Source organism: Actinomadura napierensis (assembly GCF_039529375.1).
Taxonomy (GTDB): domain Bacteria; phylum Actinomycetota; class Actinomycetes; order Streptosporangiales; family Streptosporangiaceae; genus Spirillospora; species Spirillospora napierensis.
In genome coordinates this window covers 1-51,259 of sequence record NZ_BAAAMR010000075.1, presented here as the reverse complement: position 1 = coordinate 51,259, position 51,259 = coordinate 1, and the positions used below count along the sequence as shown (strand labels likewise).

General features: G+C 68.0%; 51 protein-coding genes and 1 tRNA gene. 19 read left to right on the top strand and 33 right to left on the bottom strand.

From position 1 onward, the window contains the following. Nucleotides 1-335, bottom strand: a 335-nt coding sequence (locus ABD296_RS33575) for a cyclic nucleotide-binding domain-containing protein (RefSeq protein WP_344276594.1), incomplete at its 3' end; no start/stop codon positions are given. 842 nt (nucleotides 336-1,177) lie between these two features. Here ABD296_RS33575 and ABD296_RS33570 point away from each other — a divergent pair. From ABD296_RS33570 to ABD296_RS33560, 3 genes are all read left to right on the top strand, one after another. Next, nucleotides 1,178-2,050, top strand: a complete 873-nt coding sequence (locus ABD296_RS33570) for a helix-turn-helix domain-containing protein (RefSeq protein ID WP_344276591.1) — start codon at nucleotides 1,178-1,180, stop codon at nucleotides 2,048-2,050. A 266-nt stretch (nucleotides 2,051-2,316) separates the two neighbouring features. Next, complete coding sequence (locus ABD296_RS33565) at nucleotides 2,317-2,529, top strand: DUF397 domain-containing protein (RefSeq protein WP_344276588.1); 213 nt, start codon at nucleotides 2,317-2,319, stop codon at nucleotides 2,527-2,529. Between the two features lie 328 nt (nucleotides 2,530-2,857). Beyond that, on the top strand, nucleotides 2,858-4,321 hold the full coding sequence (locus ABD296_RS33560; RefSeq protein WP_344276585.1) for an alpha/beta hydrolase: 1,464 nt from the start codon (nucleotides 2,858-2,860) through the stop codon (nucleotides 4,319-4,321). On the opposite strand, the gene ABD296_RS33555 is transcribed toward ABD296_RS33560, so the two are convergent. The 4 genes from ABD296_RS33555 to ABD296_RS33540 all read right to left on the bottom strand — a co-directional run bounded on the left by ABD296_RS33555 (nucleotide 4,315) and on the right by ABD296_RS33540 (nucleotide 7,366). Then, a complete protein-coding gene (locus tag ABD296_RS33555; RefSeq protein ID WP_344276582.1) occupies nucleotides 4,315-5,007 on the bottom strand; it encodes a maleylpyruvate isomerase family mycothiol-dependent enzyme in 693 nt (230 codons plus the stop codon). The genes ABD296_RS33560 and ABD296_RS33555 overlap by 7 nt on opposite strands. A gap of 11 nt (nucleotides 5,008-5,018) precedes the next feature. Continuing rightward, entirely contained in the window at nucleotides 5,019-5,684 is a 666-nt protein-coding gene (locus tag ABD296_RS33550; RefSeq protein WP_344276579.1) for an SDR family oxidoreductase, read from the bottom strand. Between the two features lie 76 nt (nucleotides 5,685-5,760). Further along, on the bottom strand, nucleotides 5,761-6,378 hold the full coding sequence (locus ABD296_RS33545) for an alpha-ketoglutarate-dependent dioxygenase AlkB (protein WP_344276576.1): 618 nt from the start codon (nucleotides 6,376-6,378) through the stop codon (nucleotides 5,761-5,763). Between the two features lie 49 nt (nucleotides 6,379-6,427). After that, complete coding sequence (locus tag ABD296_RS33540; RefSeq protein WP_344276573.1) at nucleotides 6,428-7,366, bottom strand: hypothetical protein; 939 nt, start codon at nucleotides 7,364-7,366, stop codon at nucleotides 6,428-6,430. Between the two features lie 87 nt (nucleotides 7,367-7,453). Here ABD296_RS33540 and ABD296_RS33535 point away from each other — a divergent pair, with 87 nt between their 5' ends. Next, nucleotides 7,454-8,620 carry an MFS transporter gene (locus ABD296_RS33535; protein ID WP_344276570.1) on the top strand — a complete coding sequence of 389 codons (1,167 nt, stop codon included), beginning with the start codon at nucleotides 7,454-7,456 and terminating at the stop codon, nucleotides 8,618-8,620. Between the two features lie 24 nt (nucleotides 8,621-8,644). Here ABD296_RS33535 and ABD296_RS33530 read toward each other — a convergent pair whose 3' ends face one another. Both ABD296_RS33530 and ABD296_RS33525 read right to left on the bottom strand, forming a co-directional pair. After that, nucleotides 8,645-10,255 (bottom strand): DEAD/DEAH box helicase, encoded by a 1,611-nt coding sequence (locus tag ABD296_RS33530; protein ID WP_344276567.1) that lies wholly within the window; start codon nucleotides 10,253-10,255, stop codon nucleotides 8,645-8,647. 188 nt (nucleotides 10,256-10,443) lie between these two features. Next, a complete protein-coding gene (locus ABD296_RS33525) occupies nucleotides 10,444-10,647 on the bottom strand; it encodes a cold-shock protein (RefSeq protein WP_024936225.1) in 204 nt (67 codons plus the stop codon). A 256-nt stretch (nucleotides 10,648-10,903) separates the two neighbouring features. Here ABD296_RS33525 and ABD296_RS33520 point away from each other — a divergent pair, with 256 nt between their 5' ends. Then, nucleotides 10,904-11,131 carry a hypothetical protein gene (locus tag ABD296_RS33520; RefSeq protein ID WP_344276555.1) on the top strand — a complete coding sequence of 76 codons (228 nt, stop codon included), beginning with the start codon at nucleotides 10,904-10,906 and terminating at the stop codon, nucleotides 11,129-11,131. A 183-nt stretch (nucleotides 11,132-11,314) separates the two neighbouring features. Here the strand turns inward: ABD296_RS33520 and ABD296_RS33515 are convergent, their stop codons facing one another. The 6 genes from ABD296_RS33515 to ABD296_RS33490 all read right to left on the bottom strand — a co-directional run bounded on the left by ABD296_RS33515 (nucleotide 11,315) and on the right by ABD296_RS33490 (nucleotide 15,534). After that, nucleotides 11,315-11,926, bottom strand: a complete 612-nt coding sequence (locus tag ABD296_RS33515) for a GAF domain-containing protein (protein WP_344276552.1) — start codon at nucleotides 11,924-11,926, stop codon at nucleotides 11,315-11,317. Nucleotides 11,927-11,952: 26 nt separating this feature from the next. After that, nucleotides 11,953-12,333 carry an STAS domain-containing protein gene (locus tag ABD296_RS33510; protein WP_344276549.1) on the bottom strand — a complete coding sequence of 127 codons (381 nt, stop codon included), beginning with the start codon at nucleotides 12,331-12,333 and terminating at the stop codon, nucleotides 11,953-11,955. A 523-nt stretch (nucleotides 12,334-12,856) separates the two neighbouring features. Further along, nucleotides 12,857-13,936, bottom strand: coding sequence for an XRE family transcriptional regulator (locus ABD296_RS33505; RefSeq protein WP_344276546.1), 1,080 nt, complete (start codon nucleotides 13,934-13,936; stop codon nucleotides 12,857-12,859). Beyond that, on the bottom strand, nucleotides 13,936-14,577 hold the full coding sequence (locus ABD296_RS33500; protein ID WP_344276543.1) for a hypothetical protein: 642 nt from the start codon (nucleotides 14,575-14,577) through the stop codon (nucleotides 13,936-13,938). The genes ABD296_RS33505 and ABD296_RS33500 overlap by 1 nt, the downstream gene beginning before the upstream one ends. A 10-nt stretch (nucleotides 14,578-14,587) precedes the next feature. Then, nucleotides 14,588-15,178, bottom strand: a complete 591-nt coding sequence (locus ABD296_RS33495; RefSeq protein ID WP_344276540.1) for a hypothetical protein — start codon at nucleotides 15,176-15,178, stop codon at nucleotides 14,588-14,590. Between the two features lie 62 nt (nucleotides 15,179-15,240). Further along, nucleotides 15,241-15,534 carry a hypothetical protein gene (locus tag ABD296_RS33490; RefSeq protein WP_344276537.1) on the bottom strand — a complete coding sequence of 98 codons (294 nt, stop codon included), beginning with the start codon at nucleotides 15,532-15,534 and terminating at the stop codon, nucleotides 15,241-15,243. Between the two features lie 197 nt (nucleotides 15,535-15,731). Between ABD296_RS33490 and ABD296_RS33485 the strand changes: the two genes are divergently transcribed. Further along, nucleotides 15,732-16,310, top strand: coding sequence for a dihydrofolate reductase family protein (locus tag ABD296_RS33485; protein WP_344276534.1), 579 nt, complete (start codon nucleotides 15,732-15,734; stop codon nucleotides 16,308-16,310). A gap of 84 nt (nucleotides 16,311-16,394) precedes the next feature. Here ABD296_RS33485 and ABD296_RS33480 read toward each other — a convergent pair whose 3' ends face one another. The 3 genes from ABD296_RS33480 to ABD296_RS33470 are packed head-to-tail and all read right to left on the bottom strand — an operon-like array spanning nucleotide 16,395 to nucleotide 17,568. Then, complete coding sequence (locus tag ABD296_RS33480; protein WP_344276531.1) at nucleotides 16,395-16,580, bottom strand: DUF397 domain-containing protein; 186 nt, start codon at nucleotides 16,578-16,580, stop codon at nucleotides 16,395-16,397. Then, nucleotides 16,577-16,756, bottom strand: a complete 180-nt coding sequence (locus ABD296_RS33475; RefSeq protein ID WP_344276528.1) for a DUF397 domain-containing protein — start codon at nucleotides 16,754-16,756, stop codon at nucleotides 16,577-16,579. The genes ABD296_RS33480 and ABD296_RS33475 overlap by 4 nt, the downstream gene beginning before the upstream one ends. After that, nucleotides 16,756-17,568 (bottom strand): helix-turn-helix domain-containing protein, encoded by an 813-nt coding sequence (locus tag ABD296_RS33470; RefSeq protein WP_344276525.1) that lies wholly within the window; start codon nucleotides 17,566-17,568, stop codon nucleotides 16,756-16,758. Before ABD296_RS33470 ends, ABD296_RS33475 begins: the two co-directional genes overlap by 1 nt. Nucleotides 17,569-17,687: 119 nt before the next feature. Here ABD296_RS33470 and ABD296_RS33465 point away from each other — a divergent pair, with 119 nt between their 5' ends. Beyond that, nucleotides 17,688-18,458: an ATP-binding protein gene (locus ABD296_RS33465; protein WP_344276522.1), complete on the top strand. Its 771-nt coding sequence runs from the start codon at nucleotides 17,688-17,690 to the stop codon at nucleotides 18,456-18,458. Between the two features lie 48 nt (nucleotides 18,459-18,506). Here ABD296_RS33465 and ABD296_RS33460 read toward each other — a convergent pair whose 3' ends face one another. Further along, nucleotides 18,507-19,421 carry an HNH endonuclease gene (locus ABD296_RS33460; RefSeq protein ID WP_344276519.1) on the bottom strand — a complete coding sequence of 305 codons (915 nt, stop codon included), beginning with the start codon at nucleotides 19,419-19,421 and terminating at the stop codon, nucleotides 18,507-18,509. Nucleotides 19,422-19,667: 246 nt separating this feature from the next. Between ABD296_RS33460 and ABD296_RS33455 the strand changes: the two genes are divergently transcribed. Continuing rightward, nucleotides 19,668-23,285, top strand: a complete 3,618-nt coding sequence (locus ABD296_RS33455) for a WD40 repeat domain-containing serine/threonine-protein kinase (RefSeq protein WP_344276517.1) — start codon at nucleotides 19,668-19,670, stop codon at nucleotides 23,283-23,285. A gap of 7 nt (nucleotides 23,286-23,292) precedes the next feature. On the opposite strand, the gene ABD296_RS33450 is transcribed toward ABD296_RS33455, so the two are convergent. From ABD296_RS33450 to ABD296_RS33430, 5 genes are all read right to left on the bottom strand, one after another. Continuing rightward, on the bottom strand, nucleotides 23,293-23,847 hold the full coding sequence (locus tag ABD296_RS33450; RefSeq protein WP_344276514.1) for a TetR/AcrR family transcriptional regulator: 555 nt from the start codon (nucleotides 23,845-23,847) through the stop codon (nucleotides 23,293-23,295). Between the two features lie 18 nt (nucleotides 23,848-23,865). Beyond that, nucleotides 23,866-25,032 (bottom strand): acyl-CoA dehydrogenase family protein, encoded by a 1,167-nt coding sequence (locus ABD296_RS33445; RefSeq protein ID WP_344276511.1) that lies wholly within the window; start codon nucleotides 25,030-25,032, stop codon nucleotides 23,866-23,868. Between the two features lie 82 nt (nucleotides 25,033-25,114). Continuing rightward, nucleotides 25,115-25,975 (bottom strand): hypothetical protein, encoded by an 861-nt coding sequence (locus ABD296_RS33440; RefSeq protein WP_344276508.1) that lies wholly within the window; start codon nucleotides 25,973-25,975, stop codon nucleotides 25,115-25,117. A 351-nt stretch (nucleotides 25,976-26,326) separates the two neighbouring features. Further along, the gene (locus ABD296_RS33435) at nucleotides 26,327-27,319 is read right to left on the bottom strand and encodes a DUF389 domain-containing protein (protein WP_344276505.1); all 993 of its coding nucleotides are present in this window, start codon (nucleotides 27,317-27,319) and stop codon (nucleotides 26,327-26,329) included. A 43-nt stretch (nucleotides 27,320-27,362) separates the two neighbouring features. Next, entirely contained in the window at nucleotides 27,363-29,171 is a 1,809-nt protein-coding gene (locus ABD296_RS33430) for an alkyl/aryl-sulfatase (RefSeq protein WP_344276502.1), read from the bottom strand. A 293-nt stretch (nucleotides 29,172-29,464) separates the two neighbouring features. Between ABD296_RS33430 and ABD296_RS33425 the strand changes: the two genes are divergently transcribed. The 3 genes from ABD296_RS33425 to ABD296_RS33415 all read left to right on the top strand — a co-directional run bounded on the left by ABD296_RS33425 (nucleotide 29,465) and on the right by ABD296_RS33415 (nucleotide 30,804). Then, nucleotides 29,465-29,890, top strand: coding sequence for a DUF7144 family membrane protein (locus ABD296_RS33425; protein WP_344276499.1), 426 nt, complete (start codon nucleotides 29,465-29,467; stop codon nucleotides 29,888-29,890). Between the two features lie 46 nt (nucleotides 29,891-29,936). Then, nucleotides 29,937-30,440: a DUF1269 domain-containing protein gene (locus tag ABD296_RS33420; protein ID WP_344276497.1), complete on the top strand. Its 504-nt coding sequence runs from the start codon at nucleotides 29,937-29,939 to the stop codon at nucleotides 30,438-30,440. A gap of 124 nt (nucleotides 30,441-30,564) precedes the next feature. Then, complete coding sequence (locus ABD296_RS33415; protein WP_344276494.1) at nucleotides 30,565-30,804, top strand: hypothetical protein; 240 nt, start codon at nucleotides 30,565-30,567, stop codon at nucleotides 30,802-30,804. A 76-nt stretch (nucleotides 30,805-30,880) separates the two neighbouring features. Here ABD296_RS33415 and ABD296_RS33410 read toward each other — a convergent pair whose 3' ends face one another. From ABD296_RS33410 to ABD296_RS33385, 6 genes are all read right to left on the bottom strand, one after another. Further along, nucleotides 30,881-31,261 carry a recombinase family protein gene (locus ABD296_RS33410; RefSeq protein ID WP_344276491.1) on the bottom strand — a complete coding sequence of 127 codons (381 nt, stop codon included), beginning with the start codon at nucleotides 31,259-31,261 and terminating at the stop codon, nucleotides 30,881-30,883. Between the two features lie 185 nt (nucleotides 31,262-31,446). After that, entirely contained in the window at nucleotides 31,447-31,935 is a 489-nt protein-coding gene (locus ABD296_RS33405; RefSeq protein ID WP_344276488.1) for a MarR family winged helix-turn-helix transcriptional regulator, read from the bottom strand. Between the two features lie 60 nt (nucleotides 31,936-31,995). Beyond that, the gene (locus ABD296_RS33400; protein ID WP_344276603.1) at nucleotides 31,996-34,548 is read right to left on the bottom strand and encodes an FtsX-like permease family protein; all 2,553 of its coding nucleotides are present in this window, start codon (nucleotides 34,546-34,548) and stop codon (nucleotides 31,996-31,998) included. After that, the gene (locus ABD296_RS33395; protein ID WP_344276600.1) at nucleotides 34,548-35,321 is read right to left on the bottom strand and encodes an ABC transporter ATP-binding protein; all 774 of its coding nucleotides are present in this window, start codon (nucleotides 35,319-35,321) and stop codon (nucleotides 34,548-34,550) included. Before ABD296_RS33395 ends, ABD296_RS33400 begins: the two co-directional genes overlap by 1 nt. Before the next feature lie 120 nt (nucleotides 35,322-35,441). Continuing rightward, on the bottom strand, nucleotides 35,442-36,047 hold the full coding sequence (locus ABD296_RS33390; protein ID WP_344276485.1) for an ArsR/SmtB family transcription factor: 606 nt from the start codon (nucleotides 36,045-36,047) through the stop codon (nucleotides 35,442-35,444). A gap of 391 nt (nucleotides 36,048-36,438) precedes the next feature. Then, on the bottom strand, nucleotides 36,439-36,750 hold the full coding sequence (locus ABD296_RS33385) for an IS110 family transposase (RefSeq protein WP_407061543.1): 312 nt from the start codon (nucleotides 36,748-36,750) through the stop codon (nucleotides 36,439-36,441). 874 nt (nucleotides 36,751-37,624) lie between these two features. Here ABD296_RS33385 and ABD296_RS33380 point away from each other — a divergent pair. Further along, complete coding sequence (locus tag ABD296_RS33380; protein ID WP_344276482.1) at nucleotides 37,625-39,229, top strand: SIR2 family protein; 1,605 nt, start codon at nucleotides 37,625-37,627, stop codon at nucleotides 39,227-39,229. A 28-nt stretch (nucleotides 39,230-39,257) separates the two neighbouring features. After that, nucleotides 39,258-40,022 (top strand): SDR family NAD(P)-dependent oxidoreductase, encoded by a 765-nt coding sequence (locus ABD296_RS33375; protein ID WP_344276479.1) that lies wholly within the window; start codon nucleotides 39,258-39,260, stop codon nucleotides 40,020-40,022. 12 nt (nucleotides 40,023-40,034) lie between these two features. Here the strand turns inward: ABD296_RS33375 and ABD296_RS33370 are convergent, their stop codons facing one another. Continuing rightward, nucleotides 40,035-40,514 (bottom strand): hypothetical protein, encoded by a 480-nt coding sequence (locus ABD296_RS33370; RefSeq protein ID WP_344276476.1) that lies wholly within the window; start codon nucleotides 40,512-40,514, stop codon nucleotides 40,035-40,037. 107 nt (nucleotides 40,515-40,621) lie between these two features. On the opposite strand from ABD296_RS33370, the gene ABD296_RS33365 reads away from it, so the two are divergent. The 5 genes from ABD296_RS33365 (at nucleotide 40,622) to ABD296_RS33345 (ending at nucleotide 45,526) form a co-directional block, all read left to right on the top strand. Further along, nucleotides 40,622-41,218 carry a LysE family transporter gene (locus ABD296_RS33365; RefSeq protein WP_344276473.1) on the top strand — a complete coding sequence of 199 codons (597 nt, stop codon included), beginning with the start codon at nucleotides 40,622-40,624 and terminating at the stop codon, nucleotides 41,216-41,218. Between the two features lie 213 nt (nucleotides 41,219-41,431). Next, on the top strand, nucleotides 41,432-41,842 hold the full coding sequence (locus ABD296_RS33360; RefSeq protein WP_344276470.1) for a RidA family protein: 411 nt from the start codon (nucleotides 41,432-41,434) through the stop codon (nucleotides 41,840-41,842). A gap of 19 nt (nucleotides 41,843-41,861) precedes the next feature. Beyond that, a complete protein-coding gene (locus ABD296_RS33355) occupies nucleotides 41,862-42,524 on the top strand; it encodes an orotidine 5'-phosphate decarboxylase / HUMPS family protein (RefSeq protein ID WP_344276467.1) in 663 nt (220 codons plus the stop codon). Nucleotide 42,525: 1 nt separating this feature from the next. Next, nucleotides 42,526-43,221 (top strand): RraA family protein, encoded by a 696-nt coding sequence (locus ABD296_RS33350; protein ID WP_344276464.1) that lies wholly within the window; start codon nucleotides 42,526-42,528, stop codon nucleotides 43,219-43,221. Nucleotides 43,222-45,175: 1,954 nt separating this feature from the next. Next, nucleotides 45,176-45,526, top strand: coding sequence for a hypothetical protein (locus tag ABD296_RS33345; protein WP_344276461.1), 351 nt, complete (start codon nucleotides 45,176-45,178; stop codon nucleotides 45,524-45,526). Nucleotides 45,527-45,981: 455 nt separating this feature from the next. Here ABD296_RS33345 and ABD296_RS50695 read toward each other — a convergent pair whose 3' ends face one another. Both ABD296_RS50695 and ABD296_RS33335 read right to left on the bottom strand, forming a co-directional pair. Further along, nucleotides 45,982-47,166, bottom strand: coding sequence for a helix-turn-helix domain-containing protein (locus ABD296_RS50695; RefSeq protein WP_407061542.1), 1,185 nt, complete (start codon nucleotides 47,164-47,166; stop codon nucleotides 45,982-45,984). A gap of 398 nt (nucleotides 47,167-47,564) precedes the next feature. Further along, nucleotides 47,565-47,984, bottom strand: a complete 420-nt coding sequence (locus ABD296_RS33335; protein ID WP_344276458.1) for a hypothetical protein — start codon at nucleotides 47,982-47,984, stop codon at nucleotides 47,565-47,567. 111 nt (nucleotides 47,985-48,095) lie between these two features. Here ABD296_RS33335 and ABD296_RS33330 point away from each other — a divergent pair, with 111 nt between their 5' ends. After that, on the top strand, nucleotides 48,096-49,181 hold the full coding sequence (locus ABD296_RS33330; RefSeq protein WP_344276455.1) for a hypothetical protein: 1,086 nt from the start codon (nucleotides 48,096-48,098) through the stop codon (nucleotides 49,179-49,181). Nucleotides 49,182-49,545: 364 nt separating this feature from the next. Here ABD296_RS33330 and ABD296_RS33325 read toward each other — a convergent pair. After that, nucleotides 49,546-49,618 (bottom strand) — tRNA-Glu (locus tag ABD296_RS33325). 72 nt (nucleotides 49,619-49,690) lie between these two features. Then, nucleotides 49,691-51,259 (bottom strand): metallophosphoesterase family protein (locus tag ABD296_RS33320; RefSeq protein WP_344276452.1); only part of this gene is annotated, 1,569 nt, incomplete at its 5' end.

Here is a 51,259-nt window from a genome sequence, read left to right as displayed (position 1 = left end):
CGCGTGTGCTCGGTCAGGTAGGCGGCGAACTCCTGCGTGCTCATCCGCAGGGCCCGGACGGTGTCGACCGCGACGACCGTCGCCGACCGGCGCCGCAGCAGCAGCGCGGCGCGCTCGCCGATGATGTCGCCGCGACCGCGGAACGCGACGATCCGCTCGCCGCCCTCCCGGTCGACGCAGATCCGCACCGCGCCGGAGCGGATCACCAGGAGGTCGTCGGCGGGGTCCCCCTCCCGCCACAGCACCTCGCCGAGGGGGAACTCGACCTCGTGCGCGGCGGCGAGGAACGCCGCCTGCTCCAGCGGGACGAGCGAGGCCCAGAAGCCGCGCCGCATGGTTTGGAAACGCGGCGAATGCTGATGAATGGGAGGAACGTGCTCGTGAATGGGGTGGACGTCAAAGGTCGGGGGATGATTCTGCTGTCGTGACATGTCGGATGACCCCATGCCTTGAATCGCGTCTCCGGCGCGTCCCGCCATTGCGGTCAGCCCCGCCGCGGGGTGCCGGCGGGGAGACGGAACGGTGCCGAAGTCGCGTCACCTATAGCCCATGCCGCGTGATCGCGGTTAGACTGGGTGAGTCCGCGGAGTGCGTTTTGCCAGGTCAATGCGGGTGGCCCCGCATCGCGTGCAGGGTGCCCGCAGGTCCGGCGCGACGCGCCCGGCGGTCTCGCGGAGTCGCCCCCCGCCTTCCGGCCGATCGTCTTGGCTCGCAACCGGTGATCGGCGGAGAGCGGGGGCGACTCTATTCTTTTTTCTGGAATTGCCGAAAAGCGACGTACCGGATTCTGCCTCCCCGTCGTGCTCCCCTCGGCGGCGCCGCCCGGGCCGCCGGGCCGTGCGTTTCCTTCTCGCTCCCCGTCCGCCGGGCGGCCGCGGTACCCCCGCCGCGTTCTCACCCTGCGTGAGGATCGTCTCCGTACCGAGGTGGCAGGCCGCCCGCTGGCGGGGCGGATGCTGCTACTTTGCCACCTAGCACATTACAACATAGTCTACCGACATACGGCACGCCGAAACCTGCTGATCGTCCGAGATTCCGTGTTATCGCGGGACTCCGGCCTTGACCGCACCGATCACCAGAGAGTCAGGTGTCGGCTTGTTCGCATGCGTCCTGACAGCTCGCTCAGTGCCAGGTAGCATACGGTTAGGTGGCGAAAACTACGTAGAGTGAGCTTCATATGACAAGTGACCAGGGGCCCATCGTCCAGAGCGCACTGCTGCGCACCGAGCTCGTCCGCCTCCGCAAGGAGAAGGGCCTGACCCAGGAGCAGGTGGTGCGGCAGCTGGAGTGGTCCCCGTCCAAGCTCATCCGGGTCGAGGGCGGCAAGAACGCCATCACCAGGACCGACCTGCAGGCGCTGCTGAACGTCTACGACGTGACGTCGGAGGGCCGCCAGGAGCGGTTGCAGGCGCTGGCGCGCGGCGCCCGCGAGTCGGCCTGGTGGAACGCCTACCGGGGCGACTTCGACCCCAACTTCCTCAACTACGTCGGGTACGCCGCCGGCGCCGCCTACATCCGGCACTTCCACGGCTCGGTGATCCCCGGGCTCCTGCAGACCCGCGAGTACGCCGAGGTCCTCTCGACCGCCAAGGTGTCGCCGCAGGCGCGGGCGATGGGCGTGAAGCTGCGCATGCAGCGCAAGGAGGAGCTGGCCAAGCGCGAGAACCCGCCGCGCCAGCTCTACATCATCGACGAGGCGGTCATCCGGCGCCACGTGGGGATCAAGGTCGATCCCGGGATCATGCCCGCGCAGCTGCGCGGCATCGCCGACCAGGCCGAGACCGACGACCTGCTCACCGTCCGCATCATCCCGTTCAGCGCGGGCGCGCACCTCGGACTGGAGGGGCCGTTCACCCTCCTGGAGTTCGACGGCGACCTCGACGACGTGCTGTTCCTGGAGGGCCGGTCGGGCTCCAGCGCGATGATCACCGGTGAGGACGACCGGATCACCGAGTACCGCGACACCTTCGAACTGCTGCTGGACGACGCGCTCTCGGCCGAGGAGTCCATCGCGATGCTCCGCCGCACCGCCGAGGAGCTGATGGCCTGATCGGCCCTTTCCCCGGGGGGAGCGAAACGACCGCGACGGGAGGTGACGCCGTTCCGGCCCTTCTCCAAGCCGAGTGGCCTTCATAGCACGCAGAGTGATCTTGTGTTCCCTTGTAGGCGGGATAACTGGAACCGTTTACACTCGTGATCGGGAAAATTTCCACAAGGTCGTGGTTCGTCGTGCCCTGCTTGGCTCTCGCCTGCGGGCGCCCCCGGCCTGTTCGGCCGACGAGGCGGCACCGCCGGCACCGGATGGAGGGTTGCTGGATGGTCTATCGGTCGAAGCGGGGGGAGGCGCTGACCTGGCGCAAGGGGAGCAGGAGCCAGTCCGCGAGCGACTGCGTGGAGGTCGCGGCGGACGGCCCGGCCGTGCTGGTCCGCGATTCCCGTGCCCCCGCCGCCGGAATGCTCACGCTCGATTCCGCAGAGTGGCGCGCGCTGCTGCGCGCCGTCAGGAACGGCGAACTGGACGGCCGCTGAGTCACGCGACTCATTCTCACCGGTTCTCGCGATAATTGTCGTCCGCCACAATCGGCGGCCCTCTTTTGCGGCGGATTCCGACAACGCGGTGACGCGCCGCCGCCCGGCGGGCGCCCGCGGTCGCCGCCGGGCGTCCGGGACGTCCGGCGGCCGACCCTGAGGCGCCCCTGACCGCACCCTGAACCGTCCCTGATCAACCTGCCGCGCGCCGGGAGCGCGGCCTAGCGTGATCTCGCGGTCCCGGGCCGCCGGGACGTTCTCCGGCCGCCTCGGCCGCTCTCCCGCCCTCGGCGGAAGCTCCCTCGACGTCCCTCCCGGAAGGACATCCATGCAGCGCAAGCACAGGCGGCTCGCCTTGGGCGCAGCGGCGGCGGGCATCGTGCTCGCCGGTGCGGCCGTCCCGTTGTCGCCGCAGTCGGCGGCCGCGACGGCCACCGCCATCGACTGGAAGGCGTGCGGCGACGACGGCAAGGCGCAGTGCGCGACCCTCCGGCTCCCCGTCGACTGGGCGCACCCGGACGGCCCGACGTTCGGCCTCGCCATCGCGCGCCGCAAGGCCCTCGACCCGGACGCCCGCGTCGGCACTCTCGTCTTCGGCCCCGGCGGGCCCGGTGACTCCGGCGTCCAGCGGATCACCACCGGCATCGACCGGTTCAGTGAGCGGCTCCGGCAGCGCTTCGACATCGTCAGCTTCGACCCGCGCGGCATCGGCGCCAGCAACCCGGTGACGTGCTCGGCCGCGCTCCTCGCCGCCCGTCCCGACCCGAACATCAAGAGCCCTCGGGAGTTCAAAGCGACCCTCGCCTACAACGAGAAGCTCAGGGACGACTGCCGGAAGCGCACCGGGCCGCTGTACGACCACGCCGACACGATGAGCACCGTCCGCGACGTGGACGCCATCCGCGCGGCGCTGGGCGAGACCAAGCTGAGCTTCCATGGCAGCTCCTACGGGACGCTTCTAGGCGCGGAGTACGCCGAGACGTATCCGGGCCGTGTGCGCGCGGTGGTGCTGGAAAGCGTCATCGACCACGGCGTCGGGTCGGCCCGGTCGTTCCTCGGGGCCGATATGGGCGCCGCGCAGGACTCCTTCGACCAGTTCGCCGCGTGGTGCGACCGGACGGCGAGCTGCGCGCTGCACGGCAGGGACGTCCGGGGCGTCCTGCGCGACCTGCGGGAACGCGCCGCGCGCGGGGTGCTCGCGGACCCGCAGACCCCGGGGCGCGCGCTGACGGAGTTCGAGCTGCTCGTGGTGACGTACAAGGCGTTCTACGGGCCCGACTGGGCGAAGCTCGCCTTGCTGCTGTCCGCGCTGGAGGCGAGCGAGCCGGTCCGGCCCGTTCCGGCGAAGCCCGCCGAAGGGACCGGGACCGACAACTTCACCGCGCAGTTCTGCTCCGACTGGAACCTTCCGGTCCGCGACTACCGCGAGTTCGCGCGGCTGTCCCGGAGCGGCGATCGGATCGCGCCCGACATGCACGGCACCCGCCCGGTCATGGCCGTCACGGCGTGCCTCGGCTGGCCGAAGCCCGTCGCGAACCCGCAGCACCGGCTGAAGGTGCGGACGGCGGCGCCGATCCTGCTGCTGAACGCCGTCCACGACCCCGCCACCCCGTATGCGTGGGCGCAGAGCGTCGCCCGGCAGATCGGTCCGAAGGCGACTCTGCTCACCTACGCGGGCTCCGGTCACGGCGTCTACAACAGCGGCCCGTGCACGCGGGACGCGATCGACGGCTACCTGATCTCGCTGAAGGTGCCCGCGCGCGGAACGGTGTGCCCGGCGGTGCCTCAGTAGAGGAACGGCAGCGTGACGCCTTCGGCGCCGGTGAGGTCGTGGCCGTCCGTGCGGCCCATGAGCCACGCGAGCAGGGGCGACGCCGGCCCGGACACCAGGAACTCGCCATCGCCGTGGGCGGCACCGGTGTCGGTGGCGAGCACGCGCAGGCGCGGGGCGTCGTCGCGGCGGGCGTAGGACGCGACGATGTTCGGCAGCATCCGGGCGATGTAGTCCGCGGGCCAGTGGGCGGGCGTGAACCCGGCGTCGAGGTCGACGTGGTGGGTGAGCACCTCGGTGAGCCGCGAATCGGCCGCCCGCGCGGCGGGGCGGCGGGAGCCCGACGTCCATTGGACGACCCGCTCCCACGCGCCGTCCGGCATCGCCTCGTACGCCTCGGCCCACCGGTCGGCGCTGGCGCGGACGTCGTCGACGAGGACGGCGGCCGGGCGTCCGGCGCCGTCCTCGATCTCGGTGGCGCGGGCCTCCTTGCTCGGGTACTCGCGCGCCTCGACGCCGGTCCGCGCCCAGGTCAGCAGGCGGGTGCCGCCGTCGGCGTTGCGGGCGACGTGGGCAAGGACGTGGCCGCGCGTCCAGCCGGGCAGCAGCGACGGCGCGCGCATGTCCGCGTCGCTCAGCCGGCCGGCGGACGCGAGCAGGTCGCGGGTGGCCGCGGTGATCGCGGCAAGCGGTTCCACGCGGGTCATGTCCGGGCCTCTCACCAGGGGAGCGGGCGGCCGTCGCGGAAGAAGCCGCCGGTCGGGCCGTCGTCGGGCAGCGTCGCGGCCCACACCACGCTCGCGGCGCCGTCGGCGACGGGCCGGCCGCCCGGGCCGCCCATGTCGGTCGCGACCCAGCCGGGGCAGACCGCGTTCACTAGCACCCCGTCCGCCCGCAGCTCGGCCGCGAACATCCTGGTCAGCGCGTTGAGCGCCACCTTGGAGGCGGTGTAGGCGGGAGTGCCGGAGGTCATGCCCGCCAGCGAGGCGGCCTCGCTGGAGACGTTGACGATCCGGCCGTGCGGGCTGCGCCGGAGCACCGGCAGCAGCGCCTGCGTCAGCCGCCACGGCCCGTACAGGTTGGTCTCCGCGGCCTCCCGGACGACGTCCAGGTCGGCGTTGGACGCCCGCTGCCAGGTGTCGTAGGTGATCGCGGCGTTGTTGACGAGCACGTCCAGCCGCCCGATGTCGGCTGCGACGCGTTCGATGTCGGCGGCGGACGTCACGTCCAGCCGGACCGGCGTCGCACCGGTCTCCTTCGCGGCGCGCTCGGCGGCGGCGGGATCGCGGGCCCCGAGCAGCACCTCGTGCCCGCGCGCCGTGAGTTGCCGGCACACCTCCAGCCCGATGCCCCGGTTCGCCCCGGTGACCAGCGAGATCGTCATCCTCCATCGCCTCCCCGAACGGATACCGGAAATGATCACGTGCCGGAGGGGCTCGCGTCCACCAGCGTGTGCTGGGTCAGCGGACGCCGCGCGGGCGGAACTGGACGCTGATCCGCGGGCCCACCGCGCGGGCGCTCTTCGGGATCGCGTGCTCCCACGTCCGCTGGCAGCTGCCGCCCATCACGATCAGGTCGCCGTGCCCCAGCTCCCGCTTGATCGTCGGGCCGCCGCCGCGCGGCCGCAGCAGTAGCGGGCGGGGTGCGCCGACCGACAGGATCGCGACCATCGTGTCCTCGTGGGCGCCGCGCCCGATCCGGTCGCCGTGCCAGGCGACGCTGTCGCGGCCGTCCCGGTAGAGGCAGAGCCCGGCCGTCCGGAACGGCTCGCCCAGCTCCTCCGCGTAGTGCTCGTCCAGCGCGGCCTTCGCCTCGTCCAGCACGGGGTCGGGCAGCGCCGTGCCCTCGTCATAGAACGACAGCAGGCGTGGCACGTCCACGACCCGGTCGTACATGCGGCGCTTCTCCGCATGCCACGGGACGGACGTGGAGAGCCGCTCGAACAGCGCGTCCGCCCCTGGGATCCAGCCGGGCAGCACGTCGATCCAGGCGCCGTGGGCCAGCCGCGTCCGCCGCGCCTCGCTCAGCGGGCGGGGGCCGGCCTCGTCGGCGCGGTCCAGCAGCGAGCCTTGGAACATGCCCTCACTGTACCCACCGGGTCAAACACATGTTCGATCAGGTCGGGTATCAGTTGTGGTAGGTGGTGCTGCAGAAGTTCATGAACCCGTCCGGTGCCTTCTTCTCCACCGACTTGCCGTCCACGAGGATCTCGCAGCCGATCACCCCTGTCGGTAGGGCGCTGGCGCCGGTGACCGACAGCGCCGCCGTCGGCTGGTCGCCGGTGTCCGGCATCGGGAACTCCTTGTGCCACGGCAGCTTCACCCCCGCCAGCGTCACCGTCTTGTTGCTCACCGGATCGTTGTAGACGACCTGCTTGGACACCGGACCGGACCCCCACAACACGTACTTGACCTGGTGGACGGTCCCCGTGTCGGCCTTACCGACGTTGGGAAGCCGCTGTAGCACCAGCCCCGCGAGCCCCGCCAGGATGCCCTTCGGATCCTTGTCCGGATGCTGGGGGACCTCCGACAGGATGATCCCGACGGTCAGCGCGCCGCGCCGAGCCTCCACCTCGTACTCGGACACGTCGCCGCCCAGCGTGGAGTAGTCGAACCAGCTCTCGTCCGCTCCCTGCACCACATTGGACGCCAGGACCGACTGCTTGCCCTTGCGGCGGTCCTGGTGCTCGGCCACCCCCTGCCGGAAGGCGATCTTCGCGCCCTGCGCGGTCCTCTGCAGGCTCAGCGTCAGCTGATCGCCCAGGATGTACATGCAGCCGATCGTGTTCGAGCCGTCCTGCGCCGGCGCGCCGTTCTCCAGCGGCATGCGCTCGTGGCCGAACCTGGCGTAGTCGTCGTCGGTCAGCAGACCGCACATCTTCGCCGTCAGCCGCCCGTTCTCCGGCTGCGGCCAGCCCCCGGCGGGCGCGGTCGCCCGCGCCGCCGGCTTCGCGGCCGCCCCGCCGGGCCCCGAAGCCTTGCCGTCGCCGCCCCCGCCGCATCCCGACAGGGCGAGCGCCAGCGCCCCGCCCGTCGCGACCGTCCTGATCGCACACCCACGTTTCACGCTCGCAGACCCTAGGGGCGCCCGATTACACCCGGCTTACACGTCCTCGCGCGCGGGAACGTCCGACCCGCCGCATAGCCTGCGCGGGTGACAGGAGGGCTGCCACGCCCGGTCAGGGCGCTGATCGGCGTGCGCGTGATCAACCAGCTCGGCGCGTACGTGATGGCGTTCCTGGCCGTGCTCGCCGGTCCGGACCTCGCCTCGGCGGCGCTGGCCGTCTTCGGCGTCGCGGCGCTCGCGTCGCGGTGGCTCGGCGGCGTCCTCCTCGACCGGCCGGCGCCCCGCACGCTCATCGCGCTCGGCCTCGCTTGCACCGGCGCCGCCCTGCTCGTCCTCGCCGCCGCGCACGGGCCGCCGCAGACGCTGGGCGCGGCGGCGCTCGTCGGCCTCGCCTTCGAGATCTACGAGCCCGCCACGCAGGAGGCGCTCGCCCGCGCCGCCCCCGTCGGCCGGCAGAGCGACGTCTACGGCGTCCTCGGCACGTCGCTGGTCGCGGCCGGAGCCGTCGGCGGGCTGCTCGCCGCCGTCCTGCTGCCGCTCGGCGCCCGCTGGCTCGCGGTCGTGGACGCGGCGACCTGCTTCGCCGCCGCCGTCCTGGCGCTGATCTTCCTGCCGCACGAACCCGTCCGGCGACGTGTGCGGGACGGTGCGTGGCGGCCGTCCGCGCGGCTCGTCCGGCTGACGCTCGCCGGAACCGCGTTCGCCGCCGGCTACCTCGCCGTCGTCATGTACCTGCCGTTCGTGCTGCTCCAGCGCGGTGCGCCCGCCTGGCTGCCCGGGCTCGCGCTGACCGGCGCCGCCGTCCTGTCCCCGCTGACCGGACGCCTCGGGCGCCAAGTCCTGGACCGCCTGCCCCACGAGCGCGTCCTCGCCCTCGGCACGCTCTTCCTCGCCGTGGCCGCTTTCGCACTGGCTGCCGGACGGTCCGTCCCGCTCACCGTCGGGGCCTACCTGGCGTGGGCTGTCGCCGACAGCGCGCTCCAGGGCCGCTGGCAGGCGCTGATCGCGGAGATCGCTCCGGAGGCCGAACGGCCCCGCTGGTTCGCGTTCTTCGGCTCGTCATGGGGAGTGGCGCAGCCCGCCGTCCCCGGTCTCGCCGCCCTGGCGGGCGGTGCGATGCCGGTCGCGGCGGGCGCGTTCCTGCTCGTCCCGCTCATCTTCCGGCGGCCACGCCACGGCGTGCCTGACGCCGGCGCGTCCCGAGGCCGTGCGGCCATCGGGGAACGCGACCGGAGTCAGGGCGAGATGGTGTGAACGCGCCGGCTTGGCGTGGAGGCGTCAGCTGTTCAGGGAGGACGCGCGTCGGCGCGGCTTCCGCTGGGAACCGGTGCCCTGCCCGTCCCCGCGCTGCGAGCCGCGCGCGGCCGGGCCGCCGCCACGGCCGCCGTTCCGCGCGCCGGACGCGTTGCGGGCGGTGTCCCGCCCCGCGTTGCGGCCGGTTTCCTGCGCCGGCTTGCGGCCGGTCCCGCTGTCGCGCGCCGCGTTGCGGTTGGGTCCGCCGTCACGCGTCGCGTTGCGGGCGGGAGCCGCGTTGCGGGAGGGTGCGGCGTTGCGCGCCGGGGCGGGGTTCTGCGCGGCGGCTCGGCTCGGTTCGCGGGCGCCGGTGATGCGGGCCAGCTCGCCGTCGCCGGAACGCACCTGCGTAACGTGCGGCTTGATGCCCGCCTTGGCCATCAGGTCGTCCATCTCGCGGCGCTGCTCGGGCAGGACGAGCGTGACCACGGTCCCGGCGCGTCCGGCGCGGGCGGTGCGGCCGCCGCGGTGCAGGTAGTCCTTGTGGTCGGCGGGCGGGTCGACGTTGACGACCAGGTCGAGGTCGTCGATGTGGATGCCGCGGGCGGCGACGTTGGTGGCGACCAGCACGGTGACGTCCTCGGTGCGGAAGCCCTCCAGCGCGCGGTTGCGCTGCGACTGGGACTTGCCGCCGTGCAGCGCCGCCGCGCGGATGCCGCGGGCCACCAGCTTGCGAACGAGGCGGTCGGCGCCGTGCTTCTTGCCGACGAACATGATCACGCGCCCGGCGCGGGCGGCGATATGAGCGGTCGTGTCCTGCTTGTCGTCGTCGGCGACGTGCAGCAGGTGGTGCTCCATGGCGGTGACCGCACCGGCCGCCGGGTCGACCGAGTGGCTGACCGGGTCGCTGAGGAACGCGCGGACGAGCCGGTCGACGTTGCGGTCGAGCGTCGCGGAGAACAGCATCCGCTGCCCGCCGGACGGGGTCTGCTCGAGGAGCCGGGTGACCTGGGGCAGGAAGCCCATGTCGGTCATCTGGTCGGCCTCGTCCAGCACGGTGATCCGCACGTCGCCGAGGCGGCAGTCGCCGCGCTCGATGAGGTCGGCGAGCCGTCCGGGCGTGGCGATCAGGACGTCCGTGCCGCGCTTCAGCGCGTTCGCCTGGCGGGAGAGCGACATGCCGCCGACCACGGTCGCCGTCCGCAGGCCGACGGCGTCCGCGTAGGGCGTCAGCGCGTCGGTGACCTGCTGGGCGAGTTCCCGGGTGGGGACCAGGACCAGGGCGAGAGGGGCGCGGGGCTCGGCGCGGCGGCCGGCGGTGCGGGTGAGCAGCGCCAGGCCGAAGGCGAGGGTCTTGCCGGAGCCGGTGCGGCCGCGGCCGAGGACGTCCCGTCCGGCGATGGCGTTCGGCAGGGTCGCGGCCTGGATGGGGAACGGGTCCGTCACCCCTTGGGCGGCCAGCGCGGTCAGGATGCGCGGCGGCAGCGGCAGCTCGTCGAACGAGTCGATCGGGGGCAGTGCGGGGGTGCGGGTCTCCGGTACCGAGAACTCGGCGTCCGGGCGCGGCGCCTGAACGGCGTTCGCCGGGCGGCGACGGCCGCCCCGGCGGTTTCCGCGCGGGCCGCTGCGGGCGGCCGGACGGTCGGCATAAGACATGGTGAAGCCTTCCTCGGAAGCGGTGCGTTCCGAGGACGTGCTCCGCTGCAGGGCCCGACGTCGGGGCCGGGCGAAGAGCTCACAGAAACGAACCGATGCGCGCGGCCGTTGCTCGCGCCGCGCGCTCTCGACAGTGGGGGATCGTGCGGCGGGCGGCCTTCACGGCCGGCCCGCCGCCCGGTCCGAGATCAAGCGGGAACGATGTTCTCCGCCTGCAGGCCCTTCTGGCCCTGCGTGATGTCGAAGGACACCTTCTGGCCCTCCTGGAGCTCACGGAAGCCCTGGGCCGCGATGTTGGAGTAGTGGGCGAAGACGTCGGCGCCGCCGCCGTCCTGCTCGATGAAGCCGAAGCCCTTTTCCGCGTTGAACCACTTGACAGTACCGGTGGCCATGGCCGTCTCCTTCTGGGTCGGTTCCCGGTCCGCACACCTTGTGCGAGCCGGACGCCGCGATGGCCCATCCGGAAGATCCAGAACAACAAAAAATGCGCCCGAGGTTGAACCGTCAGGCGCACATACATGTCTATGGGAACCGCAACTTTCTACACGCTACCACATGATTCCGTGGACGGCACCGGGACGCCGAATTTTGCCCGCAACTCGCGGGGAGGCTCCCCGTGCACCCGCGACGGGGCGCATACTGGCAGGAATGAAACCCTTCCGGCCCGCCCAGCGGCGACACCTGCCCACCAGCCCCTTCGCGCCTCCGCCCGCGGCTCCGCCCGCCAAGGAGTTCGCCCCCGACGACCAGGTCACCCACGACAAGTACGGCCTCGGCCGCGTCCTGGAGGTCGAGGCCGGACGAGCCGTCCTCGTCGACTTCGGGACGCGCAAGGTCCGGATTCTCGCCCCGTTCGCCAAGCTTTTCAAGCTCTGAGACCCGTCCGCGAAACCCGGCCACGGCGGTCACCGCCGCGCGCGGCCGGCAAAAGATCTACCCGGAACCCGCGCCGTGCCCGCGCGTCCCCGTTCAGGGGGAACCCGTTCGCGGCGGGCGCGTCCACGATGGGCGCGTTCACAGTGAACGCATTCACAGTGGGCGCGTTCGCATCCGCGCCGTTCACATCAGCCCGGGCTGCGGCGGACGAAGACCGTCGATGACATGCGCGCCGTCCGCGGCGGCCTCAGCCCCGTCCGTGCGGCGCCCCTCGGCGAGTTCGACGAGCCGGGCCGCCATGTCGGCGAACAGCAGCAGCTGGCGGGCGGTCGCCGGCCCGAACGGCTGCGCGCCGGGGCGCCCCAGCACGGCCAGCACCCCGCGCGTCGTCTCGCCCGTCTCCAGCGGCAGGATCAGGATCGGGCCCGGTGGCAGCCGGCTCAGCGTCTGATCGGCGGCGATCCGCGCGGACAGCGCCCGGCGGGAGGCGAACGCCCGGCCGAGCATCGACCGGCCGCGCCGCACCGTCAGCCCGCGCACCAGGTCGCCGTCGGCGCCGTCGGCGACGTCGATCCGGAGCATGTTCCCGTCTTCGACGGGCAGGGCGATGAACGCCAGCGGGACGTGCGCCAGCGCCCTGGCCTGCGCCGTCACGAGGTTCAGCAGGTCCGGCAGCCGGGCGCCGCCGAGCACCGCCGTCATCAGCTCGAACGACGCCGCGAACCGCTGCTCGTCCGCCGCGTCCCGGGACGCCCCCGGCGGGCCCCACGCACTCGTCGCCAGATCTTCGCTCATCCCGCTCTCCTCACGCGCTCGGACATTCAGGCCGCGGCCGATCGGGAGCGGGGCAGCGCGATCGGCACCGCACCACCGGCCGGCCGGACGGTGAACGCCCGGTCGAGCCCGGTGACGTGCAGGAGCCGGGCCAGCTGCGGGCGCGGCGAGGCGAGGACGAGGGAGCCGTCCGGCCCGGACCGGCGCCGCGCACCGACCAGCAGCGCCAGCCCGGACACGTCGCAGAACGTCACCTCCGACAGGTCGATGACGACGTGCGCTCCGGAGTCGGCCAGCGCGACGCGCAGCCGTTCCCGCAGGGACGGGGCGGAGGCGATGTCGAGTTCGCCGCTGAGGGCGATGAGGGTGTGGTCCGCGAGCTGCTCGCGTCTCAGCCCGGCCTCGGGCGAGGCGATGCCAGTGGGCATGTGGATCTCCGATCCGAAGTCTGTGGACGCCGGTCCCCGGCGGGTGGCGCGGGGATCAGCGGGCGGCGGCGCCGTCGCGTCCACGCGACGGCCTCGTGACGCCGCCGATGCCGGCCGCGGCGTGGCAGGTGCACGTCCGGGTGCGGACGGGATCGTGTTGCGGCGTCATGCGCGCCGTACCTGTCTGGCCTCCCGGGGAGGCCGAGTAACGGGGAACCAGGGGGACGCGGGCTTGGCCGCCGGCATCGAAAACCCCTCGTTCGCGCCCCAGCCTACGCCTACCCGCCGCCGGCGGCCGTGGCGCGCGCACGGGCCGAGGCCCGAAGACGACGCCGCGCACGCCCGTCCTCGCAGGCCACAGCCTCGCGCTCAGCGCGCCGGAACCAGCAGGCCAGGACCGGCCCGCGCTCCGGCGCAGCGGAACCCGCGGCCCGCCGGCCGACGGTCAGCAGCGCGGGACCAGCAGGTCCGGGTCCGCCGGCGGTCAGCGCGCCGGGACCGGCAGGTCCGGGTTCGCCGGCGGTCAGCGGTGCGGGACCAGCAGGTCCAGGTCGGCTCGCGTGACGCGGGCGCGTTCGGCCAGGCCGTCGCGGTCCATGCCCGCGGCCGCCACCAGCTCCAGCGCCCGCGTGAGCATCGTCGGCTGCTCCAGCGCACGGGCCGGTCCCGGCTCCTGGCGCCGCCACCCGCGCGAGCTCAGCGCGCCCATCGCGGTGCGGTACGCGCCCTCCTCCATGACCCGCAGCGTGCGGGCCCGGTACAGCAGCGCCGCGATGCTCACGCCCCACTCCGCCTTCAGCTCGCCGAAGCGGTCCCAGTCGGCGGACCGGGGAAGCTCGCCCGCGATCTCCTCGGCCGGCATCAGGAACTCCGCCGCGAACCGGTGCGCCTGGTCCTCGACGATCTTCCCGCCCGGTTCGGCGTCGGCGTGCATCACCAGATGCCCCAGCTCGTGGGCCCCGTCGAACCGGTTCCGCCAGTAGTCGCCCTTCGCCGGATTGAAGAACACCATCGGACGCGGATGCAGGCCGACGCTGAACGCGTCCACCCGCTCGGCCGCGTCGGGCAGCACGAGCACCACCACGCCCTGGGCCTCCAGGGTCCGCACCACGTGCGGCACCGGGCCCGGGCCGTCGACCAGTGCCCTCCGCGCGACCCGCGCCGCCTCCACCGGGCCGCCGCCCGCGATCTCGTCCGGCGACACCACGTACTCCGGCAGGTCCACCACCGGGAGGTCGACGAAATCCTCCAGCGCCGCGACGACGTCCGCCGCGATCCGCCCGTACGCCAGGGCCTGGTCCCGCTCGATCTGGCTGGTCGACCTCAGCGACCGGAAGTGCGCGCCGTCCAGCGACACCGCGCCGCGCCCGGTGCGGAAGAACTCGACCGGCACCCCCAGGGCAATGGCCAGCCGGGACACGACACCGTCCTCAGGCCGCTGCACCCCCGCCTCGTATTGCCCGATCGCCCGCGGCGTGCTCCCCACGGCCTGCGCGAGCTGGTTCTTGCGCAGGCCCCTGAGCCGCCGGGCCAGCGTCAGCCGCTCGCAGTCGAACAGCAGCCGCGCCTCGGCGACCCGCCGAGCCGTTCGCTCATCGTCCACTATGCCGTTTCAGTGCTCGTCTCTCCGCGCAGCCGCATGGGGACGTCGGCCTCGTCGTCCCAGAGCGGCATCGTCCGTTCGACGAGCTTACGGCGTGGATCACCTCCAAGCGCGTCGTCCAGCTCCCGGACCCAGTGCCATGCCGTCCCGCCGTCGGCATTCCACCGGGGGCGCCCCAGGAAGAGCTCCATCTCCAACGGCTCGTCGCTCGCACTGTGCGCGAGCACCAGCGTGACGACCTCGGGCGTGTCGCCGCCGAACCCGATGTCGAGCGCGAGCTGCCGGTCGTCCGCGTACTCCTGCCGCGCAACGGCCTGCTTGGTGGGACTGTCCCGGTCCCACCGGATCTTCCGCACCGCCCCGAACTCGTGCCGCTTCAACAGCACCCGATACTTCCCGTACCGCCAGCCGGGCGACCCGTTCAGATCGTCCCGGACCACCCGGTGATCGCCCTCGAAGACCCGGTCGATCCGGGACGTCAGCACATCGAACGCGGTCACCCCGTAAGACCGCTCGGTGAACCCCGCCGCCCGGCTCAGCCCCCCGAACACGGCCAGCGTCGCCTCCCGGTGCGCCTCCCGCACCCCGTGCAGGAACCCACCGGCCCGCAGCTCCCCCCAGACAAGGGTCTCCTCGCTCACACCCCGCACCCTAGAAGCCGCCACCGACAGAACGTCCGATAGTGAACAGCCGGACCTCCCGCAACCGCGGCACCGGCCCCGCACGTCCCTCCCGCACCCACAACGCCCGGACGGTCGTCAACACCAGAGCCCGTGCCCCCATGAACATCAACACCGCCAACGGCAGCTCACCGAGCAACGCCGTGATCACACTCACCACGAGCTCGCCCGAGCCCCACGACAGCATCACGTCGAACCACGCATCGCACACCAGCAACGTCCCCGTGACGATCTGGCCCACGATCGCGATCTGCAGCCGCCGCCACACCGCGAACGCCGTGAGCGCGAACGCCGCCGTCAAGGCGACGTCGAACCCGATCCACGCGGCCGCCCACTGCCCCGCCTTGTAGTGCTGCGGCAACGTGAACCCCAGCACGACCGTCCACGGAATGAGCCAGGCACAACACGCCACCAGGAAGACCAGCACCATTCCCCGGCGCCGCCGGTACCGCGGCTGCTCCAGCGGATCCTCGTCACCCAGCGCGATCAGCGTCCGCAGCAACTCGGCCCGCTCCTCGGCCGACAACCCCTGCAACTCCTCGACCGACACCACCCCGACCACCGCCCTCCGGCCGACGTTCCGCCCCAAGCATAAGAAGCGCCGACCGGCCGAACAGGCCGGCCCTACTTCGCCGCCGTGCTCTTGACCGGCGCGGCCTTCCCCTCGGCGACGAGCCGCTCATGCTGCTGCCACCCCTGCAACCACTTCCACCCGGCCCCGAGCGCCGCCGTGGTCGCCGCCACCATGAACGACGTCACCTGCGTCTCGTCCAGATGAGCACCCGGAACCCACTGCGCGACGACCCCCGCCAACCATCCGGCCGCCACGGCGAACACCGGCGTGAAAAGCGCCACCCCCCGCCCCATCCAGGACCCCTCCGTAACCGGCTCCTCCACCGACGTCCCGACCTCGCTCACACCCATCACCATCCCGCTACAGGCGGACGAGCCGCCCACGAACCGACATCGCCCCCCATGCTGATCCGCCACCGCCCCACCCGCCCCCAAAACCGCCAAATCCCACTCAAGCGCCCGGCAACCCAAGACCGATGAGTCTCGCCGCAGTGCCCGGTCTGTATGCCCAACACACGATCAGGCGCTCAAGGGAGAGCAACATGACCGCTACCTACACATTCGACGTCTTTTCCAGCCTCGACGGCTTCGGCGCCGCCGGCGGCAACTGGACCGGCTACTGGGGCAAGCAGGGCCCCGAACTGCTCGACCACCGCCTCGCCCTGTACAGCGAGGAGCAGCGGATGGTCTTCGGGGCCAACACGTATCGGGCGTTCGCGCAGATGCTGGCCTCGAGCACCGAGGAGGCCGAGGTGCGCGACCCGTGGGTCACCCGCATGAGGAACCTGCCGGCAACGGTGGTGTCGACCACGCTGGAAGAACCCCTCGACTGGCCCGACGCGACCGTCGTGAGCGGTGACGCCGTCGACGTCGTCGCCCGGCTCAAGCAGGAATCCGACGTCCCGCTGCGCTCGCACGGCAGCCTGGCGATGAACCGCGCCCTGATGGCCGCCGGTCTGGTCGACCGCGTCCAGGTGACGCTGTTCCCCGTCATCACCGGCCAGACGGGGCTGGACCCGATCTTCCAGAACGCCGCCGACTTCGACCTCGAACTCATCGAAAGCCGAACCCTCGACGCCCACACCCAAGAACTCACCTACCACCCCACCCCGCACACCTGACCCACCCGCGCCCCACCTGCGTGCTGTAAGCGACCGCCCTACAAGCCAGGAAGCAGCGACGCGTTCACCGTCCGCGCCACCATGTCAGCCAAGACCCTTCAACCGCCGAACGAGCGCCACAAACTGCTCAGGAGCAAGGGCGAGGTGGCCGCCGTCGGGATTCCTGCTGTCCCGCACCCCGACGCTGTTGTTGAGCGCAGCGACCTCGACACATTGAGCGCTGGTCCCCTCCGTCGAGTAGCTGCTCTTGCGCCATGGAGCCGTTGTCACTTCGCGTCCTTGAGGCGCCGTAGCACAGCAGCGAACTCTGCGGTTGTAAGCACGAGGTGCCCTCCGTCGGGCTGTTTGCTGTCCCGCACTCCGATGACGTTGGAGAGCGCAGCGACCTCGACGCATTCCCCGCCCTGGTTGGTACTCCTGCTGCTCTTGCGCCATACGGGGGGCATTACATGGCCTCCATGATCTGTCTGATCAGGTCTCGCGAGAGACTCTCGGGCAGCGCATGCTGCCCTATCTGGTCATAACGTAGAGCATATGACGCTACCTCGGACGTCCCCGAGGCCAGCCGACCCCCTCCTGGGGCCTCAACGTAGGCCACCTCCATATGGGGATTGGCGAGCGTCATCAGCATGAAGGCGCCATCCAGCCCGGGATGGTGGCCGACGGACTTCGGAACCACCCGTACACCTATGTTTGGACGGTGTGAGAGATCGATGATGTGAGCGAGTTGAGCCTTCATGACCTTCGTGCCGCCGCACGGCAACTCCAGCAGTGTCTGTGACAGCAAGAACCAAAAGGTGGGCGGATTGTCCCGCTCTAGGATCGTCTGGCGGGCAAGACGTTTTTCGAGCGCCGCCTCTACATCACTGAGATTGCCAGTCGTGAGGCCCGCTCGCGCGTAGTCGGGGGTCTGCAGCAGGCCCGGGACGAGATCGACCTGCCAGGTCTTGATGACGGACGCCTTGACCTCAAGATCGACGTACTGCCTGAACCAGTCCGGGTCGTGGCCGAGGGTGGCGTACCAGACCAGGAATGAGAAGATCCCGCCCGTGTTCCAGTGCTGGTCGAGGCGGAGGGCCTGATCCGCGTCGAGCTGGAGCACTCCGGTCTCCAGCCGTGAAACTGTCGACTTCGAGCAGCCGAGTACCTCGCCCAGCAGATCGCCCGTGAGTTTGCGCTGGAGGCGGCAGAAGCGAAGGTAGTAGGCAATGAGCCCCCACATCGAAGACTTCGGGTCGGGGGTAGGGCGGTGGCTCATCTTCGTCCTCCCATTTTCGAGGAGTTGCGGGAGTTGCAGGCAACTCTGACAAAGCTAAGCCGGTGCGCGCACCCTGTGGGTCGGAAGCAAGGAACCTGTGACCTGCGAGGACGGTTCAAATGGTGCAGATAGCGCAGCTCGGACAAATTTCTGTCGGTCATCCGACGGAAATAGCTCTTGGTGGAATGTGTGCCTGGCGACTGCCCGCGGACGCGACGTGCGCGTCCGTCAGCCGATCGCTCCTCACCATCGCCCTGACGGCTCTCCGCCTCGGCCGCGACATGATCGATGACGTCACCCTCGCTGCGAGCGAACTGGCTACCAACGCCTTCAACCACGGTCTCCGCGCCGACCCGCTCTCCCCGCCCGTACCGCCGGAGCTCTGGCTCTGGGCCCGCGTCACCCCTTCACCACAACTGGTCGTCTCGGTCTTCGACGCCTGTCGCAGCTCGTTCCCGGACGCCGCTCCACGTGACCTGCTCGACGAGCATGGCAAGGGCATCGGAATCGTCAGCATGCTCGGCGCCGACTGGGGAGCCCATCGGTCCCGATCAAGGCTCGGTGTCGGCTACCCGGGGAAAGCCGTCTGGTGCGCCTTCCCTCTCCGAACCTCCTGGCCGAACCCTCGCTTGACCGCCCCGCCGATCCTCGCCGCCCGACATCTCGCCGCCACTCTCACCGTGAGGGGCGTCCACAACGTTGAGCACCGTCATGGCCGAGGGGTTTCCCTGGTTACCGTTCCGATGGTCGGCACCGAGATCAACGTCTGGGTGGAGCCGGCGCATCTGACCTACTCGGCTCCGGACGGCTCGCGCGCACGCCGTCCCGTAGTTGACCTTCACGACACCGCCGAAAATCTCACCGGCTACCACGAGGGCTGTAGAGGATAGGTACTTCCGGACGTCTATTTCTGGGCGGCGGTTAGACGGTGTGGGGCGTCATCCTGCTTTGCGGAAGGTTTCGTAGCGCTGCTCAATGGCTTCCAGGTCCGGGCGGTCGATCCGCCGCCTTGGGAGGGTGAGGGTCACCCCGTCCATCTCTTGGAGGCCGTGTCTGAGCATCGGGCCGTCCACTTCCTGGAGGATGTCAGTGCGGACCTGGATCGTGAGGTTCGGTCGTATGCCCAGGATGTTGGCGTCGTACGCGGCGTGGTGGATCTTGCAGAGGGAGAGTCCGTTCGAGACGGCCGGCAGGCCTCGTTCCTCTCTGTCGGGAATGATGTGCGCGGCGTCGAGGAGTGAGGCGTGGCGCAGGCGGCACATTGCGCAGCTGGTGTCATAGGCGCGGATCACTCTTTGCCGGAATACAGGCTGGTGCAGGCGCTGCTTGCTGATCCGCTCAGAGTATCTGCGCTCCAGGGGACTCAAGGACGCATGTCCGGCGAGATTCGCCTGGGATTCGTCGAGGGCGACAGCGACCTGTGACTCGGCTGGTTCGTCTGCGACGATCCATACCGGGTAGAACGGCAAGTACAGCCCTTGTTGAACGCCGAAGAACCAGATGAGCGGTACTTCGAGGGCGCGTGCCTCCTGCAAGCCCTTGTTCGTGTAGTGCTGAGGGTTTCCTTGGTATTTGTACCTGAGGAAGCCGTCCGGGCCGAGAGCGTCTTCGTAAGGGGCGCGCTGGCCGTCCGATGTGTACGTCGTCAGGATTGACAGTGCGGCCGTCAGCCCCTGGGGCTTGCGGATGCCGAGCTGGTTGTCGACGAGCGGGACGCGCCGGCCTTCGAACTCGAAACCGAGGAGTTCCCGGCGCTCGACGACCGGATTGTCGGGTGTGCACCGGCGGTCGAGCCAAGCCATCGCGGCGCTGCGCAGGCGTCCGTCGAAGCCCTCGGCCTCCAGCTGACTCATGTGAATCTTCTACTACTTCGTGACCCCGGCGCGCCAGAGTGCATCGGCCCGAGGCGGCGGTCTTGGGGGCTGCGGGATCGGCGTGGTGGGGGAGGTGAACGGGGGGTTGTGGCGCGGTGAACTGGTGGGTGTGGGGGATGGGGTGGGTCACATTGGGGTGGCGGGCAACTAAAAGAACATGGGTGTCTGTATATTCTGGCGTTCTCTAGGGCGCCGGGTGGCGTCCCGGTTGCGGAGGATGCCGGCATGCCCGTTTCTCTCTTGGACAGCGATCCCCGGCAGCTCGGCGGGTACTGGCTCGCCGGGCGGTTGGGGGCCGGGGGGCAGGGCGTTGTCTACGAGGGGTACGACGTCCAGGGGCGTCGGGTCGCCGTCAAGGCGTTGCACCCTGAGACGGTCAACGAGGCGCTGCGCAATGGGTTGCGCAAGGAGGTCGCGACGCTGCAGCGAGTCGCGTCGTTCTGCACGGCGCGGATCATCAGTGCGGATCTCGACAGCGCGCCGCCCTACGTCGTCAGCGAGTACGTTCCGGGCCCTGACCTGGCGGAATGGGTCGGTGAGCGGGGGGCGTACGGGCCGGACGAGCTGCATCGGCTCGCCATCGGGATCGCGACGGCGCTGGCGTCCATTCACCGGGCCGGGATCATTCACCGGGACCTGAAGCCCGCGAACGTGCTGCTGGGGCCGGACGGGCCGCGCGTCATCGACTTCGGCATCGCCAAGACGGACGAGATGTCGCGGAGCGCGACGGGTTCGCTCAAGGGGACGCCGCGGTGGATGGCGCCGGAGTCGTTCCGCGGGAAGCGGGCCACGTCGGCGGTGGACGTGTGGGCGTGGGCGGCGGTCGTGCTGTTCGCCGCGAACGGGAGGCCGCCGTTCAACGGTGACACGATGGCGAGCCTGCATCACCAGATCCTGAACGAGCGTCCGAAGACCGATGTGCTGGCGGAGCCGTTGCGGGGGCTCGTGGAGGCGGCGCTCAGCCAGGATCCCGAACAGCGTCCGAGTGCGCAGGAGGTCTTGGACGGCCTGCTCAGCGGGGTGACCGGGGACGCGCTGGAGGCGGGGACGAGGGCGGCCGGGCAGGGGGAGCCGCCGTCGGTGACGTTGCCGCCCTCGCTGGGGGACGTCGCCGAGCAGGTCTACGGACGGCTCGACCGGGAGGCGCAGCAGGCCGTCCCGCGGGTCCTGCTCAGGATGGTGGCGGCGCCGTCGGATGCTCAGGGTGCGCTGCAGCCGATCCCGCTCGGCGATCTCGTCGACGGGGCGACGAGCGAACGCGGGATGCAGGAGGTCTTGGACGGTCTCGGCGGTGCGGGGCTGTTGCAGCGGGACGGCGCCATGGTGTCCATCGGCACGCCCGCGCTGCTGCGTGCGTGGCCCCGGCTCGCCGACTGGGTGAATGCGGAACGCGAGGGGCTCGCGGTTCATCAGGCGTTGGCGGGTGCCGCGCGGTTGTGGAACGCGAACGGGCGCAAGCAGGCCGACCTGTATCAGGGGTCCGCGCTGGACGAGGCGCTGGCCTGGGCGTCCGTCGGGCGGCGGCAGCTCACGCTGAACCTGGCCGAGCGGGCGTTCCTGGACGCGTCGGTCCGGCAGACGCGCGACCGGGCCCGGACGCGGGCGGCCGTAACCGTCACGCTGGCCGTCCTGCTGGTCCTGGCCTTGGGTGCGGGCGCGGCCGTCGCCGTGCAGAGCCGCAACCTCAGGAAGACCAACGCGACGGTCGCCCGGCAGCGCGACGCGGCGGTCGGACGGCAGCTGGCGACGCGGGCCGTCCAGCTGCGCCGGACCGATCCGGTCCTCGCCCGCAGGCTGGCCGTCGCCGCGTCCGCCCTCGGTGGCGACACCTTCGAGACGCGTGACGCGCTGCTGACCCTGGGGACGCAGTGGGAGCAGGACATCTACCGGCCGCCCGGCGTCGACGGCGGATGGAACACGCTGGCCCCCGACAAGGGCGCCCCGTTCGGGTGGTGGAAGGGCAACACCGTCGTCCTGGCGGATCCGGGCACCGAGAAGGCGGGGCCGAGGCTGACGGTCCCCGGCGCGGTGCTGAAGGGCCTCGGAATGACCCTCGACGGCAAGCGCCTGCTCAGCCTCCAGGCGGACGGCACCCTGACGCTGTGGAACACCGCCACGGGGGCCCGCACCGTCCTGCCGTTCAAGCACGTGGTGGGGGACGGCCTGGGGTTCAGCCCCACCGGCTCGCGGCTCGTCGCGACCCACGACGGAACCGTCAGAGTGCTCGACACCGCCACCGGCCGGATGCTGTTCTCCGCCAAGGAGGGCTACTCGATCCAGGGCCCGGTCGTCTCCCCGGACGAGACGATGCTCATCGGCGTGTCCCCGGTCGGCAAGCACGGCTGGAAGCTGACCGGGCGCGACCTGCGCACCTTCAAGCCGATCCGCGTACCCCGCGTCCTCGAGAAGCTGAGCAGCACGTCCCGCCTGACCTTCAGCCCCGACGGCCGGTACCTCGCGGCCACCGACGTCGACGGGCAGCGGAACGGCATCACGGTGGTGGACGTCAAGACCGGCAAGGAGCGCACGACCCTGGTGCGGCCGAAGGGGTACAACGACCTGGAGACCGACATCGTCTTCAGCCCGGACGGGCGGTTCATCGCGTCCGACATGATGATGTGGAGCACCGAGCCGGGCATCTCGGAGCCGCCCGCCCTGGCGTACAAGCCGGACGACATGTGCACCTCCACCCGGTTCAGCGCCGACGGGCTGAGCCTGCGCTGCCTCGACTCGCAGGGCCGGATCAGGTCGATCGACGTGGCCGCGTTCGTGCGTCCCGTCCAGGTGGCCCTGGCGCACGGCGACTCGGCGATCAGCCTCGACGGGTCCACGCTGGCGACCGTCGACCCGCTGCCCTACAACCGCGCCGTCAAGATCTGGGACACCGCGACCAGGAGGCAGCGGCCGAGCCTGCCCATCACCGTCGACCTCGACTACGAGGGGGACCGGTTCTCGCTGTCCCAGGACGGCCGGCAGTTCGCCCTCCTCAAGCACGACGGGACGGTCGAGATCTGGGACGTCCGGTCCCGCACGAAGCGGTCCACCATCAAGCTTCCGCCGGACGGGTTGACGCGCCGTCCCGTGCCGTCGTTCTCCCCGGACGGCCGGTCCGTGGCCACTCTCACGCTCGCGGGCCCGCAGACCCCGGCGAACGCGAACTCGCCGACGCAGCCCACCACGCTGCAGTTCTGGGACACCGCCACCGGCCGGCGCCTCGGGCAGGCGCAGGCCGCGCAGCGCACCTCCGCGTCCGACGGTTCCGAGGAGATGAGGATCGTGTGGAGCAAGGACGGCCGCCGGGTGATCTCCGCCAACGACCTCGGTGTGGTCGCCTTCCCGTCCGGGAGGACCCTCGCGCCGCCGAACTCGCTGGCGACGACCGTCCAGGCCATCGGCGCGAAGGACACCCTGGTCACCGTGCAGGACCGCGTCGACCAGCGGTCGCTGTCGTTCTGGAACGCCCGGACGCTCAAGCAGATCGGCACCCCCGTCGCGACGCCGGACGGCAAGACCCCGATCGCGGCCGTCTCGCCGGACGGCCGCCTGCTCGCCACCGCGGACATGAAGGGCAAGATCGACCTGTGGGACGTGCAGAGCCAGCGGCGGCTCGGGCTCGCGCTCACCGGGCACACCACGTCCTCGATCGACGCGGTGATCGAGTCGCTGGCCTTCAGCGCGGACGGCACCCGGCTCTACAGCGTGGCCGGCGACGACGGCAAGCTCGTCACCCACACCGTCGCGCCGCGCCTCCTCAAGGCCGACCTCTGCAAGCGCACGGGATCACTGTCCCGGCGCGAATGGTCCCAGTACGTCCAGGACATCCCGTACCGCAAGACCTGCTGACCCCGCCTCAGCGGCCCAGCAGGATCTCCATCATGCGGTCGCCCGGATCGGTGCCCTCGGAGGCCCCGCCGGACGGGATCAGGTAGCCGCCGACCCACGAGCGCAGCATCAGCAGCGCCCGCAGCCGCGCGTCCTCCGCGCCGAATCCGAGGTCCTCCAGGCATGCGGCGATGTGACCGAGCAGGCCCCGGTCGGCGTGCCGCACCGCCTCCTCGGCCGCCGGGTCGTGCTGCGCCCACAGCCGCATCGCCCGGTCGATCGGCGCGATCTCCCGGCCGAGCGCCTGGATACGGCGCAGCCGCTCGCGCGGGTCGTCCGTGCTCCCGAGCGCGAGGCCCAGCACCTCGTCGGTCCGCTCGTGCGCCCACCGGTCCAGCAGCGCCCGCAGCAGCTCGCCGCGGTCCTTGAAGTGCCAGTAGAAGCTGCCCTTGGTGACGCCCAGCCGCGCGGCCAGCGCGTTGATCGCGACGCCGCGCTCGCCGGCCCGCGCCAGCTCCTGGTAGCCGGCCTCCACCCAGTCCCGCCTGGCCAGCCTCGTCCGGGCCGTCATCGTGCTCCCCACGCTCGGTACCGGACGCCGTCACACGAGCACGGTCGGCCCCGGGTCCATCCCCAGCTCGACCCTGCCGTACAGGGCGTACGCCGCGTCCGGGTCGAACACCACATGCCCGCTGATCGTATTCACATCGCGCTGCGCCCGCTGGAACGGCGAGTCCGCGAACTGGGTGCTCGCCCCGGCCGCCGAGCACAGCTCGTTCACCACCCTGCGGGCGGTGCCCGCCACATGCGCCGCGACGAGCCGGGCCCGCGCGCGCCGGTGCAGGTCGATCCCGTCGCCCGCCGCCGCGGCCTCGGACACGTCCCGCAGCGCGTCCTCCAGCAGCAGCCGGGCCGCCGCCAGGTCCGCGGTCGCCGCGGCCAGCCGGATCTGGCCGCTCATCAGGTCGCGCTGCCGCTCGCCGCTGTAGGCCATCCGCCGGCTCCGCATCCGCTCGCCGAACCGCGCCAGCACCCCCTCGGCCATCCCGAGCACGGGCGCCGCGCTGGTCAGCGCGAACACCGGGACGAGCGGGACCCGGTAGAGCGCCGCCGGATGGACGTCCGCCCCGGGGGACCGGCCCTCGGCCAGCGCGGCCAGCGGCACCGACCGGTGCGCCGGGACGAACACGTCCGCGACCTCGATGTCGTTGCTGCCCGTCCCGCGCATCCCGCTGGTGTGCCAGACGTCGTGGACGGTCACGTCCGCGCGCGGCAGCAGGAACAGCCGCGGCTCGATCGCGCCGTCCGCGCTGACCAGGCCCATCACCATCGCGTGGTCGGCGTGCATCACGCCGCTGCCCCACGACCAGCGGCCGGTCACCCGGTGCCCGCCGTCCGCCGGCTCCGCGGTGCCGGTGGGCGCGAGGACGCACGGGATCAGCGCGTACGGCCGCTCCGCCCAGACCTCCTCCTGCGCCTGCTCGGGGAACAGCGCCACCATCCAGTTGTGCAGCGTGTAGATCACCGACAGCCACCCGGTGGACCCGCAGCCCGCGCCGGCCTCGCGGCACGCCGCCGCCATCGCCTCGAACCCGAGTTCCGCGCCGCCGAACCGCTTCGGCACCAGCATGCCGAACAGCCCCGTCCCGGCGAGGTCCTCGATCGTTCCATCCGGCAACCGCCGGAGGTCCTCGGTCTCCCGAGCCCGCTCCGTCAGCACCGGCGCCAGTTCCCGCACCCGCCGCACGATCTCATCTCCATACCCCATAGTACGGAGACAGTACTCACGAGTATGGAGCCTGTACATCCCTGCTGCCGAGGAAGGAACGGAAGGCCCGAAAGGGCCGCTGCTATCCCTTGATGGCCAGGTGGACGACTTCGGCGATGTTGTAGCCGAGGATGCTCGCCACGTCGGCCAGCCCGGGAGTGCTCAGCACCCCGTGCGCGTCGCCGGCGTTGATGCTGTTGTGCCAGCGGGTGTCCTCCTGCGGCTTCTCGTCGTTCCAGTACGCCCGCGCGTGCTTGATGAAGTTCTCGGCGTCCGTGCGGCCGGACCCGTGGAGCTGCTGGATGAACTTCTCGAGCTGCTCCCTGCCGACGTACGGCACGAAGGAGCTCCAGTTGCCGCCCGTGTCGTGGATGCTGGTGTTGTCCGGCTTGGGGCTCAGGGGAAGGTGCAGGAAGGCGGCCAGACGCTCCAGCGAGCGCTCCCGGTCGGCCATGTAGTCCTCATAGCGCACGACCAGCTGCGGGAGCCCGTGGAAATTGGCGGTGCGGAGGGCGTCGACGTAGGTGTCGCGCCAGATGCCCGCGCCTCTCCACAGTGCTTCGCCCGTCCGGTTCCGGTGGCTGATCGCGAAGGCGATCGGGTTCCGCACCGTGATGATCGCGCTCACCGCGGTCCGGCTCGCCCGGTCGGCGACGCGCTGCTCGACGGCGCGCTGCTCGACGGCGCGCCGCATCCAGGCGACGAACTTGCTGCCGTCGACGATCGCCGAAACGCCCAAGGAGCGGGCGAACTGCTCGTGCATGCCGAGAATGTCGTCGTAGGAGACGCGGTCCCGGAGCGCGTCCGTGAAATGGCGGCACTGCTTGCCGAGCAGCGAACAGGGCCCGCATCCCCGTCCGGAGTCCTTGTGGCTGAAATCGGGGACCTGCGTGAAGTTGTTCAGCTCGCCGACGTAGTGGGCCATCTTGATGCGAGCGGTCATGTCGCGCCCCATCAAGGTCGACCCCGAGAACAGGGTGCCGATGACGAAGATCGACGTCAGAGACCGCTCCTGCGGTTTGGGAAGCCTGGATCGGAGGTTCGTGAGCCTTCCGGGCAGTACGGGAACCTCTTGCGTCTCAGCGTCCATGTTCACGTCCACGAGAATGATGTACGGAGTTCGTGTGCTTCTGTCCGGCTTCCGGCTTGAGGGGCACCTCGCTGCGGCGCGAGTCGGCCACCGTGCGCCCCTCCCGGCCGGCCCGGAAAGAACGAGATGACCGTACCGGACATTGTGCCCGTAGCCAGTGACGACCTCGAACAGGCCGGTAGTAGACGGCGAGAGCGGTGTGGGTCAGGGGCGTACCTTGCCGGCTTTTATGGTGTGGCCCTGGGTGATGTCGATGACCACGGAGGAGCCGTCGGGGACGATGCCGTGCAGGCGGGTGAGGAGGTCGGCGACCGGCGGCAGGCCGCCCGGGGCGCGGACGGAGACGTGGAAGGTCTTGAAGCGGGTCCGGACGCCGGTGACGGCGGCGCCGGGTTCGGCCGCGAGCCATTCGGCGGCGGCGTGCCTGACCCCGGTCTTCCATGCGGCGAACAGGTAGTTGGCCGCCGTGCTGACGCCCAGGGGGACGAGGACGAGCAGCCCGGCCGCGCTGAGGACGAGGGCCGTGCGGGCGCGGGTCCGGCCGGCCGGCGCGTCCATGTAGCCGAGGGCGGCGAAGATGAAGGTGCCGGCCAGGACGAGGGACAGCGCGTTGGACGCGAACAGCACCAGCGCGCCGAGCGCGAGGCCGGGCGCGCCGTCGCCGAGGCAGACGCCGACGACGACCAGGGGCGGTACGAGGGAGATCGCGATGGCGACGCCGGGCAGGACGGCGGCGACGTCGCGGCGGGCGAGGGCGACGGCGCCCGCGAGGCCGGTCGCCATCGCGGCGATCAGGTCGGCCAGGCCCGGTGAGGTGCGTCCGGAGACCTGGCCGTTGGACAGCAGGTCGTAGGAGCGGGGGACCGCGAGCGAGGCGAGCAGCCCGACGGTGACGACCGCGGCCACGCCGCCCAGGGCGAACCGGCCGGCGCCGGTCTTCGCGCGCTTCACCAGGCCGAGCGCCGTCCCCATGATCGGGGTGGACAGCGGGGCGATGATCATGGCGCCGATGACCGTCGCGGTGGAGTCCGCGATGACGCCCGCCGCGGCGATCACGGCGGACAGCACGAGCATCGTCCAGTACGCCGAGTAGCGCGATGCGCGGTCCCCGGAGCGCAGGTCGAGTTCGGCGGTGAGCTCGTCCAGCGTCCGGCGCTGCGCCGCGGGGACCAGGAGGTCCCGCAGCCGGGTCAGCATCGGGACGCCGCGCGCGGGCGGGCGTTGCGCCGCATCGGTGGCGTCAGGGGGTGACGATGTCGAAGTTGCGGTCGGGGATGTCCAAGAGGCCGATGAGCGTGGTGATCGCGCGGCGGTCGCCGTCGGCCTGGATGTCGCCGAGGTCCTGGGTGGCGACCAGCTGGAGCAGCTGCGGCTTGGTCAGGGTGAGGGTGAGGTCGGGCGGGGTGCCGTCGTGCGCGCGGGACTGCGTGAGGACGCCGTTGGCGAGGCTGATCCGGACCTCCTCCTTGAGGTCGGTGAAGTTGCAGTCGATGGTCAGGCGGGTCTCCCAGGCGCGCGGGCCGTCGATGCGGATGGCGAGGGAGTCGACGATCTGCTCGACGCTCAGGGCCATGAGGACGTCCGGCGAGGCGCTGTCGAGGGTGTTGGCGGGCTTGTCGCCGCGCAGTTCGGCGGCGCCCTGGAGGTAGAAGTTGCGCCAGGTGCCGTTCTCGCTGCCCTGCCCGAGTTCGTCGTAGACCCGGGCGAGGAGTTCGCGGGCCTCGGTGTCGGCGGGGTCGGCGAAGACGACGTAGTTGAGGACCTGGGCGGCCCAGCGCGTCTCGCCTGCGCGGAAGGCGGCTTCGGCCTTGGGGAGGATGTTCCGGGCGCCGCCCATGAACTCGACGTGCTTTCTCGCCGACTCTTCCGGAGGCAGTTCCCACAGGTGGGCGGGGTTGCCGTCGAACCATCCCATGTAGCGCTGGTAGACGGCCTTGACGTTGTGGGAGACCGAGCCGTAGTACCCGTGGGTATGCCAGGCCCGTTCCAGCGCGGGCGGCATCCGCATCATCTCGGCGATCTCGGTGCCGGTGTGGCCCTGGTTGAGCATCCGCAGGGTCTGGTCGTGGATGTAGGCGTAGAGGTCCCGCTGCTCGGACAGGAACGCGGTCAGCTCTTGCGTGCCCCAGGTCGGCCAGTGGTGGGAGGCGAACAGCACGTCGGAGCCGGCGGCGAACATCTCGATCGCCTCGGTGAGGTAGCGCGCCCACACGCGCGGGTCGCGCACCAGCGCGCCGCGCAGCGTCAGGATGTTGTGCAGATTGTGGGTGGCGTTCTCCGCCATGCACAGCGCGCGCCGGTCGGGGAAGCAGAAGTTCATCTCCGCGGGCGCCTCGGTGCCCGGGGTCAGCTGGAAGACGATCCGGACGCCGTCGACCACCTCCTCCTGGCCGGTCTCGGTGACCGACAGCGTCGGCTCGATCAGCGAGATCGTGCCGGTGGACGTCGTCGGGCCGAGACCCGCGCCGATCTGGCCCGTGGCGTCCTTGGGCAGCATGGCCCCGTACATGAAGATCGAGCGCCGGTTCATGGCGGTCCCGGCGTAGACGTTCTCGGCGACGGCGTGCTCCAGGAACCCGGCCGGCGCGATGATCGGGATGTCGGTGCCGTCCGGCACCACTCCGCGGACGCCCCCGAAGTGGTCGGCGTGCGAGTGGCTGTAGACGACCGCCGTCACCGGACGGTCGCCGCGGTGCTCCCGGTAGAGCGCGAGCGCCGCCGCCGCGCACTCCACCGACAGCAGGGGGTCGACCACGATGACGCCCGTGTCGCCCTCGATGAAGGAGATGTTGGACAGGTCGAACCCGCGGACCTGGTAGATCCCGTCGGCGACCTGGAACAGGCCGTGCATGGCGGTGAGCTGCGACTGGCGCCACAGGCTCGGGTTCGCGGTGCCGGGGCATCCGGCGTCGAGGAAGGCGTAGGCGTCCAGGTCCCAGACGACCCGTCCCGAGGCGTCCCTGATCTTCGTCTGCGGCGCCGTGCCGACGAACCCCTTGCCGGCGTTCTCGAAGTCGGTCCGGTCCTCGGGCGACGGCTGAGCGTCCACGTTCTCTCCTCGCGGCGGGGTGTCGGTACCCGAGCACTTCCCTGGCCCGGCCCACCTCAGCGCCACAAAAGCCTCAAGAGACCATGAACCCCCGGCGGGAGGACGGCTCGGCCGGTGAACCCGCCCGGCGGCTTGCCGAACACGGCCGCGACGCCGCGTTTCGTCAATCGCGGCTCACGTTTCCGTCCGTCCAGGGCCAAAAGGACATCGGCCACGGTTTGCGGTTGACCGTGCAATGGGGACCTTTCGGGTCATCCCGCCCTGGACTGTGGCCGGGCGGGGGAGGAGGCCCAATGACCACGAGAATGGCCCACGACTCCGGCCGGACCACGGCGCGGCATCAGGAACGCGCGTCCGGGTGGCTGACGTTCGCCGGCACCCTCGCGATGGTGATCGGCGCGTTCAACGTCATCGACGGCCTGGTCGGCCTGTTCAACGACGACTACTACCTCGTCGGCGACAACAAGATCATGGTGTTCGACTTCACCGCCTGGGGATGGTTCTGGCTGGTCCTCGGCGTCGTGCAGCTGGCCGTCGGCGCGGGGATCATCGCCGGACGGATGTGGGCGCGCGCCGTCGGCGTGCTCTTCGCCGTCCTGGCCGCGATCGGGCACCTGGCGTTCCTGCGGGCGTTCCCGCTGTGGTCCGTGCTGACCATCGGCATGTGCATCCTGCTGATCTACGCCCTCACCGCCCCGCCGTCCAGAGCGCGCGGGTAGGCGGCACCGGGCTCGCGCCGACACCCACACACCAACCGGGGGAGATATGAGCGACCTGATCGCCGTCGCCTACGACGACCTGCCGCGTGCCGAGCGGGCCCGCGACAAGATCATCCAACTGCACCGCGACCACACCATCGAGCTGGCGGACGTCGTCGTCGTCGAACGCAGGCAGAACGGCAAGATCAAACTCCACCAGGCCCGGTCCATGACGGCGGGCGGCGCGCTCGGCGGTGCCGCCTGGGGCGGCCTCATCGGCCTTGTCTTCTTCATGCCGCTGCTCGGCATGGCGATCGGCGGAGCCACCGGCGCCGCCATGGGCGCCGCGGCCGACGCCGGCATCGACGACGACTTCATGCGCGACCTCGGCGAGCACCTGGCGCCCGGCGCCGCGGCCGTCTTCGTCCTGGTCGACAAGCGCAACCCGGACAAGGTCGTCCCCGAGATGGCGCCGCTGGGCGGACGGATCATCCGGACCTCGCTGACCGACGAGCAGGAACAGCACCTGCGCGACGCGGTCAAGGCCGCCCGCACACCCCAGCCGGTCTAGCCGTCCCGGCTCGTGCGGGGGCCGGTGAATGGGGCCCGCAGGCGCGGGTAGGGCGTCGGCACGTGGCGATCGCGGCATACGGGGACGAGCCGGATAACGCTCCATCGGACAACAGGAGGAAGCGATGACGGCCGTACATCAGCGGGAGACCGGTGAGCTCACCGGAACCAAGGACAAGGACTACAACCTGGTCTGGTTCGTCGAGCAGTGCCTGAGCAACACGCTGCGGCTGGAGATCTACATCGCCGACGCCGAACGCGCCGGCGACCGGGAGCTGGCCGACCTGTTCCGCCGCGCGCAGACCGAGAGCCGCAAGGGCGCCGACCAGGGCAAGCAGTTCCTGCGGCAGCGCCTGGCCGGATGACCCCGGTTCCGTCGTCACGCCCCGGCCCCGCCGCGGCGGGGCCGGGGCGTCGTCGGGGGTACGGCGGAGCCGGGCGTCAGCTGACCGCCTGGAGGCAACTCGCGAACACTCCGTGGCAAGGTCCGAGGGCGCACAGCAACAGCCCGAACGCCGGATAGCCCGCGGACGAGCCGCCGGGCCCCTGGAGGGCGCGCTGCGCGGTGAAGAACAGCTGCTCGGGCACCAGCGGCGCCCACGCCACCCGCTCGTCCGCGTCCACCTTGGGCTTACCGATATAGGCCGGATTGTGGACGATGTCGGTGACGACCGACCGCGACCAGCGGGGCCCGCCCCGCGGCGCGGGCACGCCGCGTCCCTCCAGCTCCCGGATGATCTGCGGGATCGCCTGCCCCTGGGCGACCCGGCTGATGATCTCCCGGACGACGCCGGCCTGCGGTTCCATCGGCAACTGCGTCACGTACCGCCCCCGCGCGTCGCGAATGCGGCGGTAACCATAGGGCGCCTGCCGGCCTCGTCCCCGCGCCACCCGCGTCCCCCTCGCTGCCTACACACGCCGATTGCGCCTGACCATTGCATAGTGCAACAGCCGAAAAGGCAACCGGTACCCGGCGGGCGTCCCGCCGCCCGGCCGCTGCGCCGGGGTCAGCTCCAGCCCAGCGGGACGGCGTCCGCGACCGGCGGCTCGCCCCCGGCCTCGGTGAACGCGCGCAGCGCCGCGACCAGCGCACGGCGCTCGCCCGAGGGCATGCGCGAGACGATACCGGCGATGTCGGCGCGCCGCCGGGCGGTCACCTGCTCCACCACCGCGCGCCCGGCCGCGGTCAGCTCGATGCTGATCTCCCGGCCGCTCCGCGCGCTGGCCCGCCGCTCGACCAACCCCGCCGTGACCAGCCGGTCCACCATCCGCAGCGCGGTCGAGGGATTGACGTCCAGCCCCGCGGCCAGGGTCACCAGCTTGGCCGGACCCTGCCAGGACAGCACCACCAGCAGCCGGAACTGCGGCAGCGTCACCCTGTCCTGCACCGCCGCCAGCGACCGCGCCGAAACGGCGACCAGCAACCGCGACGCGGTCAGCAACGCCGAGGTCAGCTCGTCGACATCATCGGCACCCGGCTCGACGCCCTCGATCACGAGCACGTTTCTACCCGCCTGCAGGCGACCAAGCCAAGGCGCGGTCCCTGTCCGGAGTGGTCACTCGCGTGCGTTGACCGTGTCGGCCGGGTGGCCGCGCAGCGCGATCCGCACGGCGCCTTCCGTCGCCACGAAGGCCGTTGCGGCGGCGATGGCCAGGACGGCCAGGTAGGCCGGTGGCGGGATGTGGGGTGTCCCGTACCTGGTCATCCCGGTGGTGAACGCCGACAGGACCACGAAGCTGAGCACCGAGCCGAGCACGCCGGCCACCAGGACGAGCACGGCCGACTCCCAGCGGGTCATCCGGACGACCTGGCGGCGGGTGGTGCCGATCAGCCGCAGCAGGGCGAACTCGCGGCTGCGGTCGGCCGAGGCCATGACCAGGGTGTTGACCACGGCGATGGCCGCGAAGGCGATGATCAGTCCCATCGCGAGGTACTGCACCTGCCGGTTGGCCCGCTGCTGGGCGGCCTGCTGGGCGCGCACCTCCTGCCGGTCGGCCACGTGGACGCCCGGGTAGCCGCGCACGGCGTCCGCGAGCGCCCGCTCCACCCCGTGTGCGCCGGGGGCGGTGCGTACCAGGACGGAGGTGTCCAGCGGGGCGTCGACGTGGGGGGCGACCACGTCGCGCGGCAGGGTGACGTCGGGGAAGCCGAGCTGGAGCGAGTAGACCGCGACCACCGTCGGGGAGATCGGGGTCCCGTCGCCGAGCCTCAGCCGGAGCCGGTCGCCGACCTTCGCGTGGGCGCGGGACGCGCCGTTCGTGCTCAGCGCCACGGTGCCGGGGCCCAGGCGGTCCAGGGAGCCGGACGTGGCCCCGAGGTCCATCGTCCGCGTCAGGCCCTGGGGGGTGACGCCCTGGACGGTGTACTTGCCGAGGCCCAGCCCGCGCGCGTTGGTCTCGACGATCTCGGTGACGGTCTCGACGCCCTTGACCTTCCGGGCGGCCCCGGCCGCCGCGGTGGGCACGCCGGGCGCGTTCGAGGCCAGGACGTACTGGGCGGCGATCCCCTCCTGCTTCTCCCGTTCGGCCGCGTGGCCCAGGGTCGTCTGGGCGAACAGGATCGTGCACGTCATGGTGACGGCCAGGCAGAGCGGGGCGATCACCGAGGCCAGCCGCCGCGAGCCGGCGCGGACGTTGGCGGCGGCGAGATGGCCGCCCACCGGTGACAGGGCGTTGAGGGGTCCGTCCAGCACCCGGGCGGCCACCGCGGCGATCACCGGCCCGAGCAGGGAGACCGCCGTGACCCAGAGCAGCGCGCTGACGAACGTGACGGGCACGGCCGCGGGTTCGGTGGACAGCCCGCCGAGGACGATGGTCACGGCGACCGCGCCGACCAGGAACGCCAGCCCGGCCACCAGTCGCGCCGGGCCGGGCCGGGGCGGCTCGACGGCCGCCTCGCCGAGCGCCTCGGTCGGACGGATCTGCGCGATCCGCCGGGCGGAGATCCGGGCGGCGCTCCACGCGGCCAGCGTCGTCGCCGCGATCGCTGCGAGCATCGGCAGCGGGCCGTACGACGGTTGCAGCACGTCGGGGATCGCCCCCGCGTCCACGAACCCGGCCCGCAGCCACTGCGCGACGGCCACGCTCGCGATCGAGCCGGCGGCCCCGGCGACCAGCCCGACCACCAGCGCCTCGCGGCCGATGAGCGCGCGGACCTGCCGCGGCGTCGCGGCCACCGCCCGCAGCAGCGCGATCTCGCGGTACCGCTGCTGGATGGAGAGCCCGAACGTGCCGACGACCACCAGGACCGCCACCAGCAGGGAGGTGGCGCCGAGCGTGCCGCTCAGGCTGATCAGCATCACCCGCGCCTTCGCGGCGTCGAGGAACTCCAGCGGGCCGCGCCCGTCCCCGGTGTAGACCTTCGCGCCGGTCCCGGCGACGGCCTTCGAGGCCCGTTCGGCGACGGTCGCGGCACCGGTGCCCTCAGCCGGCAGCAGCCCGACCGCCGCCACCTGCCCCGGACGGCCGGCCAGCCGGACGGCCTCGGCGGGGCTGAAGAACACCGCGGCCTGCCGCTCCAGCGGGCCGGCCGAGGCGGCGGCGATGCCCGTCACCCGGTAGGTGGTGGGAGCGGCGGCTGACCGCACGCCGACCTCGTCGCCGGGCCGCAGCCCTCCTCGCCGCGCGAGCCCGGAGTCGATGACGACGTCCCCGGGGCCGGACGGGGCGCGGCCTTCGCGCAGCGTGAACGGGGTGAGCGCGGCCGACGACCAGTCGTGCCCCCAGGACGCGGAGCCGTCCGGGCCGGTGAGCGTGCGCCCATGGGCGACGACGTACGCCGGGAACGTCACCTCCGGGACGACGGACCGGACGCCCTCGACCGACCTCAGCCGGTCGGCGATCCCGGACGGGATCCAGACGTGCTCGGCCAGCGGCTTGGACTTCCGCTTCTCCTTGCCCTTCTTGTGCTCGACCGCGTGCGCGTCCTGGTCGCCGGCGACGATCACCGGCGTCCCCGCGTACCGCTCGGGCGGGATGCCGCCGCGCAGCCCGGTCTCCAGCAGCGTTCCGCAGGCGGCGACGAGCGCGGCGGCGAAGAACAGCGCGACGAACGCGCCGGCGAACCCGGCCTTGCGGGCGCGGAGCGTGGTGAGGGCGAGCGAGAACATCACCGCCGCACCTCCAGGCGGGTCATCCGCTCGGCGATCCGGTCGGCCCCGGGCCCGGTCATCGAGTCGACGATCCGGCCGTCGGTCAGGAACAGGACGCCGTCGGCGTACGAGGCCGCCACCGGGTCATGGGTGACCATGACGACGGTCTGCTCCATGTCGTCCACGGCGCCGCGCAGCAGGGCGAGGATCTGCTGGGCCGTCCGGACGTCGAGCGCGCCGGTGGGCTCGTCGGCGAACAGCACGTCCGGGCGGGTCACCAGCGCGCGGGCGATCGCGACCCGCTGCTGCTGGCCGCCCGACAACTGGCCGGGACGGTGCCGCAGCCGATCGGACAGCCCCAGCCGCTCGATCACCTCGCGCCGCCAGCCATGCTCGGCCCGCCCGCCGGAGAGCCGGTGCGGCAGGTCGATGTTCTGCTCGACGGTCAGCGAGGGCATGAGGTTGAACGACTGGAACACGAACCCGACCCGGCTGCGCCGCAGCTCGGTCAGCCTGACCTCGTTCAGCCCGGCCAGGCTCACCCCGCCCAGGTGGACCTCGCCGGAGGTCGGCCGGTCCAGCCCGGCCGCGCAGTGCAGGAAGGTGCTCTTGCCGGACCCGGACGGGCCCATGACGGCGGTGAAGGTGCCGCGGTGGATGCCCAGGGTGACGTCGTCGAGCGCGGTCACGGCGCCCGCGCCGCGGCCGTACACCTTGCTGACCGCGTCCAGCCGGGAGGCGAGGTCGGCGCCGGTCGAGGCGCGGCCCGTCCGGACCGATCTGTTGAACAGGGACACGGATATGCTCCGTCCATAGGAAGAGGCGTTGCGAGAGCCGCCCTTACGGGCGGAGACGTTTCCTCCATGGGCCGCCGAGTTGCCGCTCGGCGGCCCAATCTGCGTGGTAGGCGGTCAGCCCATCCCCTCCTCGGCGCCGTCCTCGCCGATCGCGGACTCCTCCGGCGGCGCGGGGAACGCGAAGAACCGCGTCCGCACCGTCCGGGCGCCCGGGGGCGTGTCGGCCTCGCTGCGCTTGTAGCGGTTGATCAGCTTGATGTAGTCCTCGAAGAACTCCGCCAGCTCGTCCGGTGTGATCCGGATCGAGCCCCGCGAGTGCGGGAAGGCGTCCGACCACGGGCCCGGCGAATCGCGCTGCACCTGCAGGAACTGCTCGACGTCCTCGGCGATCTCCAGCCGGACCACCTCGTCCACGACGGCCCGCATCTGCTCGCTCTGCCGGGACCGGGGCGGAATGCGCAGATCCCGGACCGGGGCCCGCCACCACCGCTCCCGCGCGTGCCCGCGCTTGGGCGCCTCCTCGACGAAGCCGTACTTGGCCAGCTCCCGGAGGTGGTAGCTGGTGGCGCCCGTGTTGAGCCCCAGGGCGCGGGCGAGCGTCGCCGACGTGGCCGGCCCGTGCAGGCCGAGATGCTGCAGGATGCGCTGCCGCCGCGGATGCGCCAACGCCTTGAGCGCCTCCAGATCAGTGATCTCCAGTGGCCCCGACGACTCGCTCATATCTGCAAACTAAGTTATGCACACACCCCTGTGCAACCCCGATTGTGCACTACCGGCAGACGTGTACAGAGCCGCAAGCGGCTGACACCGAGGCATACTAAGGGAGAACGCGCAGGTAACGCTAAAGGGCCGTCCGCCGCGCAGTAATCGATCGTGGGCTCATGCCGTGTGTACCCCCTACGGGGAGGCCCGCCAACCGGCTCGACCCACCCCCGACGCCCGCCTAACAATCCCGTCCCACATCCGCATCCCCTAACTGCGCGTGCGGTGCCGTTAGACCCATGCAGGTTGTAGAAGGTTTGGGTGCAGAGTTGGAGGGTGAGGTGGTGGGGTGCGGGTCCAGTGGATGGTAGCCAGCAGCGCGCGGATCCGGTTGACCAGCTGGGTCGACTCAGCCGCCAGGTCGTCGTCGAACCCGACGGGGACCTCCATCTCTGCCAAGGCTTCCTGGTGTGTGTCGACGCGGCGCAGCGAGTGCGGGCAGCGTAGGCGATGATGTAGGCGTCGCGGGCATCGGTCTCGGCGTTGCCGGGGTGCTAGTCAGCCAGGCGGCGCATGCGGGCTGGTCGACCATCACCAGTACCCGGCCGTGACGACTGAGCTGGGCAAACCGGGCACGCAGCCGCTGCTTGTCGTTGGGAAAGGGCTTGGCGTGCAGCTTCTTGCCGGAGGAGTCCAGGGCGCAGGCATGGTGTTCGCCCATGCCGACGTCCAACCCTAGAAACACCGCGTCCTCGACGCTCACGTCTACCTCGATCCGGGGCTTGGACTGGTCACAAGTCCTTGAGACGGCTGCCGGCATCCGCGTTACGGCGAGACGACGAGTTCGTCGCAGAAGGTGCCTTGTCCCTATGACCGGTCCACCAGTTCGATGATCACTTTCCCCCGACGCGGACAGATCGACAGGATAAGAGGCAGCTCGGTCTTCACCGCGCCCCGAGCTTAAGACGCGGCAACTACCAGCGTGTGCCATCGCGCCCTCGACCGTCTTTCACACGCACTCTACCGCGTCTCCTGCGCACCGATCAGTCACCATGATCATCGACGTACAGTGACCTGACCGGCGCCCAGCGTGAGCTCGCCTAGGGCAGATCTCGGTAGCTCCTAAGTCCAAGCTCGGCATGGTCCCACTGACGAGCGAGGTCTCTGCGTAAGCGTTAGCTCGCTTCGGCGTACGAGAAAAACCAGAATTACCCGCCCGGTTTACTAGACAATCTACATTAACCTTCGACGAGCTCCTACCAGGTACAGGGTACTTTTCGGTCACCCCTTAAGTGGGCATACGGCACACTCCAACAGGACAACACCTCGAACGAGGACTACTACTTGTGTGAAACGATCAAATCCGCTCCCTTGGTTGATGGCCATGCCATACGCGGGCAGCATCGCCGCGCTTCACCGCTTATCACTCACGCACCCACGACAAGCACGCGTTCCCTGGCATGTGGGCCATCCTTCGTCTAACCTGGGAACACCCCAGCCCGCTCTTTTGGCTGATCTCGAGCGCACTGAGGGAGCACGGATCTACGTCGAGTGGCACCCGCTGGATCTTCAGTGGTGCAAAAGAGGTGCGGTGCATGGCGGAATCATGGACGGCAGAGCTCATTGAGCAACGCTACACTTCCTTAGTCGACGAACTAAGAAATGGAGACATAACACTCTTCGCCGGCTCTCGACTGTCTGAAGCACTCGGCGTTCCAGGTCTTGATAAGTTGACAGAGCAGCTGGCGCAAGAGCTCGGACTTACAGAGACCAGTTCTCCGATAGACATCGCGCAGCATTACGTTGAAGCGCATGCCCAGGGTAGATACCTCCTAAATACCCATGTAGTTCGCCAACTCAAAAAAGCCGAATCAGGCTTCGCGATGTCACATGCCTTAATCAAGGAACTACCCTTTCGTGCGATCCTCACAACGAACTTCGATCAGCTAATCGAAACAACACTTTCGTTAGATCCGAAGCGGCCGCATAAAATAGTCATTAGCGATGATGACTTGGCTTACCTGTCGGGAAGTCAGCTGCCCGTAGTAAAAATTAATGGTTGCGTAAGTATGCCCAAGAGCCTTGTACTCACACGAGGAGACTTCGAGTCTTATACTGATACAAGGCCGGCTCTGACCAATTACCTGAAAAACCTTCTCGCTACATCAACCCTACTTTTTGTGGGTGCAAGTCTGCAAGATCCCGCCTTCGCAAGCTTCAACGCTGAAGTGCTAAGGAAGTTGGGTCCGCATCGGCGCGCATTTTACTCCGTCGTTCCGCAAGCTAGTGATGCGGAAATTCGAGACAGTAGAACCCGAGGAATCGAGCTAATCAACCTCAAGACGTCACAAAAGCACGCTAACGATGAAACTACCAAATTTCTAGAGTCCCTAGTCAGATTGGTTAGGGGAAAGAAATCAAAAGAAAATACTAACCCGACAAACACGGCAGTCACGTTTCAGTCGGCGAAGCCAGCCTTGCAGCTTGAGCCGTTGTACCAGTCTCTTCTGATCTCCAGGCTAGGCACCGGACTTAGTTTGCAAGTGAACGCCGACCATGTTGATACGGTTCATCATTACAAGCTTCTTGAGCGTATAGATCTCTTGGATTATAACTCGGGTAATTTTGTATCACTTAGGAGACTTCGGGGAGTTAACGCCTCTGACCGTCTCAGTTCGCACGTCATCTATGCTGAATCGTCTGAGAGAAAGCTACGGTTTGACCAGACCGACGTGCGGGCTTTTGATACCCAAACACAGATGCAACTGATGGTTGAGCCGCTTAACGGTGACAATCAGATGATGTTCACGCACGCCTATCGAATGTACTTTCCGAGGCCGTTGTCACCCGGCGAGGAATTCGACATCGTTCATAGAATAACACTTCCAGGAGAACTTGAGGTCCTATCTCCCAAAAACGAAATTATGAGTGTTTCACTGTCGCGAATTAGCCGGGGCCTGGATGCTCTGTCTTTTACGGTAAGCCTCAATTTTCGTCCACGCACGGTTGAGGTGGAGTGCCTGGATCATCGGGGCACTCGAGTTGCATGCAAGGGGCAACCGCCGAAAACCGGGGCATATGTCCGAGATACTTGGTACAAGCAGGTTCTCGATATAAACTGGACCAGCGAGCCAGTCGCGGTATCCTGGAAATGCGAACACCCAGATAGCTCGCTGTACGTCATCAACTACCGAGCTTGAAGCTTCAAAGTTCACGGAGGACAGAATCGTGTCAGTAACCAAGGTAGCCTGCATCGCCGGTGGCACTTCGGGAATCGGTAGGGCGCTCGCCGAACGTCTGCTCACCGAAGGATGGAGCGTCTATGCAATCGGGCGGAACGCTGAACACGCCGCCGAACTGACCAACACTGTGGCAAGCGATGTTGAAACTCGACTTTTTGTCAAGCATGGAGACCTGCGAAACATCGAGTTCTGTCAGGCAATAAGCCAGGAAATCGGCGAGCGTTTCGAACGAGTGGATCTACTTGTCAACGCAGCTGGGACCATAGGCGCCGGCGGCATAAAGGACGAGTCCGCCGAAAGATGGAACGAGGTTGTGTCAAGCAACCTCTCTCCCGCATTCAACATGACCAAGGTTCTCTTCGAGCTTCTCGCTGCAACCGATGGGGCAAACATCATTAACATATCATCTGTTTGCTCGCTCACTCCTTGCGGTTCCGTCGCATACTCCGTCAGCAAGGCCGGCCTGGATATGTTCACTAAGTCCGCAGCGCGCGAAATGGCACCTCACGGAGTAAGAGTGAATTCTATAAACCCGTCTGTCGTGCGCAGCAACTTGCAGAAGACGGCCGGTCTTTTTAGCGACGAATCTTCCTATGAAGACTGGGTCAATCAAATGAAGCCGAACCATCCTCTCGGACGGATCGGGGAGCCCGAAGACATCGTGGAAGCAGCCTATTACCTGCTTTCACCGTCCGCTTCCTGGGTCACGGGTGCGATTCTCGCCGTCGATGGCGGAAGGGGAATCGCCTAAGGAAGAGCATCACTAAGAATCTTTGTCTTTGTAGTGTGTGATAGTGCTCGCCGGAGGACCTAGCAGTTCTCTATGCATGCTTTCGGTCAGCGCAATCTCGGCATCGAGAAGGGATCTGAGTGCAGTGTGGTGGGCTTCTGCGGAGTGCCGGCGACACAAATGTACTTCTTCTACGGATGCCTGAGCGGCCGCTAGAGCACTTATCACCTCTGCACTAGCAATGATTCGTGCCTCTTGAAAGGCTAGCAACAAGCTGGGCAACGAGGCAGCATCATCGGCAAAGGCATGCAGGCTACTGATGAGACGTGCGTAAATCTCACGACGAGCTACACGCAGTTCAGAATGTTCGCGCTGCGCCATTTCGCGTTTATGCACTACTAACTGCAGATGCCTCTGGCTACGGGCAGTCATCCAGCCTGCGATCACCCCGGAAACACCCACGATGGCGGCGCTGGTAGCGCTTGCTACGGGTAGTACCCACTCCCAAGCCATAGGCGACAGGATGGACCGCGCCGATTGAAGTTGCAATAGCGTGGCCGAGACTGGACGTATAAGCCTCTTCCACTGTTCCGAATGCGTGCCTCGGGAATATACCGCTCGTGGCTTCCCTCTTGCTGCTTGGGTTCGTAGTCGGGGCTTCTTTTGGCCCCGTAAACTGGCTGATCCTGAAGCGCGGCATGCGTAACGGACTGCGTTCAGCATGCTACTGCGCGCTTGGTGCCATCATTGGCGATTCCGCATTAGCAGGCGTCGCACTGCTAATCACGACGAGCGTCGAGGGCGTGTCACTCGACATCGAAAAGCCAATTGTGCACCGCCTATGTGGAGTAATTTTTGTACTTATCGCGTTATCTTCTCTCCGCCAAGGAGTAACGGGAAAGAGAAATGTCGCCGAGGTGTTCGATGACGGCAGTAGAGCCGCAGATCTAGTTTCTACCTTCGGCCTGACATTAATCAACCCTTTAGGCATTCTATTATGGATCACCGTTGGCGCTTCACTCAACTTCAGGTCCAGCGCATACGAGCGATGGGAAAAGTTTACCTGGCTAGTGGCCGGCGATTCTGCTTGGTTCACATTGTTTCTGTGTGCAATCTTCATGCTGCGGAGCGCTCTACCTCTTCGAGGTCTTAGGATTGTCGGCATCAGTGCAGACGCGATCTTGTGTTCTTACGGTGTGATTCTGCTAATAAGCTAGGCCGATGGCGCAAGCGCTTACGCATCTATAGTTGCTCGACTGTGTGACAATCAACTGCGAGAAACGGCCGGCCCTCGACACAAAGGCCAGACCAAATTACGGTTTTGGGCGCCCAATAAGGCGGCAATCGAGCTATCTTGTTGCGAGAGACTTAGTGTTTCAGGTAGCTTCTCATGCGAGAGCCGATTCCTTAGCAGAAAGGACGACACTTACGTGCTCGAGCGTGAAACCATCACTCCGGAGGCCATGACGCCTCCGATGGGTGCCTATTCGCATGGGTACAGCGTGAATGTCGGCGACGCACGTATGATTTTCGTGACGGGCCAGATCGCAATCGATCACGAAGGAAACCCTGTCTCCGACGACATCGAGGTCCAAACGCGTTTCGTGTTCGAACGGGTCAGTTCGGTGCTGGAGGCCGCTAACTCGTCGATGGATGACGTCGTGAAGGCGCAGATCTTCCTCACGGACATCCGCGACTTTGCGGTGGTCTCTCCGATCCGAAACGAGTTCTTCGGGACTTCTAAACCAGTCAGCACGCTGGTGGAGGTATCTGCGCTGGTTCGACCTGAATGTAAGGTCGAGGTAGAAGTGATCGCTATAAGTGGCGCTAACCAGGCGTAGTGAGGTGCGGGGGGTTCCGGTGGATCGAATCCGCTTCCAGCTTGCTCTTGATCTTACGGATTTTGAGAAAGCCGCCGAAGTGTCGACGCTAGTCGAACCACTGGTTGACGTATTCGAACTCGGAACCCCCTTGCTGCGGCGGTATGGTGTAAACGCAATTAGAATGTTTCGCGAACGTTTTCCGCTCACTTGCCTCGTGGCTGATTGGAAGACTATGGACTGCGGACAGGCCGAAGCGGTGATGGCGTTCGATGCAGGTGCTGACGGAGTGATTGTGCAGGCAGCAGCCCCTAGGCCGACTATAGAGGCCGCCTGCAACGAGGCTCTCTCTAGGGGCAAGTTCGTTATGGCTGACTCGTTGGGTATCTACGAGGTAGGAGACCTTCTTTCGCGAGTTCGTGGAGCATCATTGAGTCACGTCGTGTTACATCTGGGAAAGGATGAACAAGGTATTGGAGGGGATATTTCTGCAAAGCACGCCCGTCGGGTGGCAGAGGCTCTAGCTGCGTCGCATATCAAGTTGGCGTTGGCTGGCGGGCTTACGGCGCAAAGTATCGAATCTTTCCAGGCTCTCGAGAACCTGGATGTTGCGGTGATCGGTGAAGCCGTAATACGTAGTTCGCGACCGCTAGAAGTCGCAACAGAAATTAGGCGAGCTTGCCTGAGAGAAAAGGTTATGTGAGATGACGACGCCTGATCGCCAAGTTTTCGAGCAGCTACGTTATTACGACACTCCGACCATTTGTAATGCACTTGAACTCATTGATGACTCTCGCCGATGGTATGGCTTCACGAAAAGTGATGTAACTGCGATCAATCGGACCTCCGCGCCCGCGGTGGGTGTAGCATTCACTGCAACTATGAGATCTGCCTACCCGGCTGAATTTGATCGTGAGCAATTGAAGCGGGACCGATTGAGCTATTATGAATATATGTATGAGGTTGTCGCAGTGCCAAAAATCTGCGTCATGCAAGATTTGGATGATTCTGACGCCGGCAAGGGCCCTTTCTGGGGTGAGTTTAACACTCGAGTTCATCAGGCAATGGGCTTCACAGGGGTTGTGACTAATGGAAGCATTCGCGATGTAGACAAGCTTCCAAGAGACATTTTGATCTTGGGGCGGGGGCTGCGGCCGTCTCATGCACACGTGCACATCGTGTCTTACGGTAATCAAGTTAACGTGTTTGGCATGACTGCCTCGCACGGCGAGATCGTTCACGCAGATGTCCATGGCGCGGTGTGTTTCCCCTCAGATATGGCTGTCGAAGTCGTTGAGAAGGCCGAGGCTTTCGTGGCTTCGGAACGACCGATCATGGAGGCTTGCAAGGAGGGTACTCTAACGCTCGAACGATTGCGAAGCCTCTATATGTCTCGATAATAGCGCCGAGTGTGTTGGTTGTTCGGTGGTCGTTTTGGGTGTACCGATCGTATTATCGTCACGGACATAATCGGGGCGCCAGGTGAGTTTCCCGTCGCTTTCGCGGCGTACGTCTTGGAGATGGACCATCCCCCCGAGTGCAGGGGGTGTGCGTGCATCGTTTCAGCCAGCTGACCCGGGTGGCGGGACACTTGTACCTGGCGTATCAGCGGGCGTGTACCGTCCAGGGATAATGGTGCTTTTGGCTGAGGCAGGTCGATAGGCGGGATTTGAAGCCTGCTGCGGTCGCTGACATATCTACACCTCTTTTCGCATCACGGCGCGTAGGTGACGAGTACGTAGATGTGTAGTATGCGGATCTAAGTATCCGACGCCATTGTATTTCGCGATGCTACACGCAGGGCAACGTAATTGATCGAGCCCCGATCGAGTCGCGGGCTGAGTGTCAAAATGACCACGCTCGCCGACAGATTGTCAGCAACGTCGATCTCAAACGTCACCTATGAGCTCTTGGACATGGTGCAGCGGCCAGGAGAGAGCAGTGTCGTTCCTTGGAATATCGTGAGTTCTTACCCGCCGAACAGAAACGATTTCTTCCGTGCTTCATCGCGTCCCGGAACTTTGTTCGGCTGGCTCTCGTAAACGCCTTGGGAGAGGCGCAGGGATCTGGTATCCTTTCATGTTTTTCGCAAGCTCAGGGGCGGAATGAAGCCCCCAACCACTTCGGCTAGCTCACAGGGTTTGATTTCCAACGGGGTGGTCTGCTCTCATTTCATCCCAGGCGGGAAGCGCCACCGATGCGCCGCTGCGGCTTGAATGCGGTTAACTGCTGAAGTAGCTGTGGAGGGCTGCGATGCAGGCTGACTGGCGAGTGTGGTCGTGGGGGAAGCGGCGGCGGCACTCGGGGCCGACCCAGGCTGGCGTCCTGCGACCGTGGGTTGGCTTGCGGGTACGGGTACGGGTACGGGTATAGAGACGACTGTGGGTTCTGTGTCTGGGCTTCGCAGTTTCGCGTCGTAGGTTCGGGGCGTTGCGGTGGGCCGGGGCGGGTGGCTGTGCCATGAACGGGTGCGCGGACACGTAGACCCGCCGGTGCCTTCGGGGTTCCCGGGCCGGTGCCTGACGGTGCGATGGGGAAGGCGTGGCGCGCGTCGGGCTCATTGATGCGCTCGGCTGCGGGTGCCTGATTTCGCCGGTTGCCGTTTCGCGGGCGGTGGGAGGCGACGTTGTTGTGTGGGAGTGCCCGCCGACCGTCAGGACGAGGGCTGCTGCAGAGGAGGCCAGGGCGCCGGCGACCACGGGAAGCAACCATCTACGGCGTCGCTGACGGTCTGGACGTCGGTGGCGAGGGCCAACGAGCCAAGGCTCGCACGGTTCGAAGGTTGGGCGTTCCTGAGGGGCTGAGGACGGCATGTCATGTGGTTACCAGGAGTGGCGGATCCGCTGCTGCGTGGCGCGCCATCCGTTGTCATGATTTGGCATTGGCGCCCAGGGCCGGCGACGAAATACTTGAATTCGACCTGGATTGCGACTTAGTCGGAGTTGGGTGATTTGAGTCTCGTGTCCTGAATGGTCTGTGTGCGGTCGACGACGGAATCACTTGCGTGAGCGGGGTGTCTGCTTCGGTTTGGATAGATCTACCTTCCTTGGTCTTTTGTTTGGAGGACGAGGCGCTTCGCCTGCTCTACGATCGCTCAACGTCGCAATCGGTGCGCCTGTGGCAGTGGGCTAATTGATCAAGCGTGAGGGTGGGGACTTGACGGGTATTGGTCGGCGGGTAGCTTTTGGGATCCACTGGCTAAGCCTCGCAGGCGCCACCTTGGCCCTGTCTGCGTGTGGCAGCTCGCCCAAGGCGGTCGCCTTGCCGTCGGTGAGTCGTAACGCTCCCCCGCCTTCGTCGTCGACGGATGCGGATGGGAAGGCCGTAGCAGCGGCATACACGCGGTTCGTCGCGATGCTGGACCGTGCGGATTCTCTGCCAGCGGAATCGCGTAAGCAGCAACTCGCGACCGTTATGGCCGATCCTCAGCTATCGCGGGTGCTGCAACGTATCGACAAGATGAAAAGCCAGCACATCGCGACCTATGGCCACATCGTGGTTCACGTGAAGAGAGTCCAGCTCACGACGAGTGGCGCGACGCTGTATGACTGCCAGGACTCGCGGGACTCGGGGCTTCTGAACTCGGCCACGGGTAAGAAGCTCAGCCGCGGGGTCAGTCACGGGAACACCAAGGCCCTGATGGTCAAGGGATCCGATGGGCAGTGGCGGGTCAGCAAGTTCATCACGATCGGCGATGGGTGCTGACGAGTGGGTGCGGTTACCGCCGTGCCCGGCGTCAGCCTGCTCGTCAGCTCTTCCGTGGCTGCGCCTCCGCCGCAGGATCCTTTGCCACCGAACGTGAACTCCTACAGCTACGGCTACGGCGCCCAGGACGACGGACACCCAGGTGGTGGAGGTGCGCCCCCCTCTCAGCCGCTCCAGGAGCCTGCGGGAGGCGAATCGGATCATATTGGCCCGCATGACTGCCTGACGCTGAGCAACAACGTGCAGGTCTGCGCGCCGGCGCATGGGGGCGGGAACAAGGTGCCGAAGGTTTCGCCACGCGAGTTGGCGTTGACCAGGTGGGCGCACATGCCGATACCGGCCCCGGTGGTGCGGACGGCGCCGCCTCGCGGGCGGGATGGGCTGGTCGGGCTGCCGGAATGGTTCTTCAGTTACAGCAGTTCCTATGTAGGAGCGTTCCAAAATCACAGAGCCGCCTAGGGGACGAGCTTAAGAATTGGTCGTTGTTCAGGCAGCCCGATGAGTTCTCGGACGCGTGGAACGGACCAACAGAGCTCCCGAGCGAGAGCTGGCACCGTAAGTCCCGTTTCAGATGCCGCGAGATCGAAGGCGTGGGCTAGGAGAACAGGCTGCTCTCCCGGATATCCGACAATCGGCTCGGGGGCAAATCCGGGCTGGTCACGCAGCTCATGGAGCCGTTGGTAAGCCCGACTGGCCGCCGAGTCCGACAGTAGTCCGAGCTCCCTGCATCGATACAAGAGGGAGTCAATAGAAACCCCCCATTTCGAGCGCAGCTCCGAAAGGCGCCGAAAGTCTGTTCTAATCGGCAGCTCTGAAACGATACTGTCGCGCGGCGTTAGAAATTCGGCTGCAAAGGCATTGGCCTCGCGCTCTTGTTGCATGTCGCCCGCCGCAGTGTCCCCGTGAAGAACTAGGTGACCCAATTCATGAGCGGCAGTGAAGCGGTGACGGTAGACATCATTAGCTCGATTCGAGGTTAGCACAACGATCGGTCTTGGCAGTTGCGTGGTCGAAAACGCATCAACGCTGTCCGAATCCTCGTCTGGGCGAGGCAGGGAGACGACGATGCCATGAGCCTCCATGTGGCGCACCATGTGGCTAATCGGTCCTTCTCCAAGCCCCCATGCAGCGCGCAATGCCTGAGCGGCAGCAGCCGGTTCACGTGGCAAATCTACCCCCGAAACTACCTCGCCACCGGCGAACCCTGGTAGATCGATCAATGGCAATTGAACACGCTTTTCCAGTGCGTGAGTCAACTCCCAGACTTGCTCCACGTAGGCGATGGCCTTTGCCCTCTGGTATGCCCTGGCTGAGCGAAGGCTACGAAAATGAGCCATAGACCCGTCCAACTTGCCGTGAGGTCGGCCAGACAGGAAGAACTGAACTGGGGCAGTAAGTGCCTCAGCCAGGAGAGGTATGTGTTCCGGGCGTGGACGAGTAACTCCCGCTTCATATTGACCGACCGCGGAAGGTGACACACCAATGCGTTCGGCCACCTCCTTCTTTGTCAGTCCAGCAAGGCGTCGTGCCTGAGTCAGCCGGGTCCCGTCGAAGCCATCGGCGATTGCGCGCGGGCTGACCTTTTCATGACCTCCGGTGGACGACTCACCAAAGGCACTGAGCTGCTCATGACTCTTCATTGTCGGCAACATCCTGATCTGAGGAGTCAGCGTTCTCGTTGATCGGAGGATACTTCTCTGAGTTGTTCACCTCGACAGGAGTCCGTGGGACAATCGGAGGCATGGGAATGGGTCCCTGATCGAACCTGGGGCCAGCACCTGGTGAGAGAGAATCCACAGCGGGCTGTAGCTTCCGGCGGCCGGAAGGTGGCGTGTCCGGAACAGGAATCGGCTCACAGTGGTGCCACTCCAGATTCCCATCGTCATCGAGTAGCTCTGCATTTCCCCACCAGAGCTCCAGTAGGCCTGCCTTGAAGTTGCAGGCGTACGGGATCAGTACAAGTTCCGTGTCCTCTGGCAGCCTGGAAAGGCTATCAGTGACAGCCACCAACCTCTTGGATTCTTCCTCATCCTCAGCGTCAAGAGTTAGCTGTTCGATCGTCCGCTCGGGCCCAAATAGTGCAAATAGAACTTTTAGTAGGCCAGAAAACTTTGTCTTCTGCGATCTTCACCTTCATGACGTTGATTGAACGGTCCTTGGCGAAGCAGAATGGAAACAACAGGTTACCCGACAATACTGTCAGCTGATGGATGGAACCGAAGGGGCGCACAGAGTTGAAACCGGGCTGTTCCTTGAAGCCCTCGTGCAGAGCTTCGAACTTGCGTGGGTACAAGGTCCAGGCAAATGGGTAGGCGCGGCCAGTCTGCGACTTTTCTTGAGCGTCCTGGGCGTTAACGATCGCGCCGAGCACTGACTCTGCGATGGTTCGACGAACGACCCCGGCTCGCTCACCGAACCGGTCCGTCGCCCAACTCGACAGGGGCGGTTCTGCAGACATGCGCTGATCCCCCTCACGGCATAGGAGAGCGTACGATCCTCCCCCGTGCACTTCAGTTTTCAGCACCATACTCCCGCTGAGGCTGTTGCGCCAGCGGATCTTGGGTGTAGCGTGAGGGTCGCACTGAGTCAGCAGGGGGAGGCGAGGGTGGCGAGGACGAAGGTGACCATCGACCGGCGCGCGATAGAGAAGATGGCCCGGAACATCCAGCGCGAGTTCGACAAGCACCCCATCAAGGTGCCTGTTCAGGCCGACAGCGATCCAACAAGGGGTGTGCTGCCCGATCCCCACACGACCATCGGCCTCGGCTGTGTCCAGTTCCTTGACTGGCTTGACGAGATGTCTCCGCGTGCGTCGCGGGTTCGGGACTTCCTGCCGACCATCGGGATCGACGGCGCCGTCAGCCAAGACGAAGCTCCGCCTTGGCTTCGCCAGGTGGTGTCCATCTTGGATGAGACCGGGCTGGTGCATGTCTCCGGTGCCATGAGCGGATACCTCGACTACAGCCTGTGGCTCACCGACCGAGGGGTCCGCAATGTTGCGGAACGAGCCGCCCGACGCCAGAGCAGGCTTCTACGGAGGGCAACCTGCCGGCAGGGGGTCCTCCTCTGGCTCGATGAGTGCACCGGTGGAGGCTTGGGCTCTCCGCAACTCGATGAGATCTTCACGACCCCCTGGGCCACCTTCGAAGGCGATCTCTTCACCGTCGAGGACGTCGATCTGGCATGCCGGTACTTGGCCGACAAAAACTTGATCGTTCGGCAGCCTCTTAGCCTCACCTCTGACGGGATTGACTGTGTTGAGAACTTCAACGCGTCCGTAACGGACTACCTCGCCCATAGGGGGAATGCTTCCGTGACGATCAACAACCTCAGCAACATCTCCGGTGGACAGATCGCCATCGGCAACCGAGACGTTCAGCAAAACCAGACCAACGGCATCGCCGTTGCGGACCTGACCGCCTTCGCGTCCGCTCTGCGTGGCGTAGCCCACGAGTTGGCGGACGAGCGGGCGACTGCCCTTACCAACGTCGCCGATCAAATCGAAGAAGAAGCTGGCCGTGACGAGCCGGACCAGACATGGCTGCTTCGGCTCGCCGAGCGAAGCAGACGGTTGCTACAGGGGGCTGAGGGGATAGCTGCCGTCGCGGGGGTGGTTGAGCAGGCGAACAAGGTCATTAGCGCCCTGAGCGGGTGAACTGGAGCCTGTTCTTGACCCGGCTGCGGTTGCTGTGACCCAACGAATACCCCGCTGGTTGCGCGCGGCGAGGGGGCACGTCTCCGAGGTGCTGTCGATCACCACTGATCCTGGTGCTAGCGGAGCCAAGGGCGCCCCGTCTACGCCGCCTCTACTCGATGAGGCCGAAACGCACCTTGCTCTGCATGCGCCCGGGTGATCAAGGCCACGTGCGAGGTCGGGGGCAGTCCTCACGCTGACCCGGCAGACGCCACTCACCATGACTCAATGACGCTGGCGAGCGTCCCTGATGGTGAATGTCTGGGCGATCGTCAGTTGGCCGGTCGCCTGGGCGCCGGGCGTGGCGGCGTTCCCATCTGTGCTGTACCCCCTACCGGATTCGAACCGGCGCTACCGCCTTGAAAGGGCGGCGTCCTAGGCCGCTAGACGAAGGGGGCCCGGTGTGGCGGAGAACATTGCCACTCGACCCGGTCAAGTGTAGAGGACATGGCGGGGCGGTGCGCAAACGGTTACCCCGGTTCGCGGGTGGGGGTGGCGGTCGAGGTAGGGGACGGGCTCCGGGACGGCCAGTCGGAGGGGAACTCCGAGGGGAACGGGGAGGACGGGGACGCGGGCGGTGCGGTGGCCGGGGGCTGCGGCTTGACGGCGCGGTCGGGGTCGGGTTCCAGGTGCCGCTCGATCTTGGCGGAGGTGAGGCCGAGGCCGCCGAGCTGCAGGTCGTCCCAGCCCTGGAGGCGGTGGGAGGCGCGGTTGAAGTAGAGGACGGACAGCTCGATGGGGGTGGGCTGCTCGTGTTCCAGGCCGCGCAGGCCGGCGCCGCCGGTGGAGCCCTGGACGAACAGGCGGGTGCCGGTGGGGAGGAGTTTCGTCTGGCGGGCGTGCAGGTGGCCGGAAAGGATCAGGGGGGTGAGGCCGGAGAAGGCCTCGCCTTCGGCGGGGTCGTGGGTGAGGACGATGTCGGGCGTGGTGCCGGTCCTGCGGAGCCGGTCGGCCAGGACGTCGCCTTCGGCCCGGACCTGGTCGGAGCCGACGAAGTCGTCGCGGGTGCTCTTGTCGGGGGTGAAGCGGGGGTCGCCGACGCCGTAGACGCGCAGGCCCTCCACCTCACGGGTCCGGTCGTCCAGGACGATGGCGTTCTTCTGCCGGGCGACGGCCTTCTGGGTGCTCGCCGAGTCGTGGTTGCCGCGGATGTAGACGTAGGGGATCTTCAGGCCGGAGATCGAGTCGGCGAACTTGTCCTCGGGCTTGCTGCCGTGGTCCATGAGGTCGCCGGTGTCGATGACGAAGTCGGCCTGGAACTGGGTGCTGACCGATTTGATCACGTTCCAGGCGGTCGGGTTGAGGTGGATGTCGGAGACGTGCAGGACGCGAATGGTGGACGGGTCCGGCTCGTAGGTGGGGAGGCTGGAGGTCGCCGCGTACAGCTTGGAGGCGTTGCCGACGAGGCGGGCGAGCTGGGCGCGGTAGTGCGAGAAGCGGGTGAAGACGCTCTCGGCGTTGCCGACGACCTGCGGCGCGTTCGCGAGCAGGCCGGTGTAGCGGGGCTCGGCGAGGGACTGCGGGTCGAAGGTCGTCCAGGCGACGAGGGCGACGGCCAGGACGCCGGCGGCGGAGAAGCCGAGGGAGGCGAGGGCGCGCCGCCACGAGCGGAACAGGAGCAGCGCGGCGACGAACGCGAAGACCAGGGCGAGGACGACGGCGTGGACGAGCAGGACGGTCACGCCGTGCCGGATCTGGTCCGCGATCTTGTTCGTGAGGCGGTCGAGCGCCGAGTCGTCCTCGATGAGCTGCTGCACCTGGGCGGGGCGGACGTCGGTGAGGTGGGCCTCGACGGAGACCGGGCCCGCGTGGGTGTCGAGGTGGACGGCGCCGAGCGGCGGGAGTTCGAGGGTCGTGCCGCCGTGCAGGGACGGATGCAGGACGAGTTGGACGTTCGCGGGCCCGACGGGGGTGACGGTGCGTCCGCCGACGAGGAGGCCGACGTAGCCGCCGGCGAGGCCGATGACGAGGGTGAGGACGACGCGCGCCCAGCGGCTGCGGGCCGCGCGGGCCCCGGCGGCACCGGCCCGGCCAGCGCC

Bases quoted from the DNA above. Each gene is read 5' to 3' on its own strand.
- ABD296_RS33570 (WP_344276591.1), top strand. From the start codon at position 1,178: ATGACAAGTGACCAGGGGCCCATCGTCCAGAGCGCACTGCTGCGCACC.
- ABD296_RS33565 (WP_344276588.1), top strand. From the start codon at position 2,317: ATGGTCTATCGGTCGAAGCGGGGGGAGGCGCTGACCTGGCGCAAGGGG.
- ABD296_RS33560 (WP_344276585.1), top strand. From the start codon at position 2,858: ATGCAGCGCAAGCACAGGCGGCTCGCCTTGGGCGCAGCGGCGGCGGGC.
- ABD296_RS33555 (WP_344276582.1), bottom strand. From the start codon at position 5,007: ATGACCCGCGTGGAACCGCTTGCCGCGATCACCGCGGCCACCCGCGAC.
- ABD296_RS33550 (WP_344276579.1), bottom strand. From the start codon at position 5,684: ATGACGATCTCGCTGGTCACCGGGGCGAACCGGGGCATCGGGCTGGAG.
- ABD296_RS33545 (WP_344276576.1), bottom strand. From the start codon at position 6,378: ATGTTCCAAGGCTCGCTGCTGGACCGCGCCGACGAGGCCGGCCCCCGC.
- ABD296_RS33530 (WP_344276567.1), bottom strand. From the start codon at position 10,255: ATGTCTTATGCCGACCGTCCGGCCGCCCGCAGCGGCCCGCGCGGAAAC.
- ABD296_RS33525 (WP_024936225.1), bottom strand. From the start codon at position 10,647: ATGGCCACCGGTACTGTCAAGTGGTTCAACGCGGAAAAGGGCTTCGGC.
- ABD296_RS33520 (WP_344276555.1), top strand. From the start codon at position 10,904: ATGAAACCCTTCCGGCCCGCCCAGCGGCGACACCTGCCCACCAGCCCC.
- ABD296_RS33515 (WP_344276552.1), bottom strand. From the start codon at position 11,926: ATGAGCGAAGATCTGGCGACGAGTGCGTGGGGCCCGCCGGGGGCGTCC.
- ABD296_RS33510 (WP_344276549.1), bottom strand. From the start codon at position 12,333: ATGCCCACTGGCATCGCCTCGCCCGAGGCCGGGCTGAGACGCGAGCAG.
- ABD296_RS33485 (WP_344276534.1), top strand. From the start codon at position 15,732: ATGACCGCTACCTACACATTCGACGTCTTTTCCAGCCTCGACGGCTTC.
- ABD296_RS33475 (WP_344276528.1), bottom strand. From the start codon at position 16,756: ATGCCCCCCGTATGGCGCAAGAGCAGCAGGAGTACCAACCAGGGCGGG.
- ABD296_RS33470 (WP_344276525.1), bottom strand. From the start codon at position 17,568: ATGAGCCACCGCCCTACCCCCGACCCGAAGTCTTCGATGTGGGGGCTC.
- ABD296_RS33465 (WP_344276522.1), top strand. From the start codon at position 17,688: ATGGTGCAGATAGCGCAGCTCGGACAAATTTCTGTCGGTCATCCGACG.
- ABD296_RS33460 (WP_344276519.1), bottom strand. From the start codon at position 19,421: ATGAGTCAGCTGGAGGCCGAGGGCTTCGACGGACGCCTGCGCAGCGCC.
- ABD296_RS33455 (WP_344276517.1), top strand. From the start codon at position 19,668: ATGCCCGTTTCTCTCTTGGACAGCGATCCCCGGCAGCTCGGCGGGTAC.
- ABD296_RS33445 (WP_344276511.1), bottom strand. From the start codon at position 25,032: ATGGGGTATGGAGATGAGATCGTGCGGCGGGTGCGGGAACTGGCGCCG.
- ABD296_RS33440 (WP_344276508.1), bottom strand. From the start codon at position 25,975: ATGACCGCTCGCATCAAGATGGCCCACTACGTCGGCGAGCTGAACAAC.
- ABD296_RS33435 (WP_344276505.1), bottom strand. From the start codon at position 27,319: ATGCTGACCCGGCTGCGGGACCTCCTGGTCCCCGCGGCGCAGCGCCGG.
- ABD296_RS33425 (WP_344276499.1), top strand. From the start codon at position 29,465: ATGACCACGAGAATGGCCCACGACTCCGGCCGGACCACGGCGCGGCAT.
- ABD296_RS33420 (WP_344276497.1), top strand. From the start codon at position 29,937: ATGAGCGACCTGATCGCCGTCGCCTACGACGACCTGCCGCGTGCCGAG.
- ABD296_RS33415 (WP_344276494.1), top strand. From the start codon at position 30,565: ATGACGGCCGTACATCAGCGGGAGACCGGTGAGCTCACCGGAACCAAG.
- ABD296_RS33400 (WP_344276603.1), bottom strand. From the start codon at position 34,548: ATGTTCTCGCTCGCCCTCACCACGCTCCGCGCCCGCAAGGCCGGGTTC.
- ABD296_RS33390 (WP_344276485.1), bottom strand. From the start codon at position 36,047: ATGAGCGAGTCGTCGGGGCCACTGGAGATCACTGATCTGGAGGCGCTC.
- ABD296_RS33385 (WP_407061543.1), bottom strand. From the start codon at position 36,750: ATGGGCGAACACCATGCCTGCGCCCTGGACTCCTCCGGCAAGAAGCTG.
- ABD296_RS33380 (WP_344276482.1), top strand. From the start codon at position 37,625: ATGGCGGAATCATGGACGGCAGAGCTCATTGAGCAACGCTACACTTCC.
- ABD296_RS33370 (WP_344276476.1), bottom strand. From the start codon at position 40,514: ATGGCTTGGGAGTGGGTACTACCCGTAGCAAGCGCTACCAGCGCCGCC.
- ABD296_RS33350 (WP_344276464.1), top strand. From the start codon at position 42,526: ATGACGACGCCTGATCGCCAAGTTTTCGAGCAGCTACGTTATTACGAC.
- ABD296_RS33345 (WP_344276461.1), top strand. From the start codon at position 45,176: ATGCTGGACCGTGCGGATTCTCTGCCAGCGGAATCGCGTAAGCAGCAA.
- ABD296_RS50695 (WP_407061542.1), bottom strand. From the start codon at position 47,166: ATGAAGAGTCATGAGCAGCTCAGTGCCTTTGGTGAGTCGTCCACCGGA.
- ABD296_RS33335 (WP_344276458.1), bottom strand. From the start codon at position 47,984: ATGTCTGCAGAACCGCCCCTGTCGAGTTGGGCGACGGACCGGTTCGGT.